This is a genomic window from Amycolatopsis sp. NPDC003676, assembly GCF_053587275.1.
In genome coordinates this window covers 1-54,888 of the sequence record NZ_JBSFNS010000023.1, presented here as the reverse complement: position 1 = coordinate 54,888, position 54,888 = coordinate 1, and the positions used below count along the sequence as shown (strand labels likewise).

Sequence of the window (54,888 nt, the reverse complement as noted above, 5' to 3'; positions counted from 1 at the left end):
CACCGACGTCCCGCTCGCCGCGCCCGCGTACGCCCAGGAGGTGTTCGGCCCGGTCGCGCCGGTCGTGCCGTTTTCCACAGTGGACGAAGCAGTCCGCCTGGCTAGCGGTACCGAGTACGGCCTGTCGCTGGGCATCCTGACCCGGGACGCCGCACGGGGGCTGGCGCTGGCCGAGCGGATCCCGTCCGGTCTGGTGCACGTCAACGACCAGACGGTCAACGACGAGGCCCTCGCGCCGTTCGGCGGGGTGGGGGATTCGGGAACCGGCTCCCGGCACGGCGGCGCGCAGGCCAACCTGGAGGCGTTCACCGAAACCCAGTGGGTCACCGTGCGCGGCGACCTTCCGCAGTACCCGTTCTAACCGCAGTATCCGCCCAGGTCCCCTCCGACGACGCAGGTGATGACATGACGGTCTCGACTGATCCCCGGGCGCGCCACGCCCGCTGGGTGGCCCCGCTGTGCTGGACGGCGGTGGCGCTCGAAGGGTTCGACCTGGTGGTGCTGGGCGTCGTGCTGCCCGCGCTGCTCAAGGACAAAGCGTGGGGGCTCGACCCCAACACGGCGTCGCTGATCTCCGCGGTCGGGTTGCTGGGCGTGGCCGTCGGCGCGTTCGCGATCGGCCCGCTCAGCGACCTCTTCGGCCGCCGCGGGATGATGCTGCTGACGGTGATCAGCTTCTCGGTCTGCACGCTGCTCTGCGCGTTCGCGAACGGCCCGTGGCTGTTCGGCGTGCTGCGGTTCCTGGCCGGGCTCGGGCTCGGCGGCGTGCTGCCGACCGCGCTGGCGCTGATCACCGAGTACGCGCGGATCGGCCGCGGCGGCAGCGCGACCACTGTGCTGATGACCGGCTACCACGTCGGCGCGGTGCTCACCGCGCTGCTGGGAATCCTGGTGCTGCAACGGTTCGGCTGGCAGTGGATGTTCGTCATCGGGGCCGCGCCCGCGCTGATCCTGGTGCCGCTCATGGTGAAGTTCCTGCCCGAGTCGAAGGCGCTGGAGCGGGCGAAGGAAGCCCGGCGGAACCGCAACCCGCTCGGCGTCCTGTTCCGGCACGGCTACGGGCGCGCGACGATCGCGTTCTGGGTGACGTCGTTCATGGGACTGCTGCTGGTGTACGGCCTGAACACGTGGCTGCCGCAGATCATGCGCGCGGCGGGCTACGAACTCGGTGCGGCGCTGGCGCTGCTGCTGGTGCTGAACGTGGGCGCGGTCATCGGCCTGCTGGTCGGCGGCCGGGTGGCGGACAAGATCGGCTACCGCCGTTCCGTGATCGTGTGGTTCGCCGCGGCCGCGGTGTTCCTGGCGCTGCTGAGCATCAAGCTGCCCGGCGCGAGCGTGTACGTCGGCGTGCTGCTGGCGGGGATCTTCACCTTCAGTTCGCAGGTGCTGGTCTACGTCTACATCGCCCGCGTGTACCCCGCCGAAGCCCGCGGCACCGGCCTCGGCGCGGCAAGCGGGATCGGGCGGTTCGGCGCGATGTCCGGGCCGTTGGTGACCGGACTGCTGCTGTCGGCGGGGCTGGCTTATCCGTGGGGCTTCTACCTGTTCGCGGTGGTGGCGGTGATCGGCGCGTTGGCGATCGCGGCGGTGAACCGGGATCCGGCGCCGGACGTTCCGGCACCGGACGTTCCGGCACCGGAACCGGAGACGGTCCCGGCTCCGGAGATGGAAGGCTGACCGGCGGAAGCCGCTGCGCGCCAAGGAGGTCTCTGCCTGACGGTGCCGGATTCACCGCTCCCGGCTGCGGACCGGTCTGCTGGGCTCACCCGTCAGACCGGCCGATCGCCGCCGCGTCGGCCGAACCGGAGTGGCCGACCTGGCGCGCCTGACCTCCCGGACGCCGCCGATCTCGTCGCGGCGGTGTGAGCCTGCCCGCGACGACGCGGCTATCCGCGCGTCTCGGCCACCGCCTTCACCTGCTCGTTCCGGATCCGGATCAGCTTCGGCAGATACCGGTTCAGCGCAACGGCTTCCGCGGTCCGCCCGAGCCAGCCCAGCGGCGCGGCGAAGTCGACGGTGTCGCGCATCAGCGTGCCGCCGTTGCCGTCCGGCTCGAACCGGTGCTCGTGCCGCCACCGCCGGAACGGCCCGCGCACCTGCTCGTCGACGAACCGCCCGGGCGGTTCGTGCACGCTGATCAGCGAGGTCATCTGCCACCGCAGGCCGAAGTGCCGCGCCTGCCAGGTGACCGTGTCGCCGAGCCGCATCCGGCCGGACCGGACGCCGCCGACGACGCGTTCGCCGGAACCGGACCTCGATTCCAGGTGGATTTCGATCTCCAGCGATACCTCGAACGCGCACTGCGGCGGCGCGGCGATCGCGGTGCACACCTCGAAACGCGTCATGGGAAGAAACTCTAGGACGTTCACCCGGCGGTGGTTTAGGCGATGCGGTCGCTGTCGGTGTCGTAGTCGAAGAGTTCGGCGTACCGCCCCCAGTCGATCGCCGTGTCCAGTTGCTGCCGGGCGTCGGTGGCGGAGAAGCCGCGGCGGAGGAGGTCAAGGAAGAATTCCGCCCGCAAAGTGCCATCCGAGCTGGCCGTGAGCGCGTTGACGATCGTGCGCACCAGCGGCGCCCGGTCGCGGACCTGACCGGCGAAAATCTTCTTGCTGGTCTGGATGTCCGCGGTCGTGAAGGCGGTGCCGACCGGCGTCAGGTGCAGGTCTCCGCCCGCCACGAAGAGGAGGTCCAGCAGGGCGGCGGCGTCCACGAGCGGCAGCAGGTCGTCGACCTCGAAGCTCAGCTCGGCGGCGAGATCCGGCAGGTCGGCGTGCCCGCCGCGGGCGTGCACCAGCTCAACGAGCCCGGCGAGCCCGCCGACCGACGCGTGCGGCAGCGGCCGTGCGGTCGGCGTGGCCTGAGCGGGTTCGACGGCCGCCGGGTCGCGGCCGGTGAGCAGGTCGTAGAGCCGGTCGACCAGCGCGGCGAACGCGGGAGACTTGCGGTTGCGCGGCCGGGCTAGGTCGACTTCCACTTCCGCGCGCAGGTTTCCAGGGTTCGAACCGAGGACGAGAACGCGGTCCGCGAGCAGCACCGCCTCCTCGATGTTGTGCGTGACGATGCAGACCGCCTTCGTCGGGAAATCGTCGCGCTGCCACAGGCTCATCAGCTCGGTGCGCAGGTTCTCCGCGGTCAGCACGTCGAGCGCGGAGAACGGCTCGTCCATCAGCAGCACGTCCGGTTCGAGCACGAGCGCGCGGGCGAACCCGACGCGCTGCCGCATTCCGCCGGAAAGCTCCTTGGGATAAGCGGATTCGAAGCCGTCGAGGCCGATCAGGTCGATCGCCTGCAGTGCGCGGTCCCGGCGGGCTCTCGGCGGGATCCCGCGCGCGGCGAGGCCGAGTTCGACGTTGTCCTGCACGGTCAGCCACGGCATCAGCGCGAAGGTCTGGAACACCATCGCGGTGCCGGGATTAGCTCCGTCGAGTTCGTCGCCGCGATAGCGCACAGTGCCGCGCGTCGGGCCGATCAGTCCGGCGATCGTGCGCAGCAGCGTCGATTTCCCGGAGCCGGACCGGCCGAGCAGCGCGACGATCTCGCCCGCGCGCAGGTCGAGGGTGATGTCGTCGAGGACGCGCAGTTCGTCGCCCGCCGAACCGGGGAAGCTTTTGCTGACCTGCTCGACGGACACGAGGACTTCGGACATGAGGATGCCTTTCAGGAGAGGGAGAACCGACGCTCGGCGAGGCGGTACAGCCGCCGCCAGAAGAGCCGGTTGAGGCCGACGACGTACAGGCTCATCACCGCGACGCCGAGCAGGATCCGCCCGGAGTCGCCGGAGCCGGTCGCGTCGGCGATGTACGCGCCGAGTCCGGTCGCGGTGAGCGTGACCCCGTTGTAGGACACGATTTCCGCGACGATGGAGGCGTTCCACGCACCGCCCGCCGCGGTGATCCCGCCGGTCACGTAGCTCGGGAAAATCGCGGGCAGCACGAGGCGGCGCCACCACAAAGCCCGGGGCAGCCGCAGGTTCGCGGCGGCCTCGCGCAGGTCGTGCGGGATGGCCGAGGCTCCCGCGATGACGTTGAAGAGGATGTACCACTGCGCGCCGAGGCTCATCAGCAGGATGCCGCCCCAGTCCAGGGAAATCCCGGTCGCCACGAGCACGGCGGTGATCAGCGGGAACAGGAAGTTCGCCGGGAACGAAGCGAGCACCTGCACCACCGGCTGGGCGAGCCGCGACACGCGCGGGTTCATCCCGATCCACACGCCGATCGGTACCCACACGAGCGTCCCGACGACCACCAGCGTCACCACTCGCGCGAAGGTGATCAGGCCGAGCAGGAGCACGTGGCCGATCTCGCCGTACCCGGTGGTCTCGCCGATGAACAGCACCGCGCGCACCGTGCCGTAGAGGATCAGCCCGAAGACCACGACGCTGAACACGATGTCCGCGGCGCGCCTGCGGGCGGGGGAGAACCGCAGCGGATACTCGGCGAGCCCGAAGACCGCCAGCGCGCGGTCGAGCGGGAACACCAGCTTGCCGAGCACCCGGCCGAGCAGCGTCGGGATCCTCGATCGGCGCAGCAGGTCGAGCACGAGGCTGCGGGGTGCTTCGGCGGCTTCGGAGTTCTCGATTCGGAACCGTTCCGACCACGCGGTGAGCGGTCGCCAGAACAGCACGTTCACGCCGACGACCAGGACCACCATCACACCGACGGCCAGCAGCACCTTGCCGAGGTCGCCGTCTGCGGAGGCGGTCGCGACGTACGCGCCGATGCCGGGCAGCGCGAACTTCTGGTTGTTCACGCTGAGCGCCTCGGACGCGGTGAGGAAGAACCAGCCGCCGCCGAAGCTCATCATCCCGTTCCAGACCAGCGGGATCATGCCGCTCGGCACGTCGACGCGCCAGAACCGTTGCCAGCGCGACAGCCTCAGCAGCCGTGACGCCTCATCGAGGTCGCGCGGTTGCGACACCAGCGAATGGTGGAACGCGAACGTCATGTTCCACGCCTGCGCGGTGAAGATCGCGAAGATCGACGCGCATTCCAGGCCGAGCTGCGAACCGGGGAACAGTGCGATGAACCCGGTGATCGTCACCGACAGGAACCCGAGCACCGGCACGGACTGCAGGATGTCGAGCGCGGGCAGCAGGATCTTTTCGGTGCGCCGCAGCCGGGCGGCCGCGGTCGCGTAGCCGAACGTGAATCCAATCGACAACACAAGCGCGACGAACATCCGCAGCAGCGAACGTCCGGCGTAGTAAGGAAGTTCGGCCGGATCAGTGGACACTGTGGACGGTGCGGTCGCCGGAGTCCACGCCGTGGCGGCACCGTGCGCGAGCCGCACGATCAGCCACAACGCGGCCGCGGCGCCGAGGAAGACCGCCACGTCGGCGATCGTGCGGCGGGGCCGGACGAGCGCGCCGCGGGTGGGGAAGGTACGCAGCATGGTCTAGTTCTCGCTGTCCTGCTCGGTGTAGGAGAGTTCGGCCTGCCAGCGCACGCTGGTCACCGACGGCTCCATGGACAGCCGGCTGACCGCCGACTCCATCTGCTTGTCGTCGCGCTGATCGGCGGACAGTTCGGCCCGCACCTGCACCTGCCCGGCGGTGTCGGTATTGGTGCTGGTGACCGATTGCAGCGCGAAGTCCGTACGCGCCAACGCCTGCACCAGCAACGCGCGGACGTGCGCTTCCGCATCGTCCTTGGTCACCGCCAGGAAGGTGTACGACGTCGGGGTTTCGCGGCCGGTCGCCGGACGGCGGTCGACTACCCGGCCGAGCGGGCGCAGTGCGATGTTCACGGCCATCACCACCGCGGTGCCCGCGCCCGCCGCCGTGTACAGCCCGGCTCCGGCCAGCGCACCCACCGCGGCGGAACACCACAGCGTCGCCGCGGTGTTGAGCCCGCGCACGGTCAACCCTTCGCGCAGAATGACGCCCGCGCCGAGAAAACCGATTCCGGAAACAATTTGCGCGGCGACCCGGGTGGGATCGGCGCTCGCTCCGCTGAATCCGTGCGCGGACAGCAGGACGAACAGCGTCGACCCGGCCGCGACCAGGGCGTTCGTCCGCAGTCCCGCCATCCGGGCGCGGTATTGGCGTTCAAATCCGATTACTGTGCCGAGGCCTACGCCGGTGCCAAGGCGCAGCAGCATCTCCGCAGTCGTCATCTGCGCTCCCACTGGTTGTTGCGAAAAGTTCAGAAAAGGGTTGGAAAAGCCTCAGGAAAGGACGGTTACCACCACGTACGTTGGCGTGCGTAGCCGCGTTTCGCTACTTGAGCCGCCACCGCGTACCCGGCCAGGACGAGCACCAGCCACAGCAGGTAGCTGGCGGGCAGAGCCTGCATCCGCAACGGACCGGCGAGCGGCGACAGCGGCACCAGCAGGCCGACGAGCGCGGCAGCCGCCGTAGCCAGCACGACCGGACGGCTGGCGCGCAGGGGAGTGCCGCGACCGCGCAGGACCAGCACGACCAGGAGCTGCGAGAGCAGACCCTCGACGAACCAGCCGGTCTGGAACAGCAACGGATCCGCTCCCGCGCCGAAGACGTGCCACAGCACCGCGAACGTCGCGAGGTCGAACAGCGACGACAGCAGGCCGAAGATCAGCATGAAGCCGGTCAGCCCTCGAGCGTCCCAGCGGCGCGGCTTGCTGAGGTACTCGTCGTCCACCCGGTCCCAGGCCAGCGCGAGCTGAGCCAGGTCGTAGAGCAGGTTCGACACCACGAGCTGGATCGGCAGGATGGGCAGGAACGGCAGGAACGCGCTGGCCGCGAGCACCGAGAGCACGTTGCCGAAGTTCGACGCGGCGGTGATGTTGACATACTTCAGCGTGTTGCCGAGCGTCCTCCGTCCTTCGGCCACGCCGCGAGCGAGCACGCCGAGGTCGCGCTCCAGCAGCACCAGATCGGCGGCGTCCTTGGCGGCGTCGGTCGCGGTGTCCGGCGCGATCCCGACGTCTGCGGTGCGCAACGCGGTCACGTCGTTGACGCCGTCGCCGACAAAGCCGACCGCGCGGCCGTTCTCCCGCAACGCGGTGACGACGCGGGCTTTGTGCGCAGGCGTGAGCTTCGCGAAGACGGTGGTTTCCTTGACAACCTCGCGCAATTCGGCGTCGCCGGTCGCTTCGACCTGGCGGCCGAGCACGACCTCGCCGACCGGAATGCCCGCCGAATCCGCGACGCGCGCGGCGACATGCCGGTTGTCCCCGGTCAGCACTTTCAGCGCGACGCCTTGCTCGCCAAGGGTTTTCACCGCGTTCACGACGCCGTCGCGGACCGGGTCGACGAATCCCACGAAACCGACGAGGATCATTTCGTTCTCGTCAGTTTCGTCAAATCCGTCGAGCCGGGCGTCGACTTCCCTCGCGGCGACGGCGAGCACTCGCATGCCGTGTTCGGCGTACGCGCGCACCAGTTCGTCCGCGCCGATCCGGGCGGCGTCGTCGAATTCGGTGACGACCCCGTCGCGGCGCGCGTAGCTGCAACGCGGCAGGATCTCGTCCGGGTCGCCCTTGCTGATCAGCAGGTGCTCGCTGCCGCGCCGGACGACGACGCTGGCCCGGCGGCGCGCGTGGTCGAAGCCGATCTCGGCGACGCCGGTGAACAGCGCGTCGGTGACCAGGTCGTCCTCGCCGTCGAACAGGGTCTCGATGGCCTCGTCCAGCCGGTCGTGCCGGTCGGTCTGGAACCGCACCGCCAGCCCGGCGTACTCGGCCGCTTCGCCGTCCGGGCTGCCGGAGTAGTCGACGCTGTGCGCGTACGCGATCCGGTCCTCGGTGAGCGTGCCGGTCTTGTCGACGCAGAGCACGTCCATCGCGGCGAGGTCTTGAATAGCGTTGAGCCGCTTGACAATCACCTGCCGCCGGGACAGCGCCGCCGCGCCGCGGGCGAGGTTCGTCGTGACGATGACCGGCAGCATTTCCGGGGTGAGACCGACCGCGACGGCGACCGCGAACATCCCGGCCTGCGCCCAGTCGCCGGTGACCGTGCCGTTGACCACCAGCACGATCGGCACCATCACGAGCATGAACCGCACGAGCGTCCACCCGACGCGGCGCACCCCGGCGTCGAAGCTGGATTCCGCGCGCGGCTCGGCGGATTGCTGGGCCAGCGCGCCGAAGTAGGTGTCGCTGCCAGTTGCCGCAACGACCGCGGTGGCCGTCCCGCCGACCACCGACGTACCCGCGAACCCGAGCGCGGGCGTCTCGACGAGTTCGTGCTCCTCGTGCTTGCCCGGCTGAGGCGCCCGCTTCGCAACGGGCAGCGCTTCGCCAGAGAGCGCCGACTGGTCGACCACAAAGTCTTTAGCAGCAACAATGCGGACGTCCGCCGGGATTACGTCACCAGGCCCGAGCAGCACGACGTCCCCCGGCACGAGGTCTGCCGTGGGCACCTCGCGCTCGCTGCCAGGAAACTCCGCCGCCGCGCGCCGACGCACGGTGACGGTGGTGGTGATCTGGTCGCGAACCGCACTGATCGCACGCTCGGACCGCGCGTGCTGCCAGTAGCGGAGACCGATGCTGAGCACGACCATCACACCGACGGTCACCGCGCCGCGAATGTCGCCGACACCAGCGAACACCACGCCAAGCGCGGTCAGCAACGCCACGAACGGGCTGCGCGCAGCGGCCCAGACGCGGACGGGCGCTCGGATCGTGCCGGCGATGCGATTGTCGCCGAAACGCCGCAAGCGCTCGGCGGCTTCGTTCTCGGTGAGGCCTTTCGGCGAGCTGTCGAGATTCCGGAAGAGAGTGAGCACCGGCGCGTCGCCGTGGGCGCGCAGGTCGGGAAAGCGGGTCATGGTCGTCCCCTCGAGGTCAGCTGGGCGTCAGCGGACCGCGCGGGGTTCTTCCGGACCTAGCTGGCTGCCGGGGTTCCCGCACGGTCGTGCCGACTACTTCCTTCGCCGGTCACCCGGCTCACCTCCTCCGCAAGACTCATCGACCGGCGCCAGCGCGCCGGCCGGGGACCAGTAGAGCGCAGATCACGAAAACAGTCAAACACTTGTGCAACTGATGGGGGCTAAGTCACGCTGGGGGCCCACCCGAGAGGATGTCCGTCGTGTCCACCCCATCCCAGCCCCCGCTGGAACCGCTCCCGGCCGATCTGCTGCAGGACGCGGCCGCGACGTTCGGCCTGCTGTCCGCGACCGTGCGGCTGCACCTGCTCTGGCTGTTGTCGCACGGGGAACGCGACGTCGGCACGCTCGCCGAGGAGACCGGCCAGACCGTGCCGACCGCGAGCCACCACCTGGGCAAACTGAAGCTCGCCGGCCTGGTCCGCGCCCGCCGCGAGGGGAAACGGCAGGTGTACGTGCTCGACGACCCGCACGTTCGGCACATCGTCCAGCTGGCCGTGCAGCACCACCAGGAGCTGTCGGGCGAGGTCCGGCGGAGCAAGGGCGCTTGATCGTTGCCCGACGTAGAGTTGGGCCATGGCCGAGCTGAACTTCTACTTCGATCCGGTGTGCCCGTTCGCGTGGATGACCAGCAAGTGGGTCCGCCAAGTCGCCAGCCAGCGCTCGTACTCGGTGGACTGGCGGTTCATCTCGCTGCGCCTGCTGAACGCGCATCTGGACTACGCGACGCACTTCCCGCCGGAGTACGACGCCTCGCACACGGCGGGCTTGAGGTTGCTCCGCCTGGCGGCGGCGGTGCGCGCCTCGCATGGTCGGGAGGCGGTTGGTCCGCTGTACGAGGTGTTGGGGGAGCAGAACTTCGAGAGCGGTCTTGTCGAGGACACCGCCGCGGCTCGGGCTGCGCACGGCACGCTTTCGGCGGCTTCGGCGGCTCTTTCGCGCGTGGGTCTTGATGTGTCGCTTGCTTCCGCGGTCGATGATTCTCGTTGGGACGCCGAGATCCAGCGGGAGACTGACGAAGCGCTTTCGCTGACTGGCAAGGATGTCGGGACGCCGATCCTGCACTTCCGGCCGCCCGAAGGAGTCGCGTTCTTCGGCCCGGTGATCAGCAGGCTGCCGTCCGATGCGGAGGCGGTGGAACTGTGGGACCACGTGGTCGGATTGGCGAGGTTCGCCGGTTTCGCCGAACTGAAGCGGAGTTTGCGGGAGATGCCGCAACTGCCGTCGTTCGGGGTGGCGGCGGGGGAGACCGGGAAGGAACAGGATTGGCATGGCGGGAGCCGGCGCCTGAAGAAGTAGACAGCGGTACGGTCGAGCGATGGACCTGGATCGGCCGCCTGAGACCACTAAGTGGACGATCCACGGCGAACGCCTTGTCGACGACACCCGGCGCTTGCGGCTGAGCGTCGCGTCGGTCGAACTGCCGGACGGCGTGACCTTCGAGCAGTACGTCATGCGGATGCCGAAGGCGGCGATGATGGTGGTGCTCGACGATCCCGGCGCCTCGGTGTTGATGATGTGGCGGCATCGCTGGATCTTCGACCGGTGGGTGTGGGAACTGCCCGGCGGATACGTCGACCCGGACGAGAACCCCGCGATCACGGCGGCGCGCGAGGTCGAAGAAGAGACAGGGTGGCGACCGCGCACCAGCGAGCCGCTGGCTTCGCTTCAGCCGAACGTCGGCGTAGCGGACAACGAAAACCTGCTGTTCCTGTCCCGGGGCGCGGAGTACATCGGCGGCGACATCGACCTCAACGAGGCGGAGCGCGTGGCGTGGGTGCCGTTGCGGTCTGTGCGCGAGCGGATCGCGAACGGCGAGATCCTCGGTGCGTCCTCGCTGGTCGGTCTGCTCCATGTGATCGCGTTTCCCCCGGCTACGCGCTGACGCGAGGAACTGCTGCTTGGCTGATTGTCCGTGCAGCCAGTGCGTTTCAGGTGTTGGCCCGAGCGGCCGAGCCGTCCTCGGTCACGACATACACCTCGATGCCGAGCAGCGCGCGCACCTTGGCCGGAACCCGCTGCATGTGCCATTCGACCGTGCCCGGTACTCGGACGGCGTATGACCTCTTCGCCTGATTGCCGCCGTGTGCGCTGAGCGTCCGGTCATGATATCTGTGGCTTGCGTTACTCCACTAGCGTTATTTCGCTCCCCGAAGTCGTGAACCTGCAAGACTGGGACTTGACGACAACTCCGGGAGTGTCCATGTCGCGCGACAGCTATCGGACAGTTCGTACACCGGACGGCCTCCGCCTGGCCAGCACCCTCACCGAGCCGGACGGAAGCCCTCGGCGCGCGGTGTTGCTCGTGCAAGGGGCGAGCGTCACCCGCGAGGAAGGCGGCTTCTTCACCCGCCTCGCCCAAGGTCTGGCCGAAGTCGGCATAGCCTCTCTGAGAATCGACCTTCCCGGTCACGGCGAGAGCGAAGGCCGGCAAGAGGATCTCTCGCTTTTCGCGCTGCTCAACGTGATTCGCGGCAGCATCGAGCACTTGTCCAGCGCTGTCCCGGGCGTGCGCACCTCGCTCGCGGCGGCGAGTTTCTCCGGCGGCGTCGCGGCGTGCTACGCGGCCGAGCGGCCGGACGACGTCGAGCGGCTCGTTCTGTTCAACCCCCTCCTCGACTACCGCGGCCGGTTCATCGACGAGAAACCCGCGTGGTCGGCGGACGGCTACCTCGACGACAAGGGCGCCGCCGATCTCAAGGAGCAGGGCTATCTCGGGCACGGGCCGGGGTTCCGGCTCGGGCGCGCCGTGCTGAACGAGGCGTTTTGGTTCGAGGCACGGCAAAACCTGCCCCGCATCACCGCGCCGACGCTCATCGTGCACGGCACCAAGGACACTTTCGTCCCCGTCGAGTCGTCGCGCGCGGCCGACCGGGAGCTGACCTGCGAGCACCGGCTGATCCAGCTCGAAGGCGCGCAGCACGGCTTCGCGGTGCACGACGATCCGAAGTACGCCGATCCGCAAACGCAAGCCTGGCAACGACAGGTGATCCGCGAAGTACAGGAATGGCTTCGATAGCGGTCAGCTGTTGAGCGCCTCGCGCAATTCCCGTACATCGGGACGGTTATGCCACGGCTTGAGCACTCCGACGACCCGCCGGAGTTCTTCTCTCGTGCGGCGGGAGTTCGTTTCCGCCGCGCGATGAGCGGAAGCGAGGCCGGTTTTGGCGGCTTGGTCCGGTTCGCCGGAAAGGGCGAGCGAGTTCGCCATGAGGGACAGGAAGAACCCGTAGTCGCGGCGGGAGAATTGGGTTTCCTTCAACGTCTTCTCGTACAGTTCGACCGACCGCCGCGGCTCGCCCGCTTCGGTGTAGCAGATGGCGGTTTGCATATTCAGAAGAGTCGCGTTGAAGTGCGCGCCCAGCGGCGATTCGATCGGCCCGGCGTCGCCGAGCAGTTTCCACGCGACGTCGAGTTTCCGGTTCACCTGGTCGGCCGACGCGCCGAGCATCGCTTCCGCGCGGGCTTCCTGCTGGGCGGCCTCGGCCTGGAGCCGATGGGGCAGCGACCAGGGGCCCTTGCGCACCGCCCGGGTGAGGATGAGCATCCGCCGCGGGTCGCGTTCGTCGTAGGCGACCTGGGCTTTTTTGAGCAGAATGTAGCCCTGCATCGTGTTGTCGCCCGCCGCCTGCGCCCATTCCATCGCGCGGTCGTGCCAGTACAGCGAGTCTTCCATCTGCCGCCGGTCCCGATAAAGCCATCCGGCGAACTCCGCGCCCTCGGAACCGATTTGCAGCAGGTCCCGCTGATCGTCGGCGGTCGCGTCGCGGGCGATGCGGTCGATGATGTCCAGCACGCCGAGCGTCATCGGAAGCGTTTTGGCCGGACCGCGTTCGCCGTCCTCGTATTTGTACTGGTCGAGCTGTCTGCGGAAATAGTGCGTGACGGTTTTGTCCATGTACCGCCGGGGATTCTCCAGCGCTCGCGCGACGTGCTCGGCGCTGCCTATTCCCAGCGCGGGCAAAGCCGCGACCGGCAGGCCGTTCTTGAGCAGCGAGCGGCGACTGAGCGGGCTCATGACGTCCCATTCTGTGGTCGGAACCGCTGACGGGGCCGCGTCGCCGAGGGCGGGCACGAGCCGGCCGAGGACGCTCGCCGCGACCGTGGCGCGGTCCAGCGGCAGCGCGACGGGCCGCCCGTCCACGATGACGGGGAGCAGGACGCTCGGCGGCCCCCGGCGGTCTGCCTGCGTGCCCTCCCGGAGCAGCTCCTCCAGCCGGGCGGGGCTGATGCGCAGAAGCCGGGCGAGCCGGTCGCGCCGGTGCGGACGAGGTTCGGACCGGCCGGATTCCCACGCCCGGATGCTCTTTTCGTCCGCGGGGAGCAGCGCGGCGAGCTTTTCTTGCGTCAGGTTCGCCGCTTTGCGCGCCCGGACAAGCCCTTCTCGCCGTTCGCCCATGGGCGACACTCCTTCGCCACGAACCGGGGTCGTCAGATTACCGCAGGTCACCGTGTGCGAGGCAAGGCAAGTCGCTCGGTTGCCGCCCGCTTTTCTCCCGGTTTGCTGGCTGGTCCAGGCCACTGGGCGGCTTCATGGTGGTGGGGCACGCGAAGACACTTCCGAAGCCGAGAGGTGCGTCGCATGAAGGCAGCAGAGACGCTCGGCGAGGCGACCCGCACAGGTCATCCGGCAGTGGTCATCGTGTGTTGCGTGCTCCTGCTGCTGGTCCTGCTCTCGATGTGGCTGTGGCGGGCGCGCCGCCCGATCCCGCCGCCGCGCGGCCGGCTGACGGTCCGCGACCTCAAGGCCCGGCTGGACTACGAGGTCCAAGCCGAAATCGAGGAAGCCCGCCTGGCCGAATTCCGCCGGACGGCCGAGGCGGCGGCCGCCGAACGCGCCGAGGAGGACACCGAGGTCATCCCGAAAGTCGAGGACACCGTCGTCTTCCCGGAGGTCCCGAAACCGCGAAAAGGGGAGAAACCCGATAAAGCTCGGTGCGGTTAGGAGCGTCCCGCCCATCGCTCACCGCACCGTTATGCCTGCCCCAGCCTGGCGCGGCACGCCACCTCCCCTGGGCTGGGGCAGGCCTCATCCGTTCAGCGCCACAGGCCTGCCGCGGCGCGGGCGTAGTCGGCGAAGGAGACCGGCGGCCGGCCGGTGATCCGCTGGACGTCGTCGGTCACGTCGGCGGCGCAGTCGTTGCGGATGCCTTCGTACATGGCGGCGTAGAAGTCGGCGACCTGTCCGGGGGTGCCTCCGGCGAGGATGGCTTCGTGGAAGTCGGCTGGGTCCATGGCCTGGTACCGCGCCGGTTTTCCCGCGGCGTCGCCCACGATCGCTGTCATGTCCGAAAAGGACAGTGAATGGGGCCCGGTCAGGGAGCAGGTCTGGTGCTGATGCCCGTCCCTGGGGCGGCGCGGCCGCGGCGGCGTCGTCTACGGCAGGGCGCTGCCCCGTGGGGCATCGGGTTCGGCTACCACTCGGAATTCGCCTTCGCGCGGGCTTTCAAACAGGTTGTCGGTCAGGCCGCCCGGTCGGTATCGGGCGATGCACCATCGCGAGGAGGGCGCTACGGGCACGCGGCGATGACTCGTGCCGTCCGCCTATTCGCTGGGCAGAGCGGCACGACGCGCGATCACGTCCGCGGTTCCGCCGGTCACGTCGAGCAGGCGAGCCAGGGCTAGCCGGGCCGCTTCGGCCGCGTCCTTGCCCGCGGATCTCGTCAGCCGTTCGTCCAGCTGCTTCCGGATCCGGCGGCTGTCGTTGATGAGCTGCCGACCGCGGTCGGTGAGCTGGGCGCGTCGCACTCGGCTGTCGGCGGGATCCGGCACTCTCTCGACGTAGCCGAGCCGCTCCAGTTCGAGAAGGTGCTTCGAGGCCGCCTGCTGGGTGACGCCGAGAAGGCCGGCGAGTTCGGAGACTGTCGGCGCGCGGTCGATGAGGTGCTGGACGACGTATCCGTGGGAGTTGCGCACGCCGGGGTGGCCCGCTTCGTGCAACTCGGCCAGGATCGCCCGGTTCGCGGAACTGCCCGCCAGCCAAGCGAGGGTGGCGAGGTCGATTTCGGCCAGGTCCAGTCGGGTCACAGCGTCCACCATGCAATTGACAACCAAGGTTGTACAACTTAAGTTGTTCTTATGGCCGACGATCCGGTTGCCCTTGCGACCTCCCTGCTGCGGGCACTTGAAGCCGGGCAGTGCGGCGAGGATCTCCGGAAGCACTTCGCTCCGACGGCGTCGACCGTCGAGCATCCGAACCGGCTCAACCCCGAGGGCGCCCGCGCGAACCTGGACCAGATGCTCGCGGCGTCGGAGGCCGGTGCCGGGTTGATGTCCAGTCAGCGGTACGACGTGCGCTCGGCCGTGGCGGCAGGGGGCACTGCGATCCTTCGCCTCACGTGGAGCGGGGTGATCGCGCGTGACGCGGGCCCTTTCCGTCGCGGCGACGAACTCGTCGCGCACATTGCCCAATTCGTCGAAACCGCCGACGGCGTGATCGCTTCAATCGAGACCTTCGACTGCTACGAACCATTCGACCTTTAATGTGTATAACGCCCTATACGGCCTCGCAAGAAAGCACCGCGATCTCCATCCCCGCCAACCGCTCAGCACTCACCACCACTTCATACGCCTGGAGCAAACCCCCGCGAACCTCGATCTTCAGCACTCCCACCAGCCGCCCGGCCGGGGCGAGCACCAACCCGACATCCCCGTCGATCAAAGCCAGCTCGGCCAGCCGCGCGTTCCCCGCGAACAGCTTCGTCCCCCGCGCAACCTCATCCGCCCCACGCAACACAGCAGCAGCACCCGGCGGAAGCATCGCCGGATCGGTAACCCGGACGACATCCGGAGCCAGCACAGTCAGCAACGTCGCCATATCCCCGCCCCGAGCCGCGGACAGGAACGCCGTCACCACTTCCCGGTGCTCGGCCAGTTCAACGGCAGGCACCGCAGGCTCCCCACTCACCCGCAACCGCGCGCGGCTGGCGAGTTTCTTCGCCGTCGCCGGCGTCCGGTCGAGGATCGGCCCGACCGCGTCGAACGGCACCGCGAACAGGTCGTGCAGCACGAAGGCCACCCGTTCGGGCGGGGCCAGCCGGTCGAGGACCACCAGCAGCGCGCGTCCGACCTCCCCGGCCAGCAGGATCTCGTCCTCGGGGACAGTGCCACCGGCGGCATCGGGCACCGAAGAGACCGGCGTTTCCCGACGGGCCCGCAGCGCGTCCAGGCACAGCCGCGAAACGACGGTGGTCAGCCAGCCGCCGAGGTTGTCGACGCCGGACGTCCGGACCAAGCGCAGCCACGACTCCTGCACGACGTCCTCGGCCTCGGCCGCGGAACCCAGCATGCGGTAGGCCAGCGCGTGCAGCCGCGGGCGCTCGTCTTCGAAGCGCCGCGCCAGTGCGTCGTCCATCGGTCACCTTTTCCCGTCTCGATCCGTCATGGGAGTGCCGGCCCGAGGACCAAGGACGAGGAGAGGAACCGGATGACCGTCATGCTAGCGCCCCTGCTGCACGTGGATTCGAGCGCCGACCGCGAGGCGTCGGTGAGCAGGCAGCTGGGCACGTTGTTCGCCGACGAGTGGCGCAGCGGCGGCGGAACCGTGCGCCACCGTGACGTTTCCGCTGATCCGGTGCCGCCGTTGAAGGAGGCGTACGCGCGGCTCGGCCGCCGTGTGGAACGCAAAGGCGTGCTGTCGCTGGAAGACATCGCGACGCTGATCGCGGACGACGACGAACAGCGCGAGTGGGACTTGACTCTGCCGCTGGTCAACGAGGTGCGCGAAGCCCGCGTGGTCCTGCTCGGCGTGCCGATGTACAACTTCGGCGTGCCCGCGACGCTCAAGGCGTGGATCGACCGGATCAGTTTCCCGGGCGTGTTCGTCGACCCGGAGACCGGCCGAAAGCTGCTGGCGGACAAGGACTTCGTGGTCGTCAACGCGCGAGGCGGCGGATACGGCCCGGGCACGCCGCGCGAGAAGTTCGAGTTCCAGGAGTCCTATCTGCGCGCTTACCTCGGCGACAAAGGCGTCGAGCGGCTGACGTTCGTGGCCCAGGAGTTCACCCGGGTCGGCGACGTTCCGGCGCTGGACGGGCTCGAAGACCTGGCCGCCGCGTCGCGCGCGGCGGCCAGGTCTCAGGTCATAGAAACCGCCCAGCAGCTCATCCGGTGAGGTCGGAACACTTCCGCGCGTCCGGATCCTTCGCCCCGCCCGGCGACCACCGGACGTTCGCGAACGACGCGGAGAACGCGCCGTCGGTGTAGACGAGGAACGGCGTGTTGACGCTCTCGAAGTCCAGCCCGCTCGCGAAGCAGGACAACGGGATCTTCACTGTCGACTTCTGCCCGGCAGGCAGATCGCCGAACAGCTTCGTGGCGTTGACCTCGGACGAACACGGGTAGACGCAGTGCAGGCTGACCACCGTCCGGTTGACCGGCGGCGAATGCACGATCACGTCGAACTCGAGCGCGCCGTCGGCGTTCAGGTACCCGCGCAGATCATCGGTGCCGCCGGGATGCTGCGAATACAGCTGCGCCGCGCCCGTGCCGGTCCACGTCGCTTTCAGGCCGTCGCCCTGGACGTTGACGTCGGCCGGCACCACATTGATCTCCGGGTGCGAAGCGGTGCCGCCGGGACCGATCTCGGTGCCGCCCCAGTTCGACGCCGAGCCGATGAAACTCTTGTACGGTGCAGCATCCGTGCGGTCGTAGATCGGCAGGTCCTCGGTCGCGGTGCCGCCGCCTCCGGTCGACCCGCAGCGGGCGGGGCCTTCGGTTTCGTCGAGCTTGCCGACGGTGGTCCGCTGGTGCGAGGTGAGGCCGTAACCGAGTGCGAACAGCGGGTCGTAGCCGGGACTCCAGGGGTTGAGCGGCGTCTGGCACGCGCTCTTCGGCCACGAGTAGGACAGCTTGCCGTGGTACCCGCCGCGATCCTTGCCGCGCACCAGCATGTCCGCGACACCGCCGCCTTCAGTGCCGGGCAGCCACGCGGCGACGAACGCGTCGGAACGGTTGAGCTCCTTGTTGACGTACAGCGGACGGCCGCTGACATACACGGTCACCACCGGCGTGCCCTTGCCGCTGACTTTGTCCAGCAACGCAAGGTCTTCTGGATACAGCTTTGCCGCTTCAAGGCTCTTCCGCTGCAGATCGCCGACGCCTTCCGCGTACGGAGTCTCGCCGACGACAGCGATGACAGCGTCGTAACCCTTCGGGTCGACGGTGCCAGTGGGATCGAACGTGACGTTGGCGAGATCCTCCTTAAGTCCAGCGAGGATCGAAGTGGCACCGGGGAAGTCCGCGTTGGTGTTCCCGGTGCCCTGCCAGGTCAGCGTCCAGCCGCCGGTCTGGTTCTGGATGCTGTCCGCGCTCTTGCCGACCACGAGCACCTTCGCGTTGCGCGCCAAGGGAAGCACATTGCCGTTGTTCTTCAGCAACGTCTGCGACTTGCGCACCGCTTCGCGCGCGAGCGCCTTGTCCGTGAGCGCGTCCGACGAACCGGCGTACCAGCGCTGCGACGGCTTGCGCTCCTCGAACAGCCCGGCGCGCAGCTTGACCCGCAGGATCCGGGTGACCGCGTCGTCGATGCGCGACATCGGGATCTCGCCGCCGCGCACCTGCGCGACCGTGTTGGCGATGAAGGCCTTCCAGTCGTTCGGCACCATCACGACGTCGATGCCCGCGTTGATCGCGCGCGGGCAGCTGGCGTTGGTGCAGCCGTCCACCTGGCCGATGCCGTTCCAGTCCGACACGACCAGGCCGTCGAAGCCCATCTTGCCCTTGAGGATCTGGTTGAGGACCTTGTCGCTGCCGTGGATCTTGCCCTCGTTGATGCCGAGGTCGGGGTTGGTCCAGCTGTTGAACGACGCCATGACCGTCTGCGCGCCCGCGGCGAGCGCGCCGTAGTAGCCCTGGCCGTGCAGGTTGATCATGTCCGCTTCAGACGAAGCGTTGACGCCCTGGTCCTGGCCGTTGGTGGTGCCGCCGTCGCCGATGAAGTGCTTGGCGGTGCCGATCACGCCGTTCGGCCCGATCCGCAGCCGCGCACCGGCCTGCAGGCCGTTCATAGCCTCGTATCCGTAGGCGCGCGTGATGCGCGGGTCCTCGGAGAAGCCCTCGTAAGTACGGCCCCAGCGGTCGTCCTGCACGACGGCGAGCGTCGGCGCGAACGCCCAGTCCTGACCGGTCGAGCGGATCTGCCGCGCCGTGGAGTTTTCGACGTCGCGCACCAGACACGGGTCGTGCGCCGCGCCGAGCGCGATGTTCTGCGGGAAAACGGTAGAGCCGTACACATTGTTATTTCCGTGCACGGCATCTATGCCCCAAATTACCGGAATCTTTGTCCTCGTGGCCTTCGCCGCGTCCCAATAGGAATCCGCGAGTTTCAGCCAGTCCTGCTGGCTGGCGTGCTTGTTCCCGCCGGGCCACGAGCCGCCGCCGTTGAGCACGGACCCGATCGAGTACTGCGTCACCTCGGCCGGCGTGATCGCGGCGATCTCGGGCTGGGTCATCTGCCCGACTTTTTCCTCCAGCGACATGCCGGAGACGATCTGCTTGATCCGCCGTTCGTCGACCGGGTTCTGCGGCATCGCGCTGCGCACCTTCGGCCAGTCGGCCAGCTGGGGCAGCGAGTTTTCGATGCGGGCACAGCCATTCCGGTCCAGCGCGGGCGGGCCGGCGTCGGGCTGGCGCGGGGGAGCGGCGTGCGCGGCCTGGGCGGGGACGAGCCCGCCGAGGAGGACGAGCGCGGCAAGGGCGACCCGGTTCCGGGCGCGCGGGGAGCGAGGAGGTCTGGCCATCGACAGTCCGTTCTGCGGAGGGCGGCCCGGAGCGGGCCCGGTGATCCTGACCGGGCAAACCGGACTCCGTCAATCCGCCGACCGCAGTGGTTCAGTCCACTAACCGGACAGGAAACGGGACATTCGCGGGGCGCGGCGGCCCGTCGCCGGACGGGGATAGATTGATCGCGAAGGCACTGTATTCAAGGGAGGACAAAGCGGATGCGCAAGGAAAAGCCAGACGTTCCGGCCGCCGACGGGACCGCGGACGCGTACCTGGCCGTGCCGGACGGCGGGCCGCATCCCGGGGTGCTGCTCTTCCCGGACGCGTTCGGGCTCCGGCCGCGGATCGAGGAGATGGCCGACCGCATCGCCGAGGCGGGCTACGCCGTGCTGGCGCCGAACCTGCTCTACCGCGGCGGCCGGACGCCGCTGGTGGACTTCTCCGCGCTGGAAGACCCGGAGCGGCGCGGCGAGGTTTTCGGCAAGCTGATGCCGCTGATCGAGGCCCTGGACACCGAGGCGATCACCCGCGACGCGGAGAAGTACCTCGACTGGTTCGCCGCGCAGGACGGCGTCGCCGAGGGCCCGGTCGTGATCACCGGCTACTGCATGGGCGGCACGAACGCGCTGCGCGTGATCGAGGCGTTCCCGGACCGGGTCAAGGCGATCGCGTCGTTCCACGGCGGACGCCTCGCCACCGACCAGCCCGACAGCCCGCACCTGCGGGTCGGCTCGATCACCGGCGAGGTGTACTTCGGGCACGCCGACCAGGACCCGTCGGCCACCTCCGAGCAGATCAAGACGCTGGAGCACGCCCTCGACGAGGCAGGCGTTACTTACCGGTCGGAGGTGTACGAGGGCGCGTCGCACGGGTTCACGATGTCGGACACGGCGGCGTACCACGAGGAAGGCGAGAAGCGGCACTGGGAGAACCTGTTCGCGCTCCTGGAGCGGGTGCGCTGACCCGCTCGTGATCGACCCCGCGCAACAGCGGGCTTGCTGTCCGTGAAGGACTCCTTGGGGGAATCAGATTCCCCCAAGGAGTCCTTCACGGCACGCGGCCGGGCCCTGCGCGCGGAATCGGCGGCGGCCGTTTACGCTGGCCGCATGGCCGAAGGTGCGCTGTGCCGCGAACCGGTGGAGCTGACCGGGCGCGAGCGCTCGGTCCTGCGGAGCGTCGCGGTCCGCGGGACGGAGCCCGAGCTGTTCTGCGAGCTGGAGGCCGGGCACGGCCACGAGCACGCGAGCCAGGTCGGCGGACGCGGCGAGGAGCCGCTGATGTGGCTGCGCTGGTGGCCCGGCCGCCGCGTGCTGGAGACCCGCGCGCTGTGCGGCGCGGAGTCCGACGAGGGCGTGTTCTGCCGGGTGCCCGGCGGGCACGAAGGCAGCCACAGCTACGAGCTGGCCGAGCCCGAAGAGGCCTGGCCGCTGGCCGACGCGGGCCTGTTCGCGGGCCGCCGGTAAAGTCGCTCGACATGCGCGAAGGCTTCCAGGACGACCTGAAACAGCTCGACGGGCGTCTGGCGGCGATGGCCGAGGCAGCCGCCGAGGCGATGCGCCGGGCCACCCGGGCACTGCTGACCACGGATCTGCCGCTCGCCGAACAGGTGCTCAGCGGCGACGCCGACCTCGACGACCAGCGGGCCGCCTGCGAGGACGAGGCGTATTCGCTGCTCGCCCTGCAGGCCCCGGTGGCGGGCGACCTGCGCGCCGTGCTGGCCGCGGTGTACTGCGCGGAGAAGATCGAGCGGATGGGCGACCTCGCCGCGCACGTCGCGGGCACCGCCCGGCGCGGCCACCCGGACCCGACCGTGCCCGCCGACCTCGAGCCGGTGTTCGCGGAACTCGGCGAGGTCACCTCGGCGATGGCCGAGCGGCTCGCCGACCTCGTGCACGGCGAGGCCCGCGGCGGCTACGCCGAACTGAGCCGCGCCGACGAGCGCGTGGACGCGCTGCACGCCCAGGTGATGGCGACGGTCACCGCGCCGGACTGGACGCAGGACCAGCGGATCGCGGTCGCGCTGAGCCTGCTCACGCGTTTCTACGAGCGTTTCGCCGACCAGGCGGTGTCGGTCGCGAAGCGCCTGGAGTTCGCCGCGACGGGCGATCTCCCGGGCTGACCTCCGGCGGCGGACCGCCCGGAGCCTGGTTCGACGGCCGCGGCGGCGAACCGGCGCCGCGGGACTGCGGCGGACCTGCCGGACGGGGCTGTTGCGAGCGCGCCGGACGGGCAGGCGGCTGTGCGGGCGGACGGCCCGGATTCTGCGGCGGCGCGTCAGCGGGACGGGGCTGCGGTGCCGCGGTGCGCATCGGCTGCGAATTCTGCCGCGGGCGTGCCGGACGGGCTTGCGGCTCGGCGGTGCGGATCGGCTGCGAATTCTGCCTCCGCGGCGGCGGACCCCCTGCGGCACGGTCTTCCGGCTGCGGATTCCGCGGACGGGCCGGGCGGTTGCTGGCGTCCCGAGGCGCTGCATCGGGCCGTGGCCCACGCGCCGGCAGCGAACCAGCGTCCTCAGGGCGAACCGGCGCGGCGTCGGGACGGCTCCGGCGTGGTCCCCGTAGCTTCTCCTCGGCCGGAGGAAGCACCGTCGTAGCCTCCGCACCTTCCGGTGCGACACCCAGCAACCCGAACGGCACCTTGCCCGAGAACCGCCGCACCAGCCCGGCCGTCGGAGCCAGCGCGTACCGCTGCAGCAGCAACGCCATCCCGGCTCCGAGCGCGAGCCCGATCAGCACGTCGTGCGGATAGTGCGCCCCGACGAACACCCGCGAAAAGCCCATCGTCGCCGCGAAAGCCGCGAGCCACGGCGCGCCCTTGCGCCACGCGAAAGCCCCGCCGAGCGCGACGGCGGCCGCGATGGTCGAGTGGTTGCTGGGGAACGACCAGTCGCCCGCCGGCGGGCAGACGCCGACGATCGCCTCCGGCGGCAGTCCCCGGCACGGCCGCTGCTCGTGCACGAAGGCTTTCACGATCTCGCTGAGCACGTACGCGACCACCGTGGCCGCCGGGACCAGCAGCGCCGCCGCCATCCGCTCGGGCGAGCCGGTCGGGCGCGCGCGCCACCAGAGCCAGGCGAAGAACGGGGCCACGAGGACCAGGCCGTAATGCGTGTACGCCAGCACGAGAGACTGCACCCAGCCCGGCATCGCCTGGGCGAAATGGGTGATCGCGTCGTACGTCTCGCTGCTGGAAGCTCCGGCCGTGGTCGCCATACAACCCCTCTCCGGTCCGCCGGTTCGCCTGGCGGCCATCTCGCGTTCACCCGAAGGTCACGAGCGTACCGAGCGGCGGAGAGGAGTCCGCGACGCCCCGTGAGTCCGCGGGGACTCTCCGGGACGGATCAGGAGTCGGTGGTGTGCTTGCAGGTCACCGGCTTGCCGGGAGCGGGGGCGCTCGCCTTGGCGAGTTCCTTCGTCTTGTCCAGCAGGATCCGGCAGCGCAGGGTCGCCGCGGTCGACGGCGTCGCGGTGACCGACGCGTCCTGTCCGGCGCTGACCACGACGTCCTGTTTCCACGGCAGTCCGAGCGGGCCGGCGAGCTGGTGCGGCGCGACCTTGTCCTCGTAGCGGTTGCCCGATTCGCCGTAGGTGACGCCGGTGGCCGTGGTCTGCTGGTCGGAGGTGACCTCGTAGGTGATCGCCCACGACTTGCCGGTCGGGTTGGAGCACGCGGCGAGGCCCGCGAGCGCGACAGCCGCGAAGGTAGCGGAGAGTGCCTTCTTGATCACGCTCGGACTGTACCGGAGGCCTTCTTCGGCAGCCCGGCGAGGAACGTCTGCGCGGCCGGTTCCTCGCGCGCGGCCTGGGCGAGGATGCCGAACTGCAGCATGGTGACCACCAGCGACGTCCCGCCCGCGGACACCAGCGGCAGCGTCACGCCGGTCACCGGCAGCGCGCCCGCGACGTAGCCGATGTTGATCAGCGCCTGCGCCACCAGCAGCAAGGTGGTCGTCCCGGCGACGAGCCGCACCCACGGATCGGTGACCCTGGACGCGGTGCGCAGGCCGATCACCGCGAGGTAGCCGAACAGCCCCAGCACCAGGAGACAGCCGGCGAAGCCGAGCTCCTCGCCGACGAGCGCGAAGACGAAGTCGTTCTGGACGTCCGGCAGATAGCTCCACTTCGCCGCGCCCCGGCCGAGGCCGACGCCGAACCAGCCGCCGTCGGCGAGGGCGTATTGCGCCTGTTGCGCCTGGTAGCCGCTGCCGCTCGAATCAGGGTTCGGCGAGAGAAAAGAAAGGATGCGCGCGAGCCGATAACTGGCGAAAAGGGCGAGTACGACGATTCCGACGACACCGCCGGCGAGAATGGCGGCGAACAAGCGTTTCGGCGCGCCCGCGAACCACAGCAATCCCAAGGTGATCAACGCGAGCGTGACCGTGCCGCTGAGATTCGGCTGGGCCAGCAGCAGGGCGCACAACGCGAGCGTCACCGGGATCAGCGGCACCAGCAGATGCCGCCAATGGTGCAGCACACGCTGCTTCGACACGAGCAGATGTGCGCCCCAGAACACCAGCGCGACCTTCGCGATTTCCACTGGCTGCAAGGTGATCGGCCCGGCGGCGAGCCAGCGTTGCGCGCCGCCGTGGTCGGAACCCAGCGGGGTCAGCACGAGAAGCAGCAGCACGACCGCCGCGGCGAGCGCGGGCGTGGCTGCCTTGCGCATGCGGGAAAACGGGATGCGCAGGCCGAGCACGAAGGCGACCGCGCCGAGCGCGACGAAGGTCAGATGCCGGAAAAAGGCTTGGTACACGCCGGTTCCCGCCGTCGGGTTGGCTGCGGCGGCCGAGGACGACAGTGCCATCACCGCGCCGAGCAGTGTCAGCAGCGCCCAAATCGCGGTGATGATCCGGAACGACGCGAGCGGATGCGCGAAGAACTGTCCGATTGCGTGCCGTGCGGGTTTGCTGTCCCGTTCGGTTGGCGACTCCACAGTGGGTGAGTGTGTGCCGAATTGGCGTCGCAGTGGCTGACCGACTCGCCTGTGTGCGGAAAATTACCGTTCGGATTCCTGATTGGCCTGGTCGACGTCGGCCATGTGTTCTTCGGCCCACGTGCGCAACACCGCGAGCGCGGATTCCAGCGATGCACCCAGCGGGGTGAGCCGGTAATGCACCCGAGGCGGCACGGTGGCTTCGACGCGCCGCGAGACAAGACCGTCGCGGACGAGGCTTTGCAAGGTGACCGAGAGCATTTTCTGCGAAACCCCGGGGATGCGGCGGCGCAGGTCGGCGAACCGCACCTCGTCCGGCGCGGCCTCGGCGAGGATCTTGACCGTCATCGACGTCCACTTCGTCCCGATCCGGTCGAGCAGCCGCCGCGTCGGGCAGGCCGGGTCGAACAGATCGCCGCGGGCGGAGGGGGTCACCTCGGGCTCACCACCTGTCGGGAAAGTGCCGTCTTGGCGGCACGTTCTGGGTTACCTACCGTGTGCTGGTAACCAATGGTAACCACAGGAGGTCCGATGAACGCGGTGCGGCAGGTCGAGGCGAACGGGGTGCGGCTGAACGTCGCCGTCTCCGGGAGCGGTCCGGCGGTGGTGCTGCTGCACGGGTTCCCGCACACCTGGCAGCTGTGGAGCAAGGTCATCCCGACGCTCGCCGAGCAGTACCGAGTCATCGCGCCGGACCTCCGCGGCCTGGGCGGGAGCGGCCGTCCGGAGAGCGGTTTCGACGCTGGAGCCGTCGCCGACGATGTCGCGGCTTTGCTTGACGCGCTGGGGGAGGCGGACGCCGACGTGGTGGCGATCGACCTGGCGGTGGCAGGCGCGTTGCTGCTGGCGCTGCGGCAGCCGGAGCGGGTGCGCCGTCTGGTGCTGACGGAGTCGCTGCCCTGGGGTTTCCCGGCCAGCCCGCCGTGGTGGTTCGGTTTCCACGCGGTGCCGGGCCTCGCCGAGACTGTCCTTAATGGACACGAGGCCGAGTACGTCGGCTGGTTCCTCGACCAGGGCACGCTCGGCCGCGGCGTTCCGGCGGACCTCCAAGCAGCGTTCGCCGAGGCGTACGCCGGGACCGACGCGCTTCGCTGCGCCTTCGAGTACTACCGGGCGTTGCCGGAAAGCGCCCGCCAGCTGACCGAAGCGGCGGCGAAGCGGCTGACCGTCCCGACGCTGGCGATCGGCGCGAATCCGGTGGGCGACGCGCTGGAACAGCAGCTGCGCCCGATCGCCGACGACCTCACCGGGCACGTGCTGCCGGACTGCGGACACCTGGTCCCGCTCGACCGGCCGCGCGAATTCCTCGATCTGCTGCTGCCGTTCCTGTCCCGGGAGATACTGGCCGGGTGTCGTTGACGTCCGAGCTTGCCGACCCGCGAGGGACACTCGCGCGCTGGTGCGCTCGCGTCTTCACCGGCACGGCCGCGGCCGCGCGCCGGGTCGAGGAGGCGACGAACGGCGTGCGCCCGATCCGCCCCGCGCTCGCCCGCCCACCGCGCCAGCACTGGGCCGAGATCGGCGGCGCGTTCGGCCAGCGGATCGCGGACCTCGTGCAGCCCGCGCCGCCGTACTACGCGCTGCTCGGCATGGTGCGCGCGCAGTGGGGCAGCGGTCCGTGGGCGCACGCCCAGGCCGCCGCGTACCCGACGCACGACGAGCTGCCGCCGGAGTACCAGGCGCGGGCGCTCGGCATCCGTCCGGCAGCAGCGACCTGGCTCGACCTCGGCGACGGCATGCCTCGCGGCGAGGCGCTCCCGGGTGCCGAGGAGCTGTGGGGTGAACTGCTGGAACGCGCTCGCCGCTATCAAGCTCAGCACGCCCCGCCCGGCGTGCTCGGCGGGCCGGGCGCGGAGGCCGGCCTGGCTCGGACGAACTGGGTGCTGTCGGCGTGCGAGGACATCTACCGCTCCGGCAAGATCGACCCCCGGCTCTCGCGGGTCGTCGACGGCGGCGGCACGATCGCGGACCTGCGCGCCCTGCCCGCCGACGCGGCGGTGACCGAACTGGCGGAACTCGCGAAACGCTTACACGACAACGGTGCGCTGTGGGAACTGCGCCGCCTCGCCGGTGCACCGCCCGAGGGCTATCCGCTCGGCATCGCCGGGCCGACCATCGTGCCCGGCTGGGCGGACGGCGACCTCCTGCTCGGGAAGCTCGATCCCGAAGCGGGGATCGCCGAGGGCACGCTGCTGGACGTGAAGACCGTGCTGACCGTCGGCGATCCGGACCGGGCCGGGCGCTGGCTGTGGCAGATCCTGCTGTATGCCTGGCTCGACGTCGCCGACCTGTACCGGATCCGCGAGGTCGGGCTGCTGCTCGGCCGGCACGGCAAGCTGGTCTGCTGGCCGGTCGACGAATTGGCTGCGGACCTGCTCGGCGGGGATGGCCTGGTCGATCACCGTCGCGACGAGTTCAGGGACATGGCGCGCGGGCTGCTCGACTCGGTCGGGTTGAGCTTGGCCGACGACTGAACCGCGGGCCGCTTCGTCGCACCGCGACCGGCGAAACAGACCGCGCCGAGCACGATCACGCAGCCGACGAGCTGGACCGCGCCGGGTCGTTCGCTCAGCAGCAGGAATCCGAAGGCGACCGCGCCGACCGGCTGCAGCAGCATCATCGTCGCGCCGGTCGAGGCCGCCAGCCGAGGCAGCGCGCCGGCGATCAGCAGCCACCCGATGACCTGGCCGACCAGGGCCAGCGCGGCGAACCAGCCGAGCGAGGGGAGGCTGGGCGTGAGGTCGAGGCGGCCGAACGGCAGTCCGAGCGCGACCGACACGAAGCCCGCCGACACGGTCGCCAGCGACAGCGAACGGACCTGCGTCGCGGGGCTGCTGCTGAGCCGGAGCAACAGCAGGTATCCCGAGTAGCCCGCCCCGGCAGCGAGCGCGAAAACCATGCCCAGCACCGGGTTCGAGCCGCTCATCGACGAGCCGAACACGCCGCCCGCGAGCACGATGCCGACGATCAGCGTCGGCGCGACGAACTTGAACCGCGGGTCCGGCCGCTCCTTGAGGAAGACGAACGCGAGCAGCGGCACGATCACCACCTGCACCGAAAGCAGCATGGTCGCGACGCCCGCGCCGACGCGCGGGATCGCTTCGCCCCACAGGACGAAGTCGAGTCCCAGTCCGAGCCCGGCCAGCAGCGGCAGCAGGATCTTCGCGCGCACGCGGGTCCGGCGCGCCTCGCTGAACGCCAGCACCGCGAGCAGCGGCAGCGCGAGGGCGCAGCGCCAGAACGCGCTGGTCGCCCCGCTGGCCCCGGAAACCTTGATGAGCACCGAGGTCAGCGCGATGCAGAGGCAGCCGGCCGCGGCCAGCAGCCGAGGGTCGGCGCGGCCGGTGAGGGCGGCGATCGGGCCGGCGGTCGGCAGCGTGGCGGGTTCGGTGGTCATGCCTTCTATCGTGGGGCCGCTAACTATCAAGGACAAGTGAATGTTCCTGCGGTAAATCCGGTAGCATCACTACCGTGTTCAGTGTGGATCGGATGCGCGCCCTGCACGCGGTCGCGCAGCACGGCTCGGTCGCCCGCGCGGCGGCGGCGCTGCACGTCACGCCGTCCGGGGTGTCGCAGCAGCTGGCGAAACTGGAGCGGGAAGCGGGCCTGGCGCTGTTGGAACCGCGCGGCCGGACCGTGCGGCTCACGCGCGCCGGGCAGGTGCTGGTCGGACACGCCGAACGCGTACTGGCGCAACTCGCCGAAGCGCGCACGGATCTCGAACGGTTGCGGGAGGACGTCTTCGGGCCGTTGCGGATCGGGTCGATCGCGACGTGCGTCCACGCCCTGCTGCCGCCCGCGCTCGCCACGCTCACCGAGCAGCATCCGCGGCTCAACGTGACGCTGGGCGAGGGCGAAGCTGAACAAACGTTGCCGAAGGTGCTCGCCGGCGACCTCGACGTCGCGGTGTTCGAAAGCTGGGCGGACCGGCCGACCGTGGTGCCGGCGGGGATCACACAGGTCACGCTGTTCTCCGACGTCGCCGATCTCGCGCTGCCCGCCGGGCACCGGCTCGCGCACCGGCGCACGGTCGATCTCTCCGAGGTGGACGACGTGGCGTGGATCAGCTGGACCGGCCGTTCCGGCTGCTACGAATGGCTCGTGCACGTGCTCCGTTCGCAGGACCTCGAGCCGCGGATCAGTTGCACCATCGGGAGTTACGTGACGCAGCTGGCGCTCGTCGCGGGCAACGTCGGCGCCGCGCTCGTCCCGCGGCTCGCGCGCGGACCGGTGCCCGACGGGGTCCGGATGCTCGCGACCCGGCCGGTGCTGAACCGCACGATCATCGCCGCGTGCCGGTCCGGCGAGGAGGCGCACGGCGGCGTCCGGGCGGCGCTGGAGGCGCTCGGCGAGGCGTCGGCGACTTATGTGAATCACTGAATTTTCCTTGCGCGGCTGCCATTTCCGGCCGGTTCGGCCCTAGAGTCGGGATCGACGAGCAGGGGAGCCGCCCATGACCGCCGAGGATGCCGCCCGCGCCTTGCGGGCCAGATTGCTCGCCGAGCAAGTACACACTTCCGGTCCGCAGTACGAATCGGCGGCCACGGTCTGGAACGCCGCCGTCGCCGCGCGGCCGGACGTGGTCGTGGAATGCCGGAGCACAGCCGATGTCCAAGCCTCAGTGCGTGTCGCGCGCGAACTGGGCCTGTCGTTGTCCGTGCGCAGCGGCGGTCACGACTGGGCCGGACGCGCGCTGGCGGACGGCGGGATCACGCTCGATCTGCGTCCGTTGAACCGGGTCGCGGTCGATGCCGGACGGCGAGCCGCGGTGGTCGGCGGCGGTGCGCGGGCCAACGATGTGCTTGCCGCGGCTGAGGTGCACGGCCTGACGGCGGCAGTCGGCACGATTGGCACGGTCGGCTTCGCCGGGCTCGCACTCGGCGGCGGATACGGGCCTTTCCTCGGGAAATACGGGCTTGCCGCGGACAACCTGCTCGGTGCGGAGATCGTCCTCGCGGACGGCGAAGTCGTGCTCGCCAACGCTTCGCGGCTGCCGGACCTGTGGTGGGCGCTGCGGGGCGGCGGCGGGAACTTCGGCGTGGTGACGTCGCTCGGAGTGCGGCTGCACGCGGCACCGCACATCACGACCGGCCCCGTCTGGTATCCGGCGACTGAGGCGGCTCGGGTATTCGCCGCGGTCGCGGAAATCCAGGCCGAGGCACCGGACGAACTCACCGTGCAGACCGGGGTCCTCGCCGGTGCGGACGGTTCGCTGTGCGTGCTGGTCTGGCCGACGTGGTGCGGCAGCGCTGATCCCGACGGCTTCTTGGCCCGGCTCGGACCGCCGCTCGCCTCGCAAATCGCTCCGGTCTCGTCGTACGCGGCAGAGATCGCTCGTCGCGACGAGATGTTCCCCGGCGGCCGGTCGGTCACCATTCGCACGCGGTCGCTGTCGGCGTTCACTCCGGAGATCGTCTCGGGGCTGATGCGGCAGGCGGAAGCCCGGACGTCGCCGTTGTCCGGACTGTCGATCCACCACTTCCACGGCGTGGCTTCCCGGATCCCGGTGGCGGTCACGCCGTTCCCGCTGCGCGAGGACCATCTGATGGTCGAGGTGCTCGGGCTGGGGGAGGGCAATGACGACCGGGCCTGGGCGGATGCGACCTCGGCCGCGCTGGCCCCCTACGCCTTGCCGGGCGCGTACGCGAACCTGCTGGGGCCGGATGTGTCTTCCGCCGAGCCGTTCGGCCGCCACACCTCCCGGCTGCGAGACATCAAACACCGCTACGACCCGGACGGAGTTTTCCGCGCCATCCCGCTCGCGTGACCCTTTTTACCGAGTACATTGGTAAAAACGAAGCCGGGTGGAAGGGAGCGGGCCGTGGCCTATGTGATCGCGGAGCCGTGCGTGGACGTGATGGACCGGGCGTGCGTGGACGAATGCCCGGTGGACTGCATCTACGTCGGCGAACGCTCGCTCTACATCCACCCGGACGAATGCGTGGACTGCGGCGCCTGCGAACCGGTGTGCCCTGTTGAAGCGATCTATTACGAGGACGACCTTCCGGAGCGCTGGCGCGTCTACGCCGAGGACAACGCCCGGTTCTTCAGCGAAACCCTGCCCGGCCGCGCCGCGCCGCTGGACAGCCCCGGCGGAGCGGTGAAACTCGGCGATCTCGGGGTGGACACGCCGCTGGTCGCCGGGCAGCCGCGCCCGGAGATGCAGTCGTGAACCAGGTGATCTTGGACCGGTTGGGGCAGTCCGCGACCGGAGATCCCCGCGCAGCGGTAGTTTGCCCTAGTCTGCTCGGTTAAACTGTCCCGCATGAGCGAGCAGACGCTGACCGACCCGCCCGGCTCCCGTGCATTGGGCGAGAGCCGGGCCCGGGTGCTGGACGCGCTGCGTTCGGCGGGCGGTCCGGTCGCGGTGCAGGACGTCGCCGCGCAGGTGGGATTGCACGCCAACACCGCGCGCTTCCACTTGGACGGACTGGTCGAATCCGGCCTCGCCGAACGCCGCGTCGAAGACCGCACCCGACCCGGTCGCCCGCGCACTGTCTATGTCGCGATCGCCGAGGAGGCCGCCGAGGGACGGCGCAGCTACCGGCTGCTCGCGGAAATGCTGACCGGCATGATCGCGGAAAACGTGGCTGATCCCGGCAAGGCCGCGGAATCCGCCGGGGAAGCGTGGGGCCGCTACCTGGCCGATCGTCCGCCGCCGACCCGGTGCGTCGACGAGGCCGAGGGCCTCCGGCGACTGTCCACTGTGCTCAGTGATGCCGGATTCGCCCCGGACCCGGACGGTGACCTCGAGGCACCGGTGATCCGGTTGCGGCACTGCCCGTTCCGGGAGGTCGCGGAGGAGCGGCGGGATGTCGTGTGCGGGCTGCATCTCGGGCTGATGCGCGGCGTGCTGGCCGAGGTGCGCGCGCCGTTGACGGCGGATCGGCTGGAGGCGTTCGTCGAGCCGTCGTTGTGTTTGGCGCATTTGAAGCCGACGGCGAAGCGTCGCCGCTGACCGGAAAACTGATCGCCTTTTCCTTTTGGCCGGGCCTAGGCTTTCGCCATGTTCGAATACCACGGGTGGATCAGTCTTCGCTCGACCGCCGAAGCGGTTGACGACGAACCGCCGCTTCGCCTCGACGAAATCCAGGCCCTGGTCGACGACTTGGCCGGCTACGCGCTGATCGATCTCCAGCCGATGAACGGGTGGTACTACATCCACCTCGGCGGGCACCCGAATCACCGAGGGCAGCAGGGCGCCGAGGTGATCGACTTGTTCGCGAAAGTCGGGCGGCTCGCTCCGGGGTCGTACGGGCTGCTGTACGTCCACGACGACGAACATCCGGAGCACCAGCTGAGCTTCCGGGTCTTCCGGCTGGTCCGCGGCGAGGTCACCGAGCACGCGGATCACCTTCTGTCGCCGGTGATCCCCACCTTGGAGGACGAGGAGCCGAGCTGGTCGGCAACTGTCTGATGTGGATGGTCGATGCGGCGAAGCGTGGCAGGGAAAGGATTCCGCTGCTCGCGACCGATCGGCGGCAGGAGCGTGAAGCCGGTCCGCGGCGGCCGGGGCGGGGGAGGCCGGCCGCCGCGGAGGGACGCGCCGAAGGGGAGTCGGCGCGGGCACAGGGGTCAGGCCGGGACCGCGGCGCGGCCGATCCGGACCTGCCACTTCTCCGGCCCGGATTCCACGTACTCCCAGGTGAAATCCTCGCCGTGCGCGGCGGTGAACTCGCGGCGCAGCGGCTTCGGGTCGTGGTTGTTGACGAGCACGAACGATTCCCCGGGCGCGAGCCGCGCGTAGCGGCCGAAGATGCGCGGATGCCGGGTGCCGTGCGGGATTTCGCGGACGTCCAGGACTTCCGCGCGGTCCAGCTCGCCGCCGTCGAGGAGCGTGCGGAGGTCGTCGACGAGGACGGGGACATCGGCGCCGGGGAGGTCGGCCAGCGCGGGCAGCAGGACATTCGTCTCGGCGTCCAGGTAGGCGGCGAGCAGCGCGTCCAACGCCTGCGCGGCATGGCTGACCTGGGCTGAGGTGTCGGCTTCCCGCAGTTCGCCGACGGAGCGGAGCACGGAGTCCTGGATCCGCCGCAGGGCGCGGACCAGCAGCCGGGTCGCGGGGGCTCCGGCGGCGGTCGCGTTGAGGACGCGGTCGGCGGCGGACAGGTACTCGGTCAACGGGCCCGAGGCGAACGCGATCAGCCGCGCGTTGGCCTCCGCGCGAGCGCTGCCGTCGAGCTGGAGTTCCGTGACCACGGCGGCTTTTTCCCGGTACTCGGCCAGAATCCGGCCGGATCGGGCCCGGAGGTCCTGGCCGGCCCGGAGCGCCGGGTCGGTGCTGGTGCCGTTGATGTACACGTCGGACGAGCCGGTCACGGGAACCTCCCGGAAAGAGTATTTACGAGAATAATAGTGCAAAAGAGCGGGCCGGTGGACGTGACGTCGGACTCAGGACGGCCCGATCCGCGCGAGGACGAGCCCGGCCGGGATGCTGACCAGCAGCAGCACGACCAACGCCTGGAAACCGTGCCGAACCCAGCGGGCGCGGCCGTCCCGCGACCCGCCGCGCCCGCCCAGGATCAGCAGCGCCAGGCCGACGACCAGAACCGCGCCGCCGACGTCCGCGACGGGCGGCACGCCAGAGAGCGTTCCGCCTAGCACGGCTGCATTTCCGAGATTCCAGGCCGCGACTTGAGCGACGACCAGCCGTCGAGCCGGCGGGTTCGGGGCGAGCAATGCCTGACCGATTCCGAGACCGACCTGAGCGATCCCGTCGACCAGTACGAGATATGCGACCGCCCACGCGCCGTGCGGGGTCGGATGCGGGGCGATGACCGCGGACGCGAGTCCGCCGGCGATCGCGCACCCGATGCCGAGTGCGGCGAACGGCGCCGCTGCGGCGGTTCGAGGAGTCATATATCCAAACTAACCTAGTGAAAACGATCAGCTCAGCCCGGTCGGCGCGGCGGGGCCCGGAACGGAAAATTCCCCGCTGTGACGGGATTCGCCCCGGGGCTCCGCAGGGGGCGGCCCGGCTGTTACGTTCGCGGACGTGACAACAAAAGCGATGCGGGCAGTGGTGCACGAAGGCGCGGCGGGAGTCGGCGGGGTGCGGGTCGCGGAGGTCCCGGCGCCGCAACCCGGACCGGGCGAAGTGCTGGTCCAGCTGAGGGCAGCCGGGCTGAACCACCGGGATCTGTTCATCGTGGACAGTCGCGCTCCGGCCGATCCCTGGGCCGTGCTGGGCTCGGACGGTGCCGGAGTGGTCGTGGCGACGGGTGCGGACACGAGCGTCGATATCGGCACCGAGGTCGTCATCAACCCGTCCCTCGACTGGGCCGAGCCGGACGTCGTGCCGGAAGTCCCCGCCATCCTCGGGGTGCCGGCGAACGGCACGCTGGCCGAGTACGTCGTCGTCCCGGCGGGCAATGTCCTGCCGAAGCCCGCGCACCTGAGCTGGACCGAAGCCGCCGCGCTCCCATTGGCCGCGCTCACCGCGTACCGGGCGCTGTTCACCCGCGGCGGGCTGACCGCCGGGGAACACGTGCTGCTGCCCGGCATCGGCAGCGGGGTCGCGACCTTCGCCCTCGCCATGGCGAAAGCCGTGGGCGCGACGGTCAGCGTCACCTCGCGCAGGCCCGAAAAGCTCGCCAGGGCAACGGAACTGGGGGCCGACCGGGCGATCGGCAGCGGCGGCGACTGGGCCGCCGAACTCGGCGAACCGGTGGACCTGGTCGTCGACAGCATCGGCTCGGCGACGTTCGACTCCTGTCTCTCGGTGCTTCGTTCCGGCGGCCGGATGGTGACGCTGGGCGCGACCACCGGCCCGGACGTCGAGTTGTCGCTGCGCAATCTCTTCTTTCGGCAGATCAGCCTGCTGGGCACGTCGATGGGGAGCGCGCGGGAGTTCTCGCAGATGGTCGCGCTGGTCACGGAACACCGGCTGCGGCCGGTGGTGCACCACGTTTACGCCATGGCGGAAGGTCCGCGCGCGCTGGGCGAACTGGCGTCCGGGGACCAGTTCGGCAAGCTGGTGCTCACGATCGGGTGACTGGCCGGTGATTTTTTGTCGGTGGCGCGTGGTGAACTGAGAGCACGAACCAAGGGAGGGGAACACCTGATGAGCAAGCGCTGGAATCCCGGGACGGTCGCGGCGCCGGTAGGCCGCTACAGCCACGTCGCGCAGGTTCCTGCCGGCCACGAGCTGGTCGTCGTGGCCGGGCAGATCGGCGCACGGCCGGACGGCACGCTCGCCGGGCCGGACGCGGAAGCGCAGACGCGCGAGGCGCTGGCGAACATCGAACGCGTGCTCGCCGCGGCGGGGGCCGGGCCGGAGCATCTGGTCAAGGTCTTCAGCATGGTCGCGGGCACTGAGCACCTGGCCGGTTTCCGCGCGGCGACCGGCGACGTGTTCAGCCGGTGGTTCCCGGAAAGCGACTGGCCGACGCAGTCGCTGATCGTCGTGGCCGCGCTCGCCAAACCGGAGCTGTTCGTGGAAATCGAGGCGATGGCGGCGGTGCCCCGATGAGCGTGCGCACGATGTCCCCTTTCCCCGGACGACAGGAAACCCGATGACCATCACTCTCGGACCGCTGCGGATCGACCCGGTAGCCGAACTGGACCACTGGCCGTTCGCCCCGGCGGACCTGTTCCCGGCAGTCACGCCGGAACACCTGGGGGAGCATCGCGGCGACCTCGACCTGTCGATCACCACGTACCTGGTGCGCACGCCGGACCAGACCGTGCTCCTCGACGCCGGGAACGGCAACGCGAAGGAGCGCCCGGTCCTGCTGGCGCACCACCAGTTCGACGCGCCGTACCTGGAGCGACTGGCCGCCGTCGGCGTCGTGCCGGAGGACGTCGACGTCGTCGTGGCGACCCACCTGCACCCCGACCACTGCGGCGGCTTCACCCAGCTGGTCGACGGTTCCTGGGATCCGACGTTCCCGCGCGCCCGGTACCTGATCCCGAGCGAGGAATACGCCTGGCTCCAACAGGTCCACGCGTCGGCGCCGGACGGCGGCGTCGCGGGCGACCTGGCGCGGACGTTCGAAGACAGCGTGCTCCCGGTCGTCGAGGCCGGTCTGGTCGAGTTGATCGACCTCCCGTACGAGGTGGCGGACGGCATCACTCTGCGTGCCATGCCCGGCCACACCACCGCGCACCTGATCGCGGAACTCAACGGCGGCGGTCAGCACGCCCTGGTGAGCGGGGATGTGCTGCACCACCCGTTCCAGTTCGCGAACCTGACCCTCGCCCAAGGCGGCGACGCGGATCCCGCCGCCGCCGCGGAATCCCGGCGGACCCTGTGCGAACTGGCCGTCGAACGGGACGCGCTCCTCCTGCCCGCGCACTTCCCCGTCGGGCGGATCACGCAGGACGACGACGGTTTCCGCTACCGCCCAACTCCGCCAGGAGGTGCCTGACCCATCCTTTCGACGGCACCGTTGTCGATTTCCTGGCGGGCCGATGTCGATTCGGCGGCGCCCCATTCGACGCATGGGCATGACTGACTACGAACCGACCTCGACCCGCAACCTCGACCGCTACGGAAACGCTCCGCTGCCGTGGAGCCGTGCCCGAGACGTCCTGGCCACCGACACCCCGACCGCCGACCTGACGTTCTTCGTGGCGACCGTCCGCCCGGACGGACGTCCGCACTCGGCAGGCGTGGGCGCCGTCTGGGTGGACGACGCCCTGTACTTCGTCGGCGGACCGGACACGCGCCGCTCCCGGAACCTCGCGGCGAACCCGGCGTGCAGCATTTCGGTACGGCTGCGCGGCCTAGACCTGGTGCTGGAAGGCGATGCTCGCCGAGTCGCCGACGTCGACACCGTGGCGCACCTGGCCGAGGTCTACCGCTCCGGCGGCTGGCCAGCAGAGGCGACCGGGGACGCGCTGACGGCCCCGTTCAGCGCACCGAGCGCGGGCCTGCCGCCGTGGCACCTGTACCGGCTCACCCTGCGCCGCGCAGTGGGAGTCGCGTCGGAGGAACCGCACGGCGCGACCTGCTGGGAGTTCGCCAGGGGCTGAGCCCGGCGGCTCGCCTTCGCGCGGGTTGTGGCGCGGAACTGCCTGTTGGGAGGCGGGAGGTGATCGCGCGGCGGCTTGGCTTGGCGCGGCGGCGTTGCGGCGGGACTGCCTGCCGGGAGTTCGCCGGGGTGGAGCGCGGTGATCTGGTTCCGGCGCGGGGCCGTCGTGGTGGAACTGCGTGCCTGCGTTCAAGCCTGGTGGTCCGGCTCGGTGCGGGGGTGCTGGGGCGGAACTGCTTGCTGGGCGTCGGCCAGAGTTTGGGCGTGGCGGTCCGGCCTGGCGCGGGTCGCCGTAGCGATACTGCCCGCCGGGGATCGGGCGCGGCTGCCGGGTTTTGCCCTGGGCGGCCGTGGCAGGACCCAGTCGCGGCGGGTGGGAGTTCGCGGGACGCTGAGTGCGGTCTGCTGCGGGATGCGGTCAGGGCGGAGTCGGAATCGCGTGCCGCCGGTTGAGCGGTTCGTCCGGATCGCTGAGCGAGTGGCCGTCGCAGAACCGCCGCGCGATCATGCTCTGTCGGGCACGCGGTGGACAGTCTCAGCGGAGCGGCCGTTCGAGTGCGCGAGCGGGGGATTCGGCCACCGCAAGCAGCGTCGGGCCTTCACCGCGGAGCCTGAAAACGCCGGGAATCAAGCCCTCCGAAAAACGCCGGGAATCAAGCCCGCCCGTCCGGCCCTTCCCACTCCAGCAGCAGTTCCCGCAGGTCGTCGTTCATCCGGTCCTGTTCCGCGTGCGACAAGACGCCCAGCAGCCGAGCCTCAGTCTGGGTCTTCATCCCGAACACCTCGAGAGCCCGCGCCAGCCCCTCCTCGGTCAGGCTCACCAGGATCTGCCGCCGGTCGCCGGGGTCGATGTCGCGGCGCACCCAGCCCTTGCGTTCCAGCCCGGCCACGCGTTTGGTCACCCCGCCGGACGTCAGGCGCATGCTGTCCAGCAGCTGCCCGGCCGAGAGGCGGTACGGGGGACCCGCCCGCTTGAGCGCGCCCAGGAGTTCCACCTCCCACAAGCCGACCCCGAAGGCGTCGAACTCGCGGCGCAGTTCAGTTTCCAGGAGCCGGGCCGCGCGCAGCAGGCGGAAGCTCAGCGCCTTGCTGACCCGGTCTTCCTCGCGCACGCCGGTGATCTGCGCCATGACTCCGTCGACGTGGTCCCGCTCCGCTGGCATGGGCGAGTATTCTAACACCAGTAATTATCTTACCGGTCTCGAATCAGGATGGTCCGTGCACGCTTCCCCTGCCCCCGAGCCCGATCCGCAGCGCTGGCGCGCCTTGTGGGTGTGCCTCATCGCGGGGTTCATGACGCTGCTCGACGTCAGCATCGTCAACGTCGCGCTGCCCTCGATGGAGCACGGGATCGGTGCCACTCCCGCGGACGTCTCGTGGGTCGTCTCCGGGTACGCGCTCACGTTCGGGCTCGCGCTGGTGCCCTCGGGGCGGCTCGGCGACGACTACGGGCGCCGTCGGATGTTCCTGTTGGGGCTGGCGTTGTTCGTGGCGACCAGCGTCCTGTGCGGAGCGGCGCCGAACGCGACGTGGCTCGTCGTGGCCCGGCTGGGGCAGGGCGTCGCGGGCGGGTTGCTGAATCCGCAGATCATCGGGCTGATGCAGCAGCTGTTCTCCGGTCGCGAGCGCGGCAAGGCGTTCGGCGCGTTCGGGGCGACGGTCGGGCTGTCCACCGCGATCGGGCCGGTGCTGGGCGGGTTGCTGATCCAGGGCATCGGCGTCGACCAAGGGTGGCGTTGGGTGTTCTACGTCAACCTGCCGATCGGGATTCTCGCGATCCTGTTCGGGCTGCGGTTGCTGCCGAAGGACGCGCGCAGCGGCCGGAAGCGGACGCCGGACCTGGTCGGCAGCGTGCTGCTCGGCGTGGCGGTCGTGCTGGTGATGCTGCCGTTGATCGAGGAAGAGGAACAGGCGACGGCGCCGCGCTGGTGGCTGATGGGCGTCGCGGCCGGGTTGCTCGTGCTCTTCGTGCTGTGGGAGCGCTGGCTCGGCAACCGCGGCAAGCAGCCGCTGGTGAATCTGAAGCTGCTTACCGTGCGCAGCTACTCCATGGGTTCCGCGCTCGGAATGGTCTATTTCGCCGGATTCACCGGGATTTTCCTCGTCCTGACGCTCTTTTTCCAGCAGGGCCTCGGCTACACGCCGCTGCAGGCCGGCGCGGCGATGCTCGCGTTCGCGATCGGCTCGGCGATCTCGCCGACCATCGGCGGACGGCTCGTGCACCGGTTCGGCAGGCCGATGGTCGTCCTCGGCACCCTCCTCGTCGCGATCGGGCTCGCCGCCACCGCGTGGCTCGTCCGCGACTACTCCGGCGCGAACACCGCGTTCGTGCTGGCCGCGCCGCTGTTCGTCGGCGGGTTCGGCAGCGGGCTGGTGATTTCGCCGAACTCGACGCTCGCCTTGGAAGAAGTCCCGCCCGTGGAGGGCGGCACCGCGGCCGGAGTGCTGCAGACCGGGCAGCGGATCGGTTCGGCGGTCGGGACGGCGCTCGGCGGATCGCTGTTCTTCGGCGAACTCGGCCGCTCGCACGGGGATTACCACTCGGCGACCGCGCTCGGGCTGATGGGCTCGACCGCGCTGGTCGTGCTCGCGTTGCTGTTCGGGGTCGTCGACGTGCTGCTGTCGCGGACACGGAAACGCCGCGACACAACGCCGAGTACGCCGTCCGCGGCGATTTCCGGCGCGGTGAGCGGCCTTGCTTCCGGCGAAACCGCCTCGGTGAGCCTGACCTCCTTGGAAACCCACGAAGTACGCCGCACCAGCACCGGCGCGGACAGCAGCTTCGCCCTCGACGCCCCGGCGGGCACGTACCTGCTGCTGGTCCAGGCGGGCGGCCGCGAACCGGTGGCCCGGCACGTGCGGCTGGGCGCCGAGCCGGTGCGCGAAGACGTCGAACTGGCACGGTCGGTCCGGCTCACCGGCACGGTGCACGCGATCCGCGGCCCGTTCCCGGGTGCGCAGGTCGCGGTGCTGGACGCCGAGGGCCAGGTCCAGCGGGTGACCGTCACGGACGAGGCGGGCCACTACACCGTCGACGATCTGTTCCCCGGCGAGTACACCGTCGTCGTCACCGGGTATCAGCCGGTCGCGGGCCCGGTGCAGCTGACGGACGAGGGACCGGTCCGGTTCGATCCGTTGCTGCGCTTGGTTTCCGCGGACAAAGCCTAATCGGAGACGAGCGCCAGCACCGCCAGCGCTTGGTCCCGCATCGCGACGTCCAGGAACGTTCCGTCGGCAAGCGCGATCGCGCCCACCCCGGCCTGGGTGGCACCGTCCATTCGGGACAAAACCTCCCGCGCCCGGGCGACCTCCTCCGCGGTTGGCAAGAACGCCGCGCGGATCGTCGGCAGCTGCACCGGATGGATTGCCGTTCGGCCGCGGAACCCGAGCGCCCGCCCGGAACGGCAGCTTTCCGCCAGCCCCTCGAGATCCCGGACGTTCGCGTACACCGACATCGCGGGCGGCGGCAGGCGCGCGGCGCGGGCGGCGTTCACGATCCGGCTGCGGGCCCAGGTGAGCCCGGCTTCGTCGGCGAGCCGCAGGTCGGACCGCAGATCCGCCTCGCCCAGCCCAAGCGACGCCGTTTGCGGGGAAGCGAGCGCGATCTCCAGCGCCCGCTCCACCCCGAGCGCTGACTCGATCAGGGGGTGCAATTCCCGGCCTGGCAAAGCATCGGCGTGCGACCGGACGTCAACCGAACTCTCGACCTTCGGCAACCGCGCACCGACCCACGTCGGCAGCGCGGCAACCGCGGCCACGTCCGCCGCGTGCCACGGCGTGTCCGGGTTGTTGATCCGCACCTGCACCGGCCGCGACGCGGGCACATCGGCCAGCAGTCGCATCGCGTTGTCCCTCGCGGCATCTTTCTGCGCGGGCGCGACGGCATCCTCCAGATCGACCAGCACGACATCCGCGTCCGACGCGAGCGCCTTGGCGACGCGGTCGGGCCGGTCCGCCGGGACGTAGAGCAGGGTCAGCGCGGGGGTCATACCGCTCCCTCCGCGCGAAGTTCAGCGATTCGCGACGGAGCGAAGCCCAGCGCGCCGAGCACCTCGTCGGTGTCCGCGCCGTGCGGTCGTCCGGTGAAGCCGATGACGCCGTCGTTGTCCGACAACCGAAAGAGCGGTCCCTGCATCAACGTCGTGCCCAGTTCCGGGTCTTCGATCTCGTGGATCGTGCCCAGCGCGCGGAACTGCGGGTCTCCCACGATGTCGGCCGCGTCGTAGATCGGCGCGACCGCGGCCTGCGCCTCCTCGAACGCGGCCACGACCTCCTCGCGGGTGTGCTGCGCGATCCAGCCGCCGACGGCCTCGTCCAGTTCGTCCGCGTGCGCGGCCCGGTCCGCGCCGGTCGCGAACCACGGCTCGTCGGCCAGTTCCGGACGGCCGACCAGCCGCACGACGCGTTCCGCGATCGATTGCGCCGACGTCGACACCGCCACCCACTGGCCGTCGCTCGTGCGGTAGGTGTTGCGCGGCGCGTTGTTCGTGGACCGGTTGCCGGTGCGCGGCTGGACCGTGCCGAGTTGGTCCCACCGCGTGATCTGCGGTCCGAGCATGGCGAGAATCGGCTCGATGATCGCGACGTCCACGACTTGGCCGCGTCCGCTGGCAGCACGCCCGGTAAGCGCGACCATGATCGCGTACGCGGTGGCCAGCGACGCGACCCCGTCGGCGAGCCCGAACGGCGGCAGCGTCGGCGGGCCGTCCGGTTCGCCGGTGGCCGCGGCGAATCCGCTCATCGCCTCGGCGAGGGTGCCGAAGCCAGGCCGCGAGCGGTACGGGCCGAGCTGACCGAACCCGGTTACCCGCGCGAGCACCAGCCCAGGGTTGCGTGCGGACAGTTCCTCGTAACCGAGGCCCCAGCGTTCGAGCGTGCCCGGGCGGAAGTTCTCGATCACCACGTCCGCGGTTTCGGCGAGCGCCAGGAACACCTCGCGCCCGCCGTCGCTGCTGAGGTTCGCGGTGACGGTGCGTTTGTTGCGCCCCAACGTCTTCCACCACAGGTTGACGTCGCCCTTGGCCACGCCGTGCGTGCGCGACGGGTCGGGCCGCGACGGGTGCTCGACCTTGATCACCTCGGCGCCCATGTCGCCCAGGTGCATCGCGGCCATCGGCCCGGCGAACAACGTCGACGCGTCCACCACCCGCAGCCCGGCCAGCGCCCCGGCGGACGCCTCCCTCGACACGGTCATCGCGTCACGTCCCACGCACAGCGGAACCCGACGGTCGCGCCGCGCGCCAACCCCAACCCGGGCAGCAGCAGCTTCACGCTGTAGTCCGGGGCGTGCCGACCGCCTTCGACGTACCATTCCGAACCCTCGGCGCGGTAGTCGCTGCCGCCCTTGAGCATCACGAACCGGGTCCTCCCGTCGGAGTGTTCGCTTTCGGTCCAGTTCCACACCGCCGGCGCGCCGCGCCGCAGGCCGCCGGTTTCCCCGGCGAGCTGCCATTCGTCCTCGGTCGGCAACCGGCCGCCGCGCCACGCGCAGTACGCCCGGGCGTCGTCGAGGTCCACAAAGGTCACCGGCTCGTCCTCGGCGGCAGGCCGACCGTCGACCCAATGCGCGAGGAACCGATGCGGCTCGACCGGCTGGTATCCCGTAGCGGCAAGGAATTCCGCGAACTCGCCGTTCGTCACCTCGGTGGCGGCAACCGCGACCGGCGACGGCAGCGAACCGTCTCGCTGCAGTGTCCGGGCATCGTGCAGCCGTGGCGGAAGGGGTTTCCACTCGTCCACATACGGCGCGCCCTGGTACATCCCGGTCTCGCGCCCGCGGTACCGGACCGTCAGTACATATGGCCCCGCAGGAACCACGACCGCGTCGTCCTCGGGCCCGCCACTCGTGGGCTCAGGAACGACCCGCGTCGCGAGCCGATGCGGGAAGCGAGCGTCCGGATCGTGGGGGAGAGTCGCCACCCGGGACAGCCACGACGGCTCTGTCGCACCTTCGGCGACCTGCAGCAACGCCGAAATCCCGCGCGCAGGCACCCGCCCGTCAGCGAAAAGATCGATCACCGGCCCGTCAACGACCGGCCCGAGATAATCCGAGTCACCCCGGTTCACGACCGTCCACAGTGTCCAGTCACCGAGTTCCCAGCGCGACGCGTAAACCCCAGCCGCTTCAGCTTCCGGCGTCAACGGAGCCAGCGGCGTCCATTCGCCCTCGCGCAGCAGGTCACCGGCCGCACGCTGCACCGTCACCATCCGCCGCACGGTCGCCGCGTCGCGCTGCGACCACCCGACCCACACGCCGAACACGACTTCCCACACCATCACGCCGACGTCGTTCAGCCACGCCGACTGCAGTTCCTCGGTGTGGTCGCGGTGCCACCGCCGCACGTGGTGCTGCATGTGCCGCCGCTCGTACCAGTGCGAACGCAGCACACCCGGCACCGGCGAATCGGCGAAGAACTGCGCCCACGACGCCGAGTGGTCCTCGATCCGCTCGACCGGCAGCTTCGATTCGCCCTCCAGCACGACCCCGGGCCGCGCGCGTTCGAGCTGTTCGACCAGCGCCGGATCGGCCTTCTTCAACGTGTCCAGGAAGACCCCGTCCACACCGAAATCCGCCAGCACCGCGGACAATTCCGCGGCGTCGTCGTCGCCCCGGCGCGTGCCGACGTCCCACGGGTTGTAGTCCACGAACACCCGCACGCCCGCCGAATGGAACGTCTCGACGAGCTCGCGGAGACCGGGCACGTCGCGGTAGAAGTCCCACTGGTTGCGGTCGTCGAGGCCGATCACCGGGTACGCGTGCCACAGCACGACCGCGTCGAGGCCGCCGAACCGCTGGTGCGCGTCCGCGAGGAACCGTTCCGGCGTGAACCGGTGCTCCTCGAACGAATACAGGAGCTCGTCCCACAACCAGACCTGCGCGACCGTGTGGCATCCGGCGGCCCACGCGGCTTCCGGCCGGTCGTAGGCGCGGCCGTGGTAGCTGTGCCGTTCGTGCGCGTCAGTCCGCCATTGCCGCAGCCGCGCCCGCCATTCCGGACGGTCGGCGGGGTCCGCCGGGCCGACGAAGATCTTGGCCTCGTCCAGCGCGACGAGCTGCTCAGCCGACAGGGGAGCGTCCAGCGGGACCTCGGTCGGCTGGTCGATCGGACGCGGGACGAGCGGGTCGAACACATACGTCATCAGGTGTTTCCTCCGGCAGCGAACTCGGCGACCTCCGCGGCGGTCGGCACGGCGGACTGCGCGCCGGGCCGGGTGACAGCGAGCGCGGCGGCAGCTCCGGCGAGTTGAGCGGCTTCGCGAAGCGGACGACCCTCGGCGAGTACCGCTGCGAGCACGCCACAGAACGTGTCCCCGGCTCCAGTGGTGTCCACAGGGGACACCCGGAAGCCGGGCAGATGCGCGATTTCCTCTTCCGCGACCACACAACCGGCCGCGCCGAGCGTGATCACCACAGCCGGTGCGCGCTGCTGCAAAATCCGGGCCAGCTCCTCAGGCGTACCCGACGTCCCAACCAGGTCCGCAGCCTCATGCTCGTTGACGATCAGCACGTCAAGGTCAAGCTCCGGCAGCGGCCGGGAAGGCGCGGCGTTGAGCACCATCCGCGCGCCAGAACGTCGGGCCGCGGCGGCAGCGGTGACGGCCTCCAACGGGACTTCCAGCTGCGCGAGCACGACGTCGGCGGTGGCGATCCTCTCCAGCTGTGCCTGACCCAGCTGGAGCCGGGAATTGGCCCCAGGAGCGACCACAATGGAGTTCTCGCCGTCCGGCGACACCATGATGAACGCGGTCCCGGTCGCGCTGTCCACTCGCGACACCAGATCCGTCCGCACTCCGGCTTTCGTCAACGACGCCAACAGAAACTCCGCGCCGTCATCGACCCCGAACGCCCCGAGGAACGTCGTCTCCGCCCCACCGGCGAGCGCCGCGGCCACCGCTTGATTGGCCCCCTTGCCACCGGGGCTGCGCCGCAAATCCCCGCCGAGAACGGTCTCGCCCCCGCGCGGCTGCCGCGGAACGTCGACCACCAGATCGACATTCGCCGACCCGACGACAGCAACCCGCCCGGTCATCGCGTCACCCCGGCCGTCCGCGCGGCGAGATCGGTGATCCGCTGCTCGCCGCCGGGCAACGACGTCGCGATCCGGTTGTCGAGCGGCTTCGTCCACTGCTCGCCGATCCCGTCCATGCCTAGCAACGCACCAACGACCCCGCCGACGGTCGCAGCGGCGGAATCCGTGTCCCAGCCAGCCGTGACAGCGAGCGAGATGCTCTGCCCGAAGCCGCCATCGCCGCGAGTCAGCGCGTACGCGATCACCGCGGCATTGTTCAACACGTGCACCCAATGCAGGTCGCCGTACTCGGCGTGGAGCCGGTCCAGCCCGTCTTCGTAAGCAGCAGCTTCCCGCCCAAATCGCACTGCGGCAGCCAGCCGACTCTCCGGCGGCAGAACAGTTTCCGCCGCATCGAGGACACTGTGGACGGAGTCGCACACCATCGCCGCCGACGCCAGCGCAGCCGCCCACATCGCGCCGTAAATGCCGTTACGGGTATGGCTGAGCCGCGCGTCGACCCACGCCAGCCGCGCGGCACCCCGGACGTCACCGGGGGAGACCCAGCCGAAGACGTCGGTCCGGATCAACGCGCCGATCCACTCGCGGAACGGGTTGAGGTGCGTCGCGGTCTCCGGCACCGGCCGCGCGTCCAGCAGATTCCGGTACGCGGCGCGCTCGGCGGTGAACACCCGCCCGGCGGGCAGCTGCTCCAGCCAGAGCTGCGCGACGTCGTCGGTGGTGAACTCGCGGCCGTGCCGTTCCAGCAGCGTCAGCGCGAGGATCGGGTAGTTGAGATCGTCGTCCTCCGGCATCCCGGCGATGTTCTCCTCCAGGGAAGTCGGCCGCGAGCGCCGGTTCCACGGCCACCGCGCCGCGACGTCGTCGGGCAGCCCGACCTCGGTGAACCACCGGTCGAGCGGCCAGCGTCCGGTCGCGCGCAGGATCTCTTCGATGCCTTCGCGCGGGATCTTCTCGACCGGTTTCCCGAGCAGACATCCCGCCGCCCGCCCGGTCCACGCGCCGAGCGTCCGGTCCGAGAGGGGCCGGGGGAGCACCGGCGCGGGCGGGAGCAGCGCGGCGATCTCTTCCCAGCCGTCCGGCTCTTCCGGCGCGGCAGGACCGGGGAGTGCGGCCAGTTCTTCCAGCAGCGTCCGGGCCAGCGCCCGCAACGCTGGGGGCGCCGGCCGCGGTCCTGCCCCGCTCACGGCGGGTACCGGATCGCCGCCGGCGGCGATCCAGCGCTCCCGCACCGAGGTCACGTCCTTGCCCTCCGCGGCGGACTGGACGAACTCGTGCGCGAGCAGGTCTTCGGGCTGAGCCCAGGTCAGCCTCATGCGGCGGCCAGCGCGTCGAGAGCGGCGAGCCGCGCCTGGGCCCGCGCCCGGTCGGCCTTCACGATGTCCGTCGCGGCGGACGCGAGCAGCAGCCCGGTCTCGCGGAGGTCCATCTTGCTGGCCTCGCCGATCGGATCGATCCATTCGTCCGGCACCGAAGCCGCCCCGCCGAGCCCGGCGCAGAGCGCGCCCGCCATCGACGCGATCGAGTCCGCGTCCCGGCCGTAGTTCACCGAACCGAGCACCGCGCCGCGGTAATCGCCCTGATGTCCCAGCACAAACCCGAGCGCGGCAGGCAATTCCTCGATCGCCTTGGTCCGCGACGGCCGCCGTGCGTCCATCGACATCTGCCGGTACTCCGGCCCGACCGAATCGAACGGCGCGACGACCTCACGGATCTTCCGCGCGAGCACCCGCTCCTCGTCGTCGGTCTTCGGCGCGGCGTTCCACCCCTGGAAGGCTTCGGCAACCGCCTGCAGCGCCGCCAAAGTCCCGTCGTGCGAAACCGCGAGCGTGGCCTGCACGATGTCGTCCAGCCCAGCACCAGGAGCGACCGAAGCGGCGACCATCGCGGCCAGCACCCCGGCGGCCTCGCGGCCGTAGCTGGACTGATGCGGCGCGGTCAGGTCGATCGCCTCGGCATACGCCGCCTGCGGATCGCCCGGGTTCACGACGCCGACCGGCGCGATGTACATCGCCGCACCGCAGTTCACAATGTTGCCGACGCCCGCCTCACGCGGGTCCACATGCCCGTAATGCAGCTTCGCGACGATCCACTTCTCGGCGAGGAACACCCGCTGCAGCAACAATGCCGTCGACTCCAGCTCCGGCACCCAGCGCGGCTCGCCGATCATCAGCGGCACCAGGTCCTCGGCCATCGAGTACGCGTCGAGGTGCGCGCGGCGCTTCGCGTACACCTCCACAATCGCGCGAGTCATCAAGGTGTCGTCGGTGATGTGCCCGTCGCCCTTGTGGTACGGCGCGATCGGGCGCGCGTCCCGCCAGTTCGGGTACCACGGCGGGACGATCCCGGTCACGCGGCCGCCGTGGCGCTCCTCGATCTGCTCGGGCGTCCACCCTTCGGTCGCGCCGCCGAGCGCGTCCCCCACTGCCGCGCCGGTGATCACTGCCACCGCGCGGTCCTCCAGCCAGGTCACCGGCTTGCGTCCCTTCGTTCCCCGGCGCGGGCAGTCCGCCCGCGCCTGTTGTGCGCGCCGGGGTCGCGACGACCCCGGCGCGGCGGTCACTTGCCGACGCTCTTCCAGCCGTCCTTCAGCTGCTGCGCCAGCGTGTTCGCGTCGATCTGGTTCGCCAGGAAGCGCTGGTAGGCGGGCGTCGCGACAGTGTCCTTCCACTGCGCGTACTTGCCGGCGAACAGATACGGCGCCGAGGTCAGGTACTTGCCCGAGGCCAGGATGGTGCTCCAGCCCTTCTTCGCGCCGAGCTTCTTGTCCAGCGCCTCACGCGCGGAGTTGCTCGCCGGGATCAGCGTGTCGGCCTCGTTGAGCGCGGCGAGGTTCTCGGTGCTGGTGAAGAAGTCCAGGAACTTCGCGGCCTGCTCGACGTGCTTGGAGTCCTTGTTGACCGACAGCGTCTGCGGGTTCGCCGCCTGCGCCGGTCCGGCCGGCCCGGCGATCGGCGGCAGCGCGACCCAGTCGAGGTCCTTCGGCGCGTCCTTCTCGATGTTCGCCGCCTGGTACGAACCCTGCACGGTCATCGCGACCTGGCCCGCGTAGAACGGGGCCAGCGCCTTGCCGCCGGACTGGGTCAGCGTCACCGGAAGGATCGAGTGGTCGGTCGCGTTCATGTCGTGCACCAGCTGCGGCAGCGCCATTTCGCCCTGGCCGACGCTGATCTGCGCCTGGTCGCCGGTGCCCTCGAAGTACTTGCCACCGAACGCCGGGGCCATCGCCACGAACGTCGCGGTCGGGCTCGACAGGCCCCAGCCGAGGCCGTACTTGCCGTCCTTCGTGGCGGTCTTGGCCAGCTGGCGCAGCTGGTCCCAGGTCATCGTCTCGCCGGTCGGGACCTGTGCGCCGGACTGCTCAAGCAGCTTCTTGTTCGCGAAGACCACATAGGACTGCAGCTCGGTCGGGTAGGCGACGACCTTGCTGTCGACCGTAACCGAGTCGAGCACGCCCTTCGGGATGTCCGCTCGCTTCTGCTCGGACAGGTAAGGGGAGAGGTCGGCGAGGTAGCCGTCGGCGGCGAACGGTCCGATCCCGGCGGCCTCGTAGTGCACGATGTCCGGCGCGGTGCCCGCGTTGAACTGGGTGATCAGCTTGTCGTAGGCGCTGTCCCAGCCCGCCTGGACGACCTTCACCTGCGTGTCCGGATGCGCCTGGTTCCACGCGCCGACGATCTTGTTCGTGGCGGCGATCGCGGCCGGCTGGTCCGACAGCGACTGGAACGTGAGGGTGACCGGTCCGCCGTCCCCGCTGCCGCTGTCCGCGCCGCTGCCGCACGCCGCGGCGAGCAGGCTGGTGAGGGCGAGGCTGGCGGCGATGGCCGCGCGTCGTGTCTTCATCGACCGACCTTTCGAGGGTGTTTCCGATGGGGTGGGGCTCATCCCTTCACCGCCCCGGCCATGAGGCCGCCGGTGAGTTTCTTCCGCAGGAGGCTGAAGAAGGCGATGCTCGGGATCGCCGCGAGCACGGCGCCCGCGGCCAGCGGGCCGAGGGCGACCTTGCCCTCGCCGCCGATGAACATGGTGAGCGTGATCGGCAGCGTGTAGTTCTCCGGCGACTGCAGCAGCACCAGCGCGAAGAAGAACTCGTTCCACGACGACACGAAGCTGAACATCGCGGTCGCGACCACGCCAGGGGCCAGCAGCGGGAACACGATCGTGCGCAGCACGGTGAACCGCGTCGCGCCGTCCATCGCCCCGGCCTCCTCGAGGTCGACCGGGATCGCCGCGACGTAGCCCTGCAGCATCCACAGCGCGAACGGGAGGATGTAGGTGGTGTGCACGAGCGTCAGCCCGACGAGGCTGTCGGCGAGGCCGAGCGTCCGCAGCACGAGGAACAGCGGCAGGATCACCAGGACCACCGGGAACACCTGGCTGACCAGGATCCAGGTGACGCCCGCGATGCGCAGCTTTCCCTTGAGCCGGGCCAGTACGTAGGCCGCGGGCACCGAGATCAGGATCGCCAGCACGGTGCTGGCCAGCGCGACCAGCAGGCTGTTGAACGCCGAATGCAGCAGACCCTGGCGGGAGAGCGCTTCGCCGTAGTTGTCCCAATGCCATTCGCTCGGGATGAGGTTGACCGACAGCGAGTTCAGCTCCGCCGACGATTTCACCGACGCGGAAATCAGCCACAGCAACGGGAAACCGAGGAACAGCAGGTACAGCACGAGAGCCAGGTACTGCGCGGGGCGCACGGACCAGCGCATCGCTCACCGCCCCCTTTCCGGGCGGTCGCCGCGGAACTGCGACCGCAGGTAGATCGCGAGCAGCGCGACGACCACGATGACGAGGACCAGCCCCATCGCGGCGGCGTAGCCGATCTCGCGGTTCTTGAACGCTTCGAGGTACACGAACAGCACCGGGACCATGGTCTTTCCGCCCGGGCCGCCCGCGGTGAGCACGTAAACGAGCGAGAAGGAATTGAAATTCCAGATAAAGTTCAGGGAAGTAATGGAGCTGACGATGGGGCGCATACTCGGCCACGTCACCGCAGTGAAGCGCCGCCATGCGCCAGCGCCGTCCACGGCTGCCGCTTCGTGCAGTTCAGTCGGGATCTGTTGCAGGCCAGCGAGAAGCGTCACGGTGGTCTGCGGCATGCCTACCCAGACGCCGACCACGATCACCGCGGGCAAGGCGGTGTTGAAATCGCCGAGCCAGTTGATTCCGTCCGGCAGGCCGATGCTGCCGAGGAATGCGTTCAGCGGACCGCCGTTGGCCGAGTAAATCATTTGCCACATAATCGCGACGACCACCGGCGGCATCGCCCACGGAATGAGTGCGAGCACTCGGGTGAGGCCCTGCAGTTTGAGGCCGGAGTTGAGCAGCAGTGCGAGGCCCATCGCGGCGGCCAACTGCAGGACGGTCACCCCGACCGTCCAAATCAGACCGATCCGCAGCGAGTCCCAGAACAGCGAGTTCCCGCCGAGGCGGACGAAGTTGTCGATCCCGGCGAAGCCGAAGTCCGGATGCCGCACCAGCCGCGTGTCGGTGAACGCCAGCACGATGCCGATCACCAGCGGGGCCACCGACAGCACCAGAATCGGGATCAGCGACGGCATCACCAGCGCGATCGCCTCGCGCCGGCGCGTGCGGGCCTGCGTGGTCTTCTTCGGGCGCGGCGGGGGAGCGGGAGCGGCTCGCCTCGGCTGCGTCGCGGTGGTCATTCCGCGTCCTCCACGTTCTGGTCCACAGTGGACTCCCGGACGAACAGCTCGGTCCCGACCGAAATCTGCTGGGCCGGGGCGTCCGCGTCGTCGGTGAGCCCGAGCATGAGCCGGGCGGCGGCGCGCCCGCGCTCGGCCGAGCCGAGGGACACGCTGGTCAGCCGGGGGAGGAAGACCTGCCCGAGTTCGGTGTCGTCCATGCCGGTGACGGCGACGTCGCGCGGGATGCTGAGCCCCAGTTCCCGGGCGGTGCGGATGGCCCCGATGGCGAGCAGGTCGTTGGCCGCGACGATGGCGTCCGGCCTTTCTGGACGGTCGAGCAGCTTCCGGGCGGCCTCGATCCCTGCCGCGACAGTGAAATCGGCGGCGACCTCGACGTCCGTCTTGGCGGCGAAGTCCTTTGCGGACACCGCTTCGTCGAACCCGCGCTGCCGCGAGGAGCCCGGCGTCGTGTCGAGCGGCCCGTTGAGGAAGCCGATCCGGCGGCGGCCCAGCGAAACGACGTGCTGCACCGCCGCGCCGATCCCGGCGGCGGAATCCGTGGAGACCGAACTGATCCCGCGGTCGCTCATCGCGCGGCCGATCACCACGACCGGCACCGGAGCCTGGCCGATCTGCTCGATCAGCTCGTCGTCGGTGCGCAGCGGGATGACGATCATGCCGTCGACGAACCCGCCGTGCAGGCTGTGCATGAGTTCGGTGGTCGAGGACGCGGTGTCCCCAGTGGACATCACCACGACCCGATATCCGTGCGGCGCAAGGACTTCGTGAATTCCGCGCATGATCTCGACGTAGACGGGGTTGCCGATGTCGGCCACCGCGAACGCGATCTGTGACGTCTTCTTCAGCCGCAACGACCGCCCGATCGCGTCCGCGCTGTACCCGAGTTCCGCCGCGGCCGCGCGCACGCGCTCGACCATCGCCTTGCTGGCGCCGGTCCCGTGCAGCGCGCGCGAGGTCGAAGCCAGCGACACGCCGGCGCGCTCGGCCACCTGGATCAGCGTGGCTCGGGTTGACGTCATCGTCCCTCCCAGTCGGACACAGCGAGCAACAGTGCGGATACCGCTTCTGGAAACGTTTCCAGTCTACGGACTGGATGGATTGGAAACGTTTCCAAGCGGTGCCGGGATCATGTCACCCGGATGGCGGACGTGTCAACGGAGCTGGTGCGACGTCCCGGGATCTGTGACTGCAGCGTGACGTGCGCTGGTCTAGACGGAACGCCAATCGGCGCGGACCACATCCGCCGCCGAGGGAGCGTTGTCGGGATCGGTCAGCCACTGCAGCGCGGTCCCGACCAGCAGCGAGTAGTAATGCGCGCCGATCGCGTGGACGTCCTTCGGATCCGCGTCCGGCCCCAGATCGCCGAATGCGCGCGCTAGTCCGACGCGCGCCAGCTGCTGCCCTTCGGCATTGATCTTCCGGACCTTCTCGTCGTGCTGCAGGTAGCTGACGCTCTCGAAGTTCACGAACCACAGCTCGCGGTGTTCGCGGATCGACTCGATGATCCGCGCCCAGCGCTGCTCCGGCCCGGCCTTCTCGTCGTCCGGGTCGGAGAGGACGGCGAACAGCATTTCGCCCCACTCGGTGTTGAGGTCGGACAGCGCCTGTGTGAGCAGCTGTTCCTTCGAGCCGAAGTGGTAGTTGATCGACGCCTGGTTGGCCCCGGAGGCGGCGACGAGGTCACGCACCGTCGTGCGCGCGTAGCCGGCTTTGAGGAGGCATTCCCGGGCGGCGGTGATCAGGTTCTCGCGGTGTCCCACGCGTGCTACCGTATCATGTAAACGTTCGTTTTAAACGTTCATTCAAACTCTCTGGGAGGACTGGAAGATGACCGCACCCGCGATCCGCACCAGACGGCTGCGCTGCCGCTTCGAAGGCGAAGGCGGCCCGGTCGACGCACTGCGCGGCGTGGACTTGGACGTCCCGCGCGGCGCCTTCGCGGCGATCATGGGCCCGTCGGGCTCAGGGAAGACGACATTGCTTCACTGCGCGGCTGGCCTGCGCGCCCCGACCGAAGGCACCGTCGAACTGGACGGCGCTGATCTGTCTGCTTTGGACGAACCGCGCCTGGCCGAGCTGCGGCGCCAGCGGATCGGGTTCGTGTTCCAGCAGTTCAACCTGCTGCCCGCGCTGACGGCGGAGGAAAACATCGAACTGCCGTTGCGGTTGGACGGTCGCCGCCCGGACCCGCAGCGCACCGCGGCGTTGCTGGCACAGGTCGGTCTGGCACAGCGCGGGGGACACCGTCCGGGCCAGCTGTCCGGCGGGCAGCAGCAACGAGTGGCTGTGGCGCGGGCGCTCGTGACGGATCCGGAGGTGGTTTTCGCCGACGAACCGACTGGCGCACTGGACATCCGGAGCGCGCGGGAAGTGCTGGGCTTGCTGCGGCATCTGGCGGACCGGGGCCAGACGATCGTGATGGTGACGCATGACCCGGTGGCCGCGTCTTATGCGGACGCGGTGCTGTTCCTGGCGGACGGGCTCGTGGTCGATCAGCTGGCCCGGCCGACTGCCGCGGCGGTGGCGAACCGGATGGCCGTGCTTGTCGAATCCGCCGAGCGGGCGGCGAACGCGGTGGGTGCTCGGTGATGCGGCGCGAAAGCCGAGTGGCGACAGGAAGAGTGAAGGGGCTCGACGTGGTGGGACTTGCTTTGGGGCTGGTCGGTGATGCCGTGGCGACCGGCCGGGTGGCGGTCGTCGAGAGGTCGAGTGCGGCGGCCATGCGTTCGAGGGGGAATTGACATGTTGAAACTCGCTCTACGGCTGGTCGGTGATCATCGTGTCGCTGCCGTGGCGTTCGTCGAGGCGGCGCGCTCGGTGAGGTCGAGTTCGGTGGCCGTGCGTCCGAGGGGGAATTGACATGCTGAAACTCGCTCTGCGGCTCTTCGGCCACCACCGCGCGGCCGCTATAGCCACCGGTCTGGTCGCGCTCGTCGGGATGGCGCTGGTGGTCGCGATGACCGCCCTGCTCGGCACCGGCCTCTCCGGCAGCACTGCTCCGGCCGATCGGGGATTTCTCACCCAGTTCCCGCTCATCCTGGGCGGTTGGGTGGTGGCGATCGTCGTGTTCGCGATGGTGTCGACGATCGGCGTCACGCTCGCCGCGCGGTCCGGCGAGATCGGCGGGCTGCGGCTGATCGGTGCGGCACCGCGGCAAATCCGGGTGCTCGTCTCGATGGAAACCCTCGCGATCACCGCGGTGGCGGCGTTGCCCGGTCTGGGGCTCGGCTACCTGCTGGGGTTCCTTTTGCTGACCGGGGTCCGTTCGTCCGGGCTCACCGCGTCGAGCACGTCGTTCGCTCCTGGGATCGTGCTGCCGCTGGCCGGTGTCGTGGTCGTGCTGCTGGCCGGAGTGCTCGCGGCGTGGATCGGCAGTCGCGGTCCGGCTCGGCGCAGTCCGGTCGAAGAAGATTCCGGACCGCGCCGGGTCAGGTCGGCGCGGCCGCGGCGGATTGCCGCGATCACCTTGCTGGCAGCGGGTTTCGGCTCGGCTAGCGCGGTGCTGGCCTTGCCCGCCGACAGCATCGCGACGACAGGGATGACCGGACCAGCCGTGGTGCTGTGCTCGATCGGGTTCGCGATCCTCGCGCCGGAACTGATCACCGTGGCGAACCGGATCGTCGGCCGCCTCTCGCTCGGGGCGAAGAACGCCGAAGCGCATCTGGCGGGCGTGAACCTGCGCGCCGCGCCGGAACGTGCCCGTCCGATCGTCACCTTCCTGACGCTGCTGGTCGGCGTCTCCGCGGGCACATTGGCCATGCAGGGCATCGAAAATCAGCACAGCGTCCCGGGCAGCACCGCTGACGTCCTGGCGTCGATCAACTACCTGGTGGTCGTGCTGATCTCGCTGTTCATGGCGATCGCGCTGACCAACAACCTGGTGGCCGCGATCGGCGACCGCCGGACGGAGTTCGCGACGCTGTCGCTGATCGGCTCGACCGTCCGGCAGGTGCGCGGCGTGCTCCTGCGCGAAACCGCCGCCGCGACCCTGCTGGCGATCGTCGTCGCGGTGGTGGGTTCGGTGTTGTGCGTGCTGCCGTTCTCGATCGTCAAGACGGGCGGTCCAGCGGCGGCGTTCGGTGTCACGCCGTTTGTGGTGAGCGCAGTTTTCGGGGGAGGAGTGGTGTTGCTGGTGACGTCGGTGGCCGGAGCACGGGTGATTCGCGCGGCGGCGGTGGCCGGGTAGCCGGTCGCTTGCGATACTCGGGGCATGATTTTGATCGTCCTCAAAGCACAGATCCGCCCCGAGAAGCGAGCCGAATGGCTGGAAGGCATCGAACGCTACACCGCGAACGTGCGGAGCGAACCGGGCAATGTGTCGTTCGACTATTACCAGAACGGCGGCGACGAGAACGAATTCGTGATGGTCGAGGTCTTCGCCGACAGTGCCGCCGGGGACGCGCACGTCGCGACCGCGCACGCGCAGGAGTTCTTCCCGTTCATGTCGACAGTCGTGGCGAAGAAGCCGGAGATCAATTACCAGAATCTCGATGGTGCGGCGTGGTCGGAAATGGCCGAGGTCACCCCGGTGGACTAGCGGCGGGCCGTGAAGGGAACCGTGCTGGACTCGGAGTAAATGGCAGGAACTTGAGACGTCGCTCGGGGTGGGGTTGAGGCGGGTCTGCGCAGGCCGTAGCGGCTGGCGGGCCTGGGAGTTTCTTGCCGAGGGGCCGGTGCGGGCGGCGGAGGCTGGGTTGTCGTACGTGAGGGGAACCCTGAGGGAATCTGATTCCCTCAGGGTTCCCCTCACGGCACA

Annotated in this window: 56 protein-coding genes (1 of these 56 only partly in view); 27 read left to right on the top strand and 29 right to left on the bottom strand. The window is 69.9% G+C overall.

From position 1 onward, the window contains the following. Together ACWDNU_RS16725 and ACWDNU_RS16720 are read left to right on the top strand one after the other, a co-directional pair. Window positions 1–361: the end of an aldehyde dehydrogenase family protein gene (locus ACWDNU_RS16725; RefSeq protein WP_449669483.1), read on the top strand. Its footprint begins 1,100 nt before the window's first position; only the last 361 of its 1,461 coding nucleotides appear in the window; its start codon lies beyond the left edge, outside the window; its stop codon occupies window positions 359–361. A 44-nt stretch (window positions 362–405) separates the two neighbouring features. Further along, window positions 406–1,677, top strand: a complete 1,272-nt coding sequence (locus ACWDNU_RS16720) for an MFS transporter (RefSeq protein WP_449669482.1) — start codon at window positions 406–408, stop codon at window positions 1,675–1,677. A 209-nt stretch (window positions 1,678–1,886) separates the two neighbouring features. Here ACWDNU_RS16720 and ACWDNU_RS16715 read toward each other — a convergent pair whose 3' ends face one another. From ACWDNU_RS16715 to mgtA, 5 genes are all read right to left on the bottom strand, one after another. Then, entirely contained in the window at window positions 1,887–2,345 is a 459-nt protein-coding gene (locus tag ACWDNU_RS16715; protein ID WP_449669481.1) for an SRPBCC family protein, read from the bottom strand. A 35-nt stretch (window positions 2,346–2,380) separates the two neighbouring features. After that, the gene (locus ACWDNU_RS16710) at window positions 2,381–3,646 is read right to left on the bottom strand and encodes an ABC transporter ATP-binding protein (protein ID WP_449669480.1); all 1,266 of its coding nucleotides are present in this window, start codon (window positions 3,644–3,646) and stop codon (window positions 2,381–2,383) included. Between the two features lie 11 nt (window positions 3,647–3,657). Then, entirely contained in the window at window positions 3,658–5,391 is a 1,734-nt protein-coding gene (locus ACWDNU_RS16705; protein ID WP_449669479.1) for an ABC transporter permease, read from the bottom strand. Between the two features lie 3 nt (window positions 5,392–5,394). Continuing rightward, window positions 5,395–6,114 carry an MgtC/SapB family protein gene (locus tag ACWDNU_RS16700; protein WP_370936621.1) on the bottom strand — a complete coding sequence of 240 codons (720 nt, stop codon included), beginning with the start codon at window positions 6,112–6,114 and terminating at the stop codon, window positions 5,395–5,397. 65 nt (window positions 6,115–6,179) lie between these two features. Next, window positions 6,180–8,747 carry a magnesium-translocating P-type ATPase gene (gene mgtA, locus ACWDNU_RS16695; RefSeq protein WP_449669478.1) on the bottom strand — a complete coding sequence of 856 codons (2,568 nt, stop codon included), beginning with the start codon at window positions 8,745–8,747 and terminating at the stop codon, window positions 6,180–6,182. 251 nt (window positions 8,748–8,998) lie between these two features. Between mgtA and ACWDNU_RS16690 the strand changes: the two genes are divergently transcribed. From ACWDNU_RS16690 to ACWDNU_RS16675, 4 genes are all read left to right on the top strand, one after another. Beyond that, complete coding sequence (locus tag ACWDNU_RS16690) at window positions 8,999–9,355, top strand: ArsR/SmtB family transcription factor (protein ID WP_449669477.1); 357 nt, start codon at window positions 8,999–9,001, stop codon at window positions 9,353–9,355. Between the two features lie 25 nt (window positions 9,356–9,380). Next, window positions 9,381–10,103, top strand: coding sequence for a mycothiol-dependent nitroreductase Rv2466c family protein (locus ACWDNU_RS16685; RefSeq protein WP_449669476.1), 723 nt, complete (start codon window positions 9,381–9,383; stop codon window positions 10,101–10,103). Between the two features lie 19 nt (window positions 10,104–10,122). Next, window positions 10,123–10,689, top strand: a complete 567-nt coding sequence (locus tag ACWDNU_RS16680) for an NUDIX hydrolase (protein WP_449669475.1) — start codon at window positions 10,123–10,125, stop codon at window positions 10,687–10,689. A 318-nt stretch (window positions 10,690–11,007) separates the two neighbouring features. Beyond that, the gene (locus ACWDNU_RS16675; RefSeq protein WP_449669474.1) at window positions 11,008–11,823 is read left to right on the top strand and encodes an alpha/beta hydrolase; all 816 of its coding nucleotides are present in this window, start codon (window positions 11,008–11,010) and stop codon (window positions 11,821–11,823) included. Between the two features lie 3 nt (window positions 11,824–11,826). Here ACWDNU_RS16675 and ACWDNU_RS16670 read toward each other — a convergent pair whose 3' ends face one another. Next, on the bottom strand, window positions 11,827–13,203 hold the full coding sequence (locus tag ACWDNU_RS16670) for a helix-turn-helix domain-containing protein (RefSeq protein ID WP_370936626.1): 1,377 nt from the start codon (window positions 13,201–13,203) through the stop codon (window positions 11,827–11,829). Between the two features lie 183 nt (window positions 13,204–13,386). On the opposite strand from ACWDNU_RS16670, the gene ACWDNU_RS16665 reads away from it, so the two are divergent. Then, entirely contained in the window at window positions 13,387–13,749 is a 363-nt protein-coding gene (locus ACWDNU_RS16665) for a hypothetical protein (RefSeq protein ID WP_370936627.1), read from the top strand. A gap of 92 nt (window positions 13,750–13,841) precedes the next feature. Here ACWDNU_RS16665 and ACWDNU_RS16660 read toward each other — a convergent pair whose 3' ends face one another. Further along, entirely contained in the window at window positions 13,842–14,090 is a 249-nt protein-coding gene (locus ACWDNU_RS16660; protein ID WP_449669473.1) for a hypothetical protein, read from the bottom strand. Between the two features lie 258 nt (window positions 14,091–14,348). After that, window positions 14,349–14,831, bottom strand: a complete 483-nt coding sequence (locus tag ACWDNU_RS16655; protein WP_370936629.1) for a MarR family winged helix-turn-helix transcriptional regulator — start codon at window positions 14,829–14,831, stop codon at window positions 14,349–14,351. 51 nt (window positions 14,832–14,882) lie between these two features. Between ACWDNU_RS16655 and ACWDNU_RS16650 the strand changes: the two genes are divergently transcribed. Then, a complete protein-coding gene (locus tag ACWDNU_RS16650; RefSeq protein ID WP_370936630.1) occupies window positions 14,883–15,287 on the top strand; it encodes a nuclear transport factor 2 family protein in 405 nt (134 codons plus the stop codon). Window positions 15,288–15,300: 13 nt separating this feature from the next. Here ACWDNU_RS16650 and ACWDNU_RS16645 read toward each other — a convergent pair whose 3' ends face one another. Beyond that, the gene (locus ACWDNU_RS16645; RefSeq protein WP_449669472.1) at window positions 15,301–16,158 is read right to left on the bottom strand and encodes a sigma-70 family RNA polymerase sigma factor; all 858 of its coding nucleotides are present in this window, start codon (window positions 16,156–16,158) and stop codon (window positions 15,301–15,303) included. Between the two features lie 72 nt (window positions 16,159–16,230). Here ACWDNU_RS16645 and ACWDNU_RS16640 point away from each other — a divergent pair, with 72 nt between their 5' ends. Beyond that, the gene (locus ACWDNU_RS16640; RefSeq protein WP_449669471.1) at window positions 16,231–16,917 is read left to right on the top strand and encodes an FMN-dependent NADH-azoreductase; all 687 of its coding nucleotides are present in this window, start codon (window positions 16,231–16,233) and stop codon (window positions 16,915–16,917) included. Here ACWDNU_RS16640 and ACWDNU_RS16635 read toward each other — a convergent pair. Further along, entirely contained in the window at window positions 16,907–19,543 is a 2,637-nt protein-coding gene (locus ACWDNU_RS16635; protein WP_449669470.1) for a glycoside hydrolase family 3 protein, read from the bottom strand. The genes ACWDNU_RS16640 and ACWDNU_RS16635 overlap by 11 nt on opposite strands. A gap of 201 nt (window positions 19,544–19,744) precedes the next feature. On the opposite strand from ACWDNU_RS16635, the gene ACWDNU_RS16630 reads away from it, so the two are divergent. The 3 genes from ACWDNU_RS16630 (at window position 19,745) to ACWDNU_RS16620 (ending at window position 21,645) form a co-directional block, all read left to right on the top strand. After that, window positions 19,745–20,488: a dienelactone hydrolase family protein gene (locus ACWDNU_RS16630; RefSeq protein ID WP_449669469.1), complete on the top strand. Its 744-nt coding sequence runs from the start codon at window positions 19,745–19,747 to the stop codon at window positions 20,486–20,488. Window positions 20,489–20,632: 144 nt separating this feature from the next. After that, window positions 20,633–20,989 carry a hypothetical protein gene (locus ACWDNU_RS16625; RefSeq protein WP_370936635.1) on the top strand — a complete coding sequence of 119 codons (357 nt, stop codon included), beginning with the start codon at window positions 20,633–20,635 and terminating at the stop codon, window positions 20,987–20,989. Window positions 20,990–21,000: 11 nt separating this feature from the next. Next, window positions 21,001–21,645, top strand: coding sequence for a phosphate signaling complex PhoU family protein (locus ACWDNU_RS16620; RefSeq protein WP_370936636.1), 645 nt, complete (start codon window positions 21,001–21,003; stop codon window positions 21,643–21,645). On the opposite strand, the gene ACWDNU_RS16615 is transcribed toward ACWDNU_RS16620, so the two are convergent. The 4 genes from ACWDNU_RS16615 to ACWDNU_RS16600 form a co-directional block, all read right to left on the bottom strand. After that, the gene (locus tag ACWDNU_RS16615) at window positions 21,557–22,738 is read right to left on the bottom strand and encodes a phosphatase PAP2 family protein (RefSeq protein ID WP_449669468.1); all 1,182 of its coding nucleotides are present in this window, start codon (window positions 22,736–22,738) and stop codon (window positions 21,557–21,559) included. The genes ACWDNU_RS16620 and ACWDNU_RS16615 overlap by 89 nt on opposite strands. A gap of 128 nt (window positions 22,739–22,866) precedes the next feature. Beyond that, window positions 22,867–23,253, bottom strand: a complete 387-nt coding sequence (locus ACWDNU_RS16610; protein ID WP_449669467.1) for a hypothetical protein — start codon at window positions 23,251–23,253, stop codon at window positions 22,867–22,869. Further along, window positions 23,250–24,458: a putative lipid II flippase FtsW gene (gene ftsW / locus ACWDNU_RS16605; protein ID WP_449669466.1), complete on the bottom strand. Its 1,209-nt coding sequence runs from the start codon at window positions 24,456–24,458 to the stop codon at window positions 23,250–23,252. The genes ACWDNU_RS16610 and ftsW overlap by 4 nt, the downstream gene beginning before the upstream one ends. Window positions 24,459–24,521: 63 nt before the next feature. Then, window positions 24,522–24,893: a winged helix-turn-helix transcriptional regulator gene (locus ACWDNU_RS16600; protein WP_354735103.1), complete on the bottom strand. Its 372-nt coding sequence runs from the start codon at window positions 24,891–24,893 to the stop codon at window positions 24,522–24,524. Between the two features lie 96 nt (window positions 24,894–24,989). On the opposite strand from ACWDNU_RS16600, the gene ACWDNU_RS16595 reads away from it, so the two are divergent. Then, the gene (locus ACWDNU_RS16595) at window positions 24,990–25,817 is read left to right on the top strand and encodes an alpha/beta fold hydrolase (protein WP_449669465.1); all 828 of its coding nucleotides are present in this window, start codon (window positions 24,990–24,992) and stop codon (window positions 25,815–25,817) included. After that, window positions 25,808–26,932, top strand: a complete 1,125-nt coding sequence (locus ACWDNU_RS16590) for a hypothetical protein (protein ID WP_449669464.1) — start codon at window positions 25,808–25,810, stop codon at window positions 26,930–26,932. Before ACWDNU_RS16595 ends, ACWDNU_RS16590 begins: the two co-directional genes overlap by 10 nt. Here the strand turns inward: ACWDNU_RS16590 and ACWDNU_RS16585 are convergent. Beyond that, entirely contained in the window at window positions 26,857–27,855 is a 999-nt protein-coding gene (locus ACWDNU_RS16585) for a DMT family transporter (RefSeq protein ID WP_449669463.1), read from the bottom strand. The genes ACWDNU_RS16590 and ACWDNU_RS16585 overlap by 76 nt on opposite strands. Before the next feature lie 92 nt (window positions 27,856–27,947). Here ACWDNU_RS16585 and ACWDNU_RS16580 point away from each other — a divergent pair, with 92 nt between their 5' ends. The 5 genes from ACWDNU_RS16580 (at window position 27,948) to ACWDNU_RS16560 (ending at window position 31,875) form a co-directional block, all read left to right on the top strand. Next, the gene (locus ACWDNU_RS16580; protein ID WP_449669511.1) at window positions 27,948–28,838 is read left to right on the top strand and encodes a LysR substrate-binding domain-containing protein; all 891 of its coding nucleotides are present in this window, start codon (window positions 27,948–27,950) and stop codon (window positions 28,836–28,838) included. Between the two features lie 73 nt (window positions 28,839–28,911). Beyond that, window positions 28,912–30,225, top strand: a complete 1,314-nt coding sequence (locus tag ACWDNU_RS16575; RefSeq protein WP_449669462.1) for an FAD-binding oxidoreductase — start codon at window positions 28,912–28,914, stop codon at window positions 30,223–30,225. Window positions 30,226–30,279: 54 nt separating this feature from the next. Further along, the gene (gene fdxA, locus ACWDNU_RS16570) at window positions 30,280–30,630 is read left to right on the top strand and encodes a ferredoxin (protein ID WP_449669461.1); all 351 of its coding nucleotides are present in this window, start codon (window positions 30,280–30,282) and stop codon (window positions 30,628–30,630) included. Window positions 30,631–30,723: 93 nt separating this feature from the next. Further along, a complete protein-coding gene (locus tag ACWDNU_RS16565) occupies window positions 30,724–31,416 on the top strand; it encodes a helix-turn-helix transcriptional regulator (RefSeq protein WP_449669460.1) in 693 nt (230 codons plus the stop codon). A 48-nt stretch (window positions 31,417–31,464) separates the two neighbouring features. After that, entirely contained in the window at window positions 31,465–31,875 is a 411-nt protein-coding gene (locus tag ACWDNU_RS16560; protein ID WP_449669459.1) for an Imm7 family immunity protein, read from the top strand. Window positions 31,876–32,033: 158 nt separating this feature from the next. On the opposite strand, the gene ACWDNU_RS16555 is transcribed toward ACWDNU_RS16560, so the two are convergent. Together ACWDNU_RS16555 and ACWDNU_RS16550 are read right to left on the bottom strand one after the other, a co-directional pair. Further along, window positions 32,034–32,777, bottom strand: coding sequence for a DUF2249 domain-containing protein (locus ACWDNU_RS16555; RefSeq protein ID WP_449669458.1), 744 nt, complete (start codon window positions 32,775–32,777; stop codon window positions 32,034–32,036). A 72-nt stretch (window positions 32,778–32,849) separates the two neighbouring features. Then, the gene (locus tag ACWDNU_RS16550; RefSeq protein ID WP_449669457.1) at window positions 32,850–33,317 is read right to left on the bottom strand and encodes a hypothetical protein; all 468 of its coding nucleotides are present in this window, start codon (window positions 33,315–33,317) and stop codon (window positions 32,850–32,852) included. A 136-nt stretch (window positions 33,318–33,453) separates the two neighbouring features. Between ACWDNU_RS16550 and ACWDNU_RS16545 the strand changes: the two genes are divergently transcribed. From ACWDNU_RS16545 to ACWDNU_RS16530, 4 genes are all read left to right on the top strand, one after another. Next, window positions 33,454–34,452 (top strand): zinc-binding dehydrogenase, encoded by a 999-nt coding sequence (locus tag ACWDNU_RS16545; protein ID WP_449669456.1) that lies wholly within the window; start codon window positions 33,454–33,456, stop codon window positions 34,450–34,452. 69 nt (window positions 34,453–34,521) lie between these two features. Then, entirely contained in the window at window positions 34,522–34,929 is a 408-nt protein-coding gene (locus ACWDNU_RS16540) for a RidA family protein (protein WP_449669455.1), read from the top strand. A gap of 43 nt (window positions 34,930–34,972) precedes the next feature. Beyond that, window positions 34,973–35,827 carry an MBL fold metallo-hydrolase gene (locus ACWDNU_RS16535; RefSeq protein ID WP_449669454.1) on the top strand — a complete coding sequence of 285 codons (855 nt, stop codon included), beginning with the start codon at window positions 34,973–34,975 and terminating at the stop codon, window positions 35,825–35,827. Window positions 35,828–35,906: 79 nt separating this feature from the next. Next, window positions 35,907–36,434, top strand: coding sequence for a pyridoxamine 5'-phosphate oxidase family protein (locus tag ACWDNU_RS16530; protein WP_449669453.1), 528 nt, complete (start codon window positions 35,907–35,909; stop codon window positions 36,432–36,434). Between the two features lie 652 nt (window positions 36,435–37,086). Here ACWDNU_RS16530 and ACWDNU_RS16525 read toward each other — a convergent pair. Further along, window positions 37,087–37,596: a MarR family winged helix-turn-helix transcriptional regulator gene (locus tag ACWDNU_RS16525; protein ID WP_354735092.1), complete on the bottom strand. Its 510-nt coding sequence runs from the start codon at window positions 37,594–37,596 to the stop codon at window positions 37,087–37,089. A 55-nt stretch (window positions 37,597–37,651) separates the two neighbouring features. On the opposite strand from ACWDNU_RS16525, the gene ACWDNU_RS16520 reads away from it, so the two are divergent. Next, window positions 37,652–39,601 carry an MFS transporter gene (locus tag ACWDNU_RS16520; RefSeq protein ID WP_449669452.1) on the top strand — a complete coding sequence of 650 codons (1,950 nt, stop codon included), beginning with the start codon at window positions 37,652–37,654 and terminating at the stop codon, window positions 39,599–39,601. Here ACWDNU_RS16520 and ACWDNU_RS16515 read toward each other — a convergent pair. The 11 genes from ACWDNU_RS16515 to ACWDNU_RS16465 all read right to left on the bottom strand — a co-directional run bounded on the left by ACWDNU_RS16515 (window position 39,598) and on the right by ACWDNU_RS16465 (window position 51,892). Further along, window positions 39,598–40,422 carry an HpcH/HpaI aldolase/citrate lyase family protein gene (locus tag ACWDNU_RS16515; protein WP_449669451.1) on the bottom strand — a complete coding sequence of 275 codons (825 nt, stop codon included), beginning with the start codon at window positions 40,420–40,422 and terminating at the stop codon, window positions 39,598–39,600. The genes ACWDNU_RS16520 and ACWDNU_RS16515 overlap by 4 nt on opposite strands. Then, entirely contained in the window at window positions 40,419–41,627 is a 1,209-nt protein-coding gene (locus ACWDNU_RS16510; RefSeq protein WP_449669450.1) for a CaiB/BaiF CoA transferase family protein, read from the bottom strand. Before ACWDNU_RS16510 ends, ACWDNU_RS16515 begins: the two co-directional genes overlap by 4 nt. Beyond that, on the bottom strand, window positions 41,624–43,573 hold the full coding sequence (locus ACWDNU_RS16505; protein ID WP_449669449.1) for an SUMF1/EgtB/PvdO family nonheme iron enzyme: 1,950 nt from the start codon (window positions 43,571–43,573) through the stop codon (window positions 41,624–41,626). Before ACWDNU_RS16505 ends, ACWDNU_RS16510 begins: the two co-directional genes overlap by 4 nt. After that, a complete protein-coding gene (locus tag ACWDNU_RS16500) occupies window positions 43,573–44,463 on the bottom strand; it encodes a ribokinase (protein ID WP_449669448.1) in 891 nt (296 codons plus the stop codon). The genes ACWDNU_RS16505 and ACWDNU_RS16500 overlap by 1 nt, the downstream gene beginning before the upstream one ends. Further along, window positions 44,460–45,779, bottom strand: a complete 1,320-nt coding sequence (locus ACWDNU_RS16495) for an ADP-ribosylglycohydrolase family protein (RefSeq protein WP_449669447.1) — start codon at window positions 45,777–45,779, stop codon at window positions 44,460–44,462. The genes ACWDNU_RS16500 and ACWDNU_RS16495 overlap by 4 nt, the downstream gene beginning before the upstream one ends. After that, entirely contained in the window at window positions 45,776–46,936 is a 1,161-nt protein-coding gene (locus ACWDNU_RS16490) for an ADP-ribosylglycohydrolase family protein (protein ID WP_449669446.1), read from the bottom strand. Before ACWDNU_RS16490 ends, ACWDNU_RS16495 begins: the two co-directional genes overlap by 4 nt. Before the next feature lie 86 nt (window positions 46,937–47,022). Beyond that, entirely contained in the window at window positions 47,023–48,306 is a 1,284-nt protein-coding gene (locus tag ACWDNU_RS16485) for an ABC transporter substrate-binding protein (RefSeq protein ID WP_370936661.1), read from the bottom strand. Between the two features lie 38 nt (window positions 48,307–48,344). Beyond that, complete coding sequence (locus ACWDNU_RS16480; RefSeq protein ID WP_370936662.1) at window positions 48,345–49,172, bottom strand: carbohydrate ABC transporter permease; 828 nt, start codon at window positions 49,170–49,172, stop codon at window positions 48,345–48,347. Between the two features lie 3 nt (window positions 49,173–49,175). Then, window positions 49,176–50,129, bottom strand: coding sequence for a carbohydrate ABC transporter permease (locus ACWDNU_RS16475; RefSeq protein WP_370936663.1), 954 nt, complete (start codon window positions 50,127–50,129; stop codon window positions 49,176–49,178). Continuing rightward, window positions 50,126–51,151, bottom strand: a complete 1,026-nt coding sequence (locus ACWDNU_RS16470; RefSeq protein ID WP_449669445.1) for a LacI family DNA-binding transcriptional regulator — start codon at window positions 51,149–51,151, stop codon at window positions 50,126–50,128. The genes ACWDNU_RS16475 and ACWDNU_RS16470 overlap by 4 nt, the downstream gene beginning before the upstream one ends. A 189-nt stretch (window positions 51,152–51,340) precedes the next feature. Next, the gene (locus ACWDNU_RS16465) at window positions 51,341–51,892 is read right to left on the bottom strand and encodes a TetR/AcrR family transcriptional regulator (protein WP_370936665.1); all 552 of its coding nucleotides are present in this window, start codon (window positions 51,890–51,892) and stop codon (window positions 51,341–51,343) included. Window positions 51,893–51,959: 67 nt separating this feature from the next. On the opposite strand from ACWDNU_RS16465, the gene ACWDNU_RS16460 reads away from it, so the two are divergent. The 3 genes from ACWDNU_RS16460 to ACWDNU_RS16450 all read left to right on the top strand — a co-directional run bounded on the left by ACWDNU_RS16460 (window position 51,960) and on the right by ACWDNU_RS16450 (window position 54,669). Beyond that, window positions 51,960–52,721 (top strand): ABC transporter ATP-binding protein, encoded by a 762-nt coding sequence (locus tag ACWDNU_RS16460; protein WP_449669444.1) that lies wholly within the window; start codon window positions 51,960–51,962, stop codon window positions 52,719–52,721. A gap of 271 nt (window positions 52,722–52,992) precedes the next feature. Next, window positions 52,993–54,318, top strand: a complete 1,326-nt coding sequence (locus ACWDNU_RS16455; protein WP_449669443.1) for an FtsX-like permease family protein — start codon at window positions 52,993–52,995, stop codon at window positions 54,316–54,318. 24 nt (window positions 54,319–54,342) lie between these two features. Then, window positions 54,343–54,669, top strand: a complete 327-nt coding sequence (locus ACWDNU_RS16450; RefSeq protein ID WP_354735078.1) for a putative quinol monooxygenase — start codon at window positions 54,343–54,345, stop codon at window positions 54,667–54,669. Window positions 54,670–54,888 lie beyond the last annotated feature (219 nt).

Coding starts and splice junctions, on each gene's coding strand:
- ACWDNU_RS16720 (WP_449669482.1), top strand. CDS start 406: ATGACGGTCTCGACTGATCCCCGGGCGCGCCACGCCCGCTGGGTGGCC.
- ACWDNU_RS16715 (WP_449669481.1), bottom strand. CDS start 2,345: ATGACGCGTTTCGAGGTGTGCACCGCGATCGCCGCGCCGCCGCAGTGC.
- ACWDNU_RS16710 (WP_449669480.1), bottom strand. CDS start 3,646: ATGTCCGAAGTCCTCGTGTCCGTCGAGCAGGTCAGCAAAAGCTTCCCC.
- ACWDNU_RS16705 (WP_449669479.1), bottom strand. CDS start 5,391: ATGCTGCGTACCTTCCCCACCCGCGGCGCGCTCGTCCGGCCCCGCCGC.
- ACWDNU_RS16700 (WP_370936621.1), bottom strand. CDS start 6,114: ATGACGACTGCGGAGATGCTGCTGCGCCTTGGCACCGGCGTAGGCCTC.
- mgtA (WP_449669478.1), bottom strand. CDS start 8,747: ATGACCCGCTTTCCCGACCTGCGCGCCCACGGCGACGCGCCGGTGCTC.
- ACWDNU_RS16690 (WP_449669477.1), top strand. CDS start 8,999: ATGTCCGTCGTGTCCACCCCATCCCAGCCCCCGCTGGAACCGCTCCCG.
- ACWDNU_RS16685 (WP_449669476.1), top strand. CDS start 9,381: ATGGCCGAGCTGAACTTCTACTTCGATCCGGTGTGCCCGTTCGCGTGG.
- ACWDNU_RS16680 (WP_449669475.1), top strand. CDS start 10,123: ATGGACCTGGATCGGCCGCCTGAGACCACTAAGTGGACGATCCACGGC.
- ACWDNU_RS16675 (WP_449669474.1), top strand. CDS start 11,008: ATGTCGCGCGACAGCTATCGGACAGTTCGTACACCGGACGGCCTCCGC.
- ACWDNU_RS16670 (WP_370936626.1), bottom strand. CDS start 13,203: ATGGGCGAACGGCGAGAAGGGCTTGTCCGGGCGCGCAAAGCGGCGAAC.
- ACWDNU_RS16665 (WP_370936627.1), top strand. CDS start 13,387: ATGAAGGCAGCAGAGACGCTCGGCGAGGCGACCCGCACAGGTCATCCG.
- ACWDNU_RS16660 (WP_449669473.1), bottom strand. CDS start 14,090: ATGACAGCGATCGTGGGCGACGCCGCGGGAAAACCGGCGCGGTACCAG.
- ACWDNU_RS16650 (WP_370936630.1), top strand. CDS start 14,883: ATGGCCGACGATCCGGTTGCCCTTGCGACCTCCCTGCTGCGGGCACTT.
- ACWDNU_RS16645 (WP_449669472.1), bottom strand. CDS start 16,158: ATGGACGACGCACTGGCGCGGCGCTTCGAAGACGAGCGCCCGCGGCTG.
- ACWDNU_RS16640 (WP_449669471.1), top strand. CDS start 16,231: ATGACCGTCATGCTAGCGCCCCTGCTGCACGTGGATTCGAGCGCCGAC.
- ACWDNU_RS16635 (WP_449669470.1), bottom strand. CDS start 19,543: ATGGCCAGACCTCCTCGCTCCCCGCGCGCCCGGAACCGGGTCGCCCTT.
- ACWDNU_RS16630 (WP_449669469.1), top strand. CDS start 19,745: ATGCGCAAGGAAAAGCCAGACGTTCCGGCCGCCGACGGGACCGCGGAC.
- ACWDNU_RS16625 (WP_370936635.1), top strand. CDS start 20,633: ATGGCCGAAGGTGCGCTGTGCCGCGAACCGGTGGAGCTGACCGGGCGC.
- ACWDNU_RS16620 (WP_370936636.1), top strand. CDS start 21,001: ATGCGCGAAGGCTTCCAGGACGACCTGAAACAGCTCGACGGGCGTCTG.
- ACWDNU_RS16615 (WP_449669468.1), bottom strand. CDS start 22,738: ATGGCGACCACGGCCGGAGCTTCCAGCAGCGAGACGTACGACGCGATC.
- ACWDNU_RS16595 (WP_449669465.1), top strand. CDS start 24,990: ATGAACGCGGTGCGGCAGGTCGAGGCGAACGGGGTGCGGCTGAACGTC.
- ACWDNU_RS16585 (WP_449669463.1), bottom strand. CDS start 27,855: ATGACCACCGAACCCGCCACGCTGCCGACCGCCGGCCCGATCGCCGCC.
- ACWDNU_RS16580 (WP_449669511.1), top strand. CDS start 27,948: ATGCGCGCCCTGCACGCGGTCGCGCAGCACGGCTCGGTCGCCCGCGCG.
- ACWDNU_RS16575 (WP_449669462.1), top strand. CDS start 28,912: ATGACCGCCGAGGATGCCGCCCGCGCCTTGCGGGCCAGATTGCTCGCC.
- ACWDNU_RS16565 (WP_449669460.1), top strand. CDS start 30,724: ATGAGCGAGCAGACGCTGACCGACCCGCCCGGCTCCCGTGCATTGGGC.
- ACWDNU_RS16560 (WP_449669459.1), top strand. CDS start 31,465: ATGTTCGAATACCACGGGTGGATCAGTCTTCGCTCGACCGCCGAAGCG.
- ACWDNU_RS16550 (WP_449669457.1), bottom strand. CDS start 33,317: ATGACTCCTCGAACCGCCGCAGCGGCGCCGTTCGCCGCACTCGGCATC.
- ACWDNU_RS16540 (WP_449669455.1), top strand. CDS start 34,522: ATGAGCAAGCGCTGGAATCCCGGGACGGTCGCGGCGCCGGTAGGCCGC.
- ACWDNU_RS16535 (WP_449669454.1), top strand. CDS start 34,973: ATGACCATCACTCTCGGACCGCTGCGGATCGACCCGGTAGCCGAACTG.
- ACWDNU_RS16530 (WP_449669453.1), top strand. CDS start 35,907: ATGACTGACTACGAACCGACCTCGACCCGCAACCTCGACCGCTACGGA.
- ACWDNU_RS16525 (WP_354735092.1), bottom strand. CDS start 37,596: ATGCCAGCGGAGCGGGACCACGTCGACGGAGTCATGGCGCAGATCACC.
- ACWDNU_RS16515 (WP_449669451.1), bottom strand. CDS start 40,422: ATGACCCCCGCGCTGACCCTGCTCTACGTCCCGGCGGACCGGCCCGAC.
- ACWDNU_RS16510 (WP_449669450.1), bottom strand. CDS start 41,627: ATGACCGTGTCGAGGGAGGCGTCCGCCGGGGCGCTGGCCGGGCTGCGG.
- ACWDNU_RS16505 (WP_449669449.1), bottom strand. CDS start 43,573: ATGACGTATGTGTTCGACCCGCTCGTCCCGCGTCCGATCGACCAGCCG.
- ACWDNU_RS16500 (WP_449669448.1), bottom strand. CDS start 44,463: ATGACCGGGCGGGTTGCTGTCGTCGGGTCGGCGAATGTCGATCTGGTG.
- ACWDNU_RS16495 (WP_449669447.1), bottom strand. CDS start 45,779: ATGAGGCTGACCTGGGCTCAGCCCGAAGACCTGCTCGCGCACGAGTTC.
- ACWDNU_RS16485 (WP_370936661.1), bottom strand. CDS start 48,306: ATGAAGACACGACGCGCGGCCATCGCCGCCAGCCTCGCCCTCACCAGC.
- ACWDNU_RS16480 (WP_370936662.1), bottom strand. CDS start 49,172: ATGCGCTGGTCCGTGCGCCCCGCGCAGTACCTGGCTCTCGTGCTGTAC.
- ACWDNU_RS16475 (WP_370936663.1), bottom strand. CDS start 50,129: ATGACCACCGCGACGCAGCCGAGGCGAGCCGCTCCCGCTCCCCCGCCG.
- ACWDNU_RS16470 (WP_449669445.1), bottom strand. CDS start 51,151: ATGACGTCAACCCGAGCCACGCTGATCCAGGTGGCCGAGCGCGCCGGC.
- ACWDNU_RS16460 (WP_449669444.1), top strand. CDS start 51,960: ATGACCGCACCCGCGATCCGCACCAGACGGCTGCGCTGCCGCTTCGAA.
- ACWDNU_RS16455 (WP_449669443.1), top strand. CDS start 52,993: ATGCTGAAACTCGCTCTGCGGCTCTTCGGCCACCACCGCGCGGCCGCT.
- ACWDNU_RS16450 (WP_354735078.1), top strand. CDS start 54,343: ATGATTTTGATCGTCCTCAAAGCACAGATCCGCCCCGAGAAGCGAGCC.